51 protein-coding genes are annotated in these 57,671 nt (G+C 56.3%); 22 read left to right on the top strand and 29 right to left on the bottom strand.

Features of this window, described 5'->3' with window-relative positions; all coding sequences use genetic code 11:
- Window positions 1-7 precede the first annotated feature (7 nt).
- A complete protein-coding gene (locus JI62_RS06320; RefSeq protein WP_088699349.1) occupies window positions 8-1,399 on the bottom strand; it encodes an MFS transporter in 1,392 nt (463 codons plus the stop codon).
- Between the two features lie 205 nt (window positions 1,400-1,604).
- Here JI62_RS06320 and JI62_RS06315 point away from each other — a divergent pair, with 205 nt between their 5' ends.
- Genes JI62_RS06315 through JI62_RS06305 form a run of 3 tightly spaced genes read left to right on the top strand, consistent with a single transcriptional unit; the run spans window position 1,605 to window position 4,369 of the window.
- Window positions 1,605-2,324 (top strand): substrate-binding periplasmic protein, encoded by a 720-nt coding sequence (locus JI62_RS06315; RefSeq protein WP_240513157.1) that lies wholly within the window; start codon window positions 1,605-1,607, stop codon window positions 2,322-2,324.
- A gap of 6 nt (window positions 2,325-2,330) precedes the next feature.
- Window positions 2,331-3,086 carry a substrate-binding periplasmic protein gene (locus JI62_RS06310; protein ID WP_240513156.1) on the top strand — a complete coding sequence of 252 codons (756 nt, stop codon included), beginning with the start codon at window positions 2,331-2,333 and terminating at the stop codon, window positions 3,084-3,086.
- Window positions 3,083-4,369 carry a GGDEF domain-containing protein gene (locus JI62_RS06305; protein WP_088699348.1) on the top strand — a complete coding sequence of 429 codons (1,287 nt, stop codon included), beginning with the start codon at window positions 3,083-3,085 and terminating at the stop codon, window positions 4,367-4,369. The genes JI62_RS06310 and JI62_RS06305 overlap by 4 nt, the downstream gene beginning before the upstream one ends.
- 53 nt (window positions 4,370-4,422) lie before the next feature.
- Here the strand turns inward: JI62_RS06305 and JI62_RS22580 are convergent, their stop codons facing one another.
- Both JI62_RS22580 and JI62_RS06300 read right to left on the bottom strand, forming a co-directional pair.
- Window positions 4,423-4,569 (bottom strand): hypothetical protein, encoded by a 147-nt coding sequence (locus JI62_RS22580; protein ID WP_205737493.1) that lies wholly within the window; start codon window positions 4,567-4,569, stop codon window positions 4,423-4,425.
- Between the two features lie 91 nt (window positions 4,570-4,660).
- Window positions 4,661-6,286, bottom strand: coding sequence for a BCCT family transporter (locus JI62_RS06300; RefSeq protein WP_088699347.1), 1,626 nt, complete (start codon window positions 6,284-6,286; stop codon window positions 4,661-4,663).
- A 429-nt stretch (window positions 6,287-6,715) separates the two neighbouring features.
- On the opposite strand from JI62_RS06300, the gene JI62_RS06295 reads away from it, so the two are divergent.
- On the top strand, window positions 6,716-7,075 hold the full coding sequence (locus JI62_RS06295) for a hypothetical protein (protein WP_088699346.1): 360 nt from the start codon (window positions 6,716-6,718) through the stop codon (window positions 7,073-7,075).
- 39 nt (window positions 7,076-7,114) lie between these two features.
- Here JI62_RS06295 and JI62_RS06290 read toward each other — a convergent pair whose 3' ends face one another.
- The 6 genes from JI62_RS06290 to trmB all read right to left on the bottom strand — a co-directional run bounded on the left by JI62_RS06290 (window position 7,115) and on the right by trmB (window position 13,990).
- The gene (locus JI62_RS06290; RefSeq protein WP_088699345.1) at window positions 7,115-8,008 is read right to left on the bottom strand and encodes an AEC family transporter; all 894 of its coding nucleotides are present in this window, start codon (window positions 8,006-8,008) and stop codon (window positions 7,115-7,117) included.
- Between the two features lie 67 nt (window positions 8,009-8,075).
- The gene (glnE, locus tag JI62_RS06285; RefSeq protein WP_088699344.1) at window positions 8,076-11,060 is read right to left on the bottom strand and encodes a bifunctional [glutamate--ammonia ligase]-adenylyl-L-tyrosine phosphorylase/[glutamate--ammonia-ligase] adenylyltransferase; all 2,985 of its coding nucleotides are present in this window, start codon (window positions 11,058-11,060) and stop codon (window positions 8,076-8,078) included.
- 47 nt (window positions 11,061-11,107) lie between these two features.
- Window positions 11,108-11,479 (bottom strand): diacylglycerol kinase, encoded by a 372-nt coding sequence (locus JI62_RS06280; protein WP_088699343.1) that lies wholly within the window; start codon window positions 11,477-11,479, stop codon window positions 11,108-11,110.
- Between the two features lie 34 nt (window positions 11,480-11,513).
- Entirely contained in the window at window positions 11,514-12,989 is a 1,476-nt protein-coding gene (gene dacB, locus JI62_RS06275; RefSeq protein WP_088699342.1) for a D-alanyl-D-alanine carboxypeptidase/D-alanyl-D-alanine endopeptidase, read from the bottom strand.
- 9 nt (window positions 12,990-12,998) lie between these two features.
- Window positions 12,999-13,328: a DMT family transporter gene (locus tag JI62_RS06270; protein ID WP_088699341.1), complete on the bottom strand. Its 330-nt coding sequence runs from the start codon at window positions 13,326-13,328 to the stop codon at window positions 12,999-13,001.
- Complete coding sequence (trmB, locus tag JI62_RS06265) at window positions 13,325-13,990, bottom strand: tRNA (guanine(46)-N(7))-methyltransferase TrmB (protein ID WP_088699340.1); 666 nt, start codon at window positions 13,988-13,990, stop codon at window positions 13,325-13,327. The genes JI62_RS06270 and trmB overlap by 4 nt, the downstream gene beginning before the upstream one ends.
- Before the next feature lie 221 nt (window positions 13,991-14,211).
- Between trmB and JI62_RS06260 the strand changes: the two genes are divergently transcribed.
- The 7 genes from JI62_RS06260 to JI62_RS06230 all read left to right on the top strand — a co-directional run bounded on the left by JI62_RS06260 (window position 14,212) and on the right by JI62_RS06230 (window position 21,368).
- On the top strand, window positions 14,212-16,095 hold the full coding sequence (locus JI62_RS06260) for a beta-ketoacyl synthase (protein ID WP_088699380.1): 1,884 nt from the start codon (window positions 14,212-14,214) through the stop codon (window positions 16,093-16,095).
- Window positions 16,092-16,586 (top strand): pantetheine-phosphate adenylyltransferase, encoded by a 495-nt coding sequence (gene coaD, locus JI62_RS06255; RefSeq protein WP_035585562.1) that lies wholly within the window; start codon window positions 16,092-16,094, stop codon window positions 16,584-16,586. Before JI62_RS06260 ends, coaD begins: the two co-directional genes overlap by 4 nt.
- A gap of 73 nt (window positions 16,587-16,659) precedes the next feature.
- Complete coding sequence (locus tag JI62_RS06250; protein WP_088699339.1) at window positions 16,660-16,908, top strand: YfhL family 4Fe-4S dicluster ferredoxin; 249 nt, start codon at window positions 16,660-16,662, stop codon at window positions 16,906-16,908.
- A gap of 5 nt (window positions 16,909-16,913) precedes the next feature.
- A complete protein-coding gene (locus tag JI62_RS06245) occupies window positions 16,914-18,203 on the top strand; it encodes an MATE family efflux transporter (RefSeq protein WP_088699338.1) in 1,290 nt (429 codons plus the stop codon).
- Between the two features lie 163 nt (window positions 18,204-18,366).
- On the top strand, window positions 18,367-19,677 hold the full coding sequence (locus JI62_RS06240) for a short-chain fatty acid transporter (protein ID WP_088699337.1): 1,311 nt from the start codon (window positions 18,367-18,369) through the stop codon (window positions 19,675-19,677).
- Window positions 19,678-19,788: 111 nt separating this feature from the next.
- Window positions 19,789-20,325, top strand: a complete 537-nt coding sequence (locus tag JI62_RS06235; protein ID WP_088699336.1) for an acyl-CoA thioesterase — start codon at window positions 19,789-19,791, stop codon at window positions 20,323-20,325.
- Between the two features lie 38 nt (window positions 20,326-20,363).
- Entirely contained in the window at window positions 20,364-21,368 is a 1,005-nt protein-coding gene (locus JI62_RS06230; RefSeq protein WP_088699335.1) for a hypothetical protein, read from the top strand.
- Between the two features lies 1 nt (window position 21,369).
- Here the strand turns inward: JI62_RS06230 and JI62_RS06225 are convergent, their stop codons facing one another.
- Window positions 21,370-22,764, bottom strand: a complete 1,395-nt coding sequence (locus JI62_RS06225; protein ID WP_088699334.1) for a PLP-dependent aminotransferase family protein — start codon at window positions 22,762-22,764, stop codon at window positions 21,370-21,372.
- Window positions 22,765-22,862: 98 nt separating this feature from the next.
- Between JI62_RS06225 and JI62_RS06220 the strand changes: the two genes are divergently transcribed.
- Window positions 22,863-23,468, top strand: coding sequence for a LysE family translocator (locus tag JI62_RS06220; RefSeq protein ID WP_088699333.1), 606 nt, complete (start codon window positions 22,863-22,865; stop codon window positions 23,466-23,468).
- 17 nt (window positions 23,469-23,485) lie between these two features.
- On the opposite strand, the gene JI62_RS06215 is transcribed toward JI62_RS06220, so the two are convergent.
- Both JI62_RS06215 and JI62_RS06210 read right to left on the bottom strand, forming a co-directional pair.
- Entirely contained in the window at window positions 23,486-23,857 is a 372-nt protein-coding gene (locus JI62_RS06215; protein ID WP_088699332.1) for an I78 family peptidase inhibitor, read from the bottom strand.
- A gap of 109 nt (window positions 23,858-23,966) precedes the next feature.
- Entirely contained in the window at window positions 23,967-24,098 is a 132-nt protein-coding gene (locus JI62_RS06210; RefSeq protein WP_088699331.1) for an entericidin A/B family lipoprotein, read from the bottom strand.
- Between the two features lie 174 nt (window positions 24,099-24,272).
- Here JI62_RS06210 and JI62_RS06205 point away from each other — a divergent pair, with 174 nt between their 5' ends.
- Window positions 24,273-24,692 carry an HIT domain-containing protein gene (locus tag JI62_RS06205; RefSeq protein ID WP_088699330.1) on the top strand — a complete coding sequence of 140 codons (420 nt, stop codon included), beginning with the start codon at window positions 24,273-24,275 and terminating at the stop codon, window positions 24,690-24,692.
- A 7-nt stretch (window positions 24,693-24,699) separates the two neighbouring features.
- Here the strand turns inward: JI62_RS06205 and JI62_RS06200 are convergent, their stop codons facing one another.
- The 4 genes from JI62_RS06200 to JI62_RS06185 form a co-directional block, all read right to left on the bottom strand.
- Complete coding sequence (locus tag JI62_RS06200; RefSeq protein ID WP_088699329.1) at window positions 24,700-25,731, bottom strand: nickel/cobalt transporter; 1,032 nt, start codon at window positions 25,729-25,731, stop codon at window positions 24,700-24,702.
- 90 nt (window positions 25,732-25,821) lie between these two features.
- Entirely contained in the window at window positions 25,822-26,481 is a 660-nt protein-coding gene (locus JI62_RS06195; RefSeq protein ID WP_088699328.1) for a DUF1007 family protein, read from the bottom strand.
- Window positions 26,478-26,837, bottom strand: a complete 360-nt coding sequence (locus tag JI62_RS06190) for a hypothetical protein (RefSeq protein ID WP_088699327.1) — start codon at window positions 26,835-26,837, stop codon at window positions 26,478-26,480. The genes JI62_RS06195 and JI62_RS06190 overlap by 4 nt, the downstream gene beginning before the upstream one ends.
- Entirely contained in the window at window positions 26,834-27,388 is a 555-nt protein-coding gene (locus JI62_RS06185) for a hypothetical protein (RefSeq protein ID WP_088699326.1), read from the bottom strand. The genes JI62_RS06190 and JI62_RS06185 overlap by 4 nt, the downstream gene beginning before the upstream one ends.
- A gap of 133 nt (window positions 27,389-27,521) precedes the next feature.
- Between JI62_RS06185 and JI62_RS06180 the strand changes: the two genes are divergently transcribed.
- Both JI62_RS06180 and JI62_RS06175 read left to right on the top strand, forming a co-directional pair.
- Window positions 27,522-28,655 carry a glycerate kinase gene (locus JI62_RS06180; RefSeq protein ID WP_088699325.1) on the top strand — a complete coding sequence of 378 codons (1,134 nt, stop codon included), beginning with the start codon at window positions 27,522-27,524 and terminating at the stop codon, window positions 28,653-28,655.
- A 243-nt stretch (window positions 28,656-28,898) separates the two neighbouring features.
- Window positions 28,899-29,375: a Dps family protein gene (locus JI62_RS06175; RefSeq protein ID WP_088699324.1), complete on the top strand. Its 477-nt coding sequence runs from the start codon at window positions 28,899-28,901 to the stop codon at window positions 29,373-29,375.
- A gap of 88 nt (window positions 29,376-29,463) precedes the next feature.
- Here JI62_RS06175 and JI62_RS06170 read toward each other — a convergent pair whose 3' ends face one another.
- Together JI62_RS06170 and JI62_RS06165 are read right to left on the bottom strand one after the other, a co-directional pair.
- Window positions 29,464-30,930, bottom strand: a complete 1,467-nt coding sequence (locus JI62_RS06170) for an aminoacyl-histidine dipeptidase (RefSeq protein WP_088699323.1) — start codon at window positions 30,928-30,930, stop codon at window positions 29,464-29,466.
- Window positions 30,931-30,957: 27 nt separating this feature from the next.
- Window positions 30,958-33,120: a tRNA(Met) cytidine acetyltransferase TmcA gene (locus JI62_RS06165; protein ID WP_088699322.1), complete on the bottom strand. Its 2,163-nt coding sequence runs from the start codon at window positions 33,118-33,120 to the stop codon at window positions 30,958-30,960.
- A 361-nt stretch (window positions 33,121-33,481) separates the two neighbouring features.
- Here JI62_RS06165 and dctP point away from each other — a divergent pair, with 361 nt between their 5' ends.
- The 4 genes from dctP (at window position 33,482) to JI62_RS06145 (ending at window position 38,386) form a co-directional block, all read left to right on the top strand.
- Window positions 33,482-34,585 carry a TRAP transporter substrate-binding protein DctP gene (gene dctP, locus JI62_RS06160; protein ID WP_088699321.1) on the top strand — a complete coding sequence of 368 codons (1,104 nt, stop codon included), beginning with the start codon at window positions 33,482-33,484 and terminating at the stop codon, window positions 34,583-34,585.
- A gap of 61 nt (window positions 34,586-34,646) precedes the next feature.
- Window positions 34,647-35,150, top strand: a complete 504-nt coding sequence (locus JI62_RS06155; RefSeq protein ID WP_088699320.1) for a TRAP transporter small permease subunit — start codon at window positions 34,647-34,649, stop codon at window positions 35,148-35,150.
- A complete protein-coding gene (locus JI62_RS06150; RefSeq protein WP_088699319.1) occupies window positions 35,147-36,481 on the top strand; it encodes a TRAP transporter large permease in 1,335 nt (444 codons plus the stop codon). The genes JI62_RS06155 and JI62_RS06150 overlap by 4 nt, the downstream gene beginning before the upstream one ends.
- Window positions 36,482-36,700: 219 nt before the next feature.
- Window positions 36,701-38,386: an ABC transporter permease gene (locus JI62_RS06145; protein ID WP_088699318.1), complete on the top strand. Its 1,686-nt coding sequence runs from the start codon at window positions 36,701-36,703 to the stop codon at window positions 38,384-38,386.
- 6 nt (window positions 38,387-38,392) lie between these two features.
- On the opposite strand, the gene JI62_RS06140 is transcribed toward JI62_RS06145, so the two are convergent.
- Window positions 38,393-39,496, bottom strand: a complete 1,104-nt coding sequence (locus tag JI62_RS06140) for an ABC transporter ATP-binding protein (protein WP_088699317.1) — start codon at window positions 39,494-39,496, stop codon at window positions 38,393-38,395.
- Window positions 39,497-39,721: 225 nt separating this feature from the next.
- Here JI62_RS06140 and JI62_RS06135 point away from each other — a divergent pair, with 225 nt between their 5' ends.
- Window positions 39,722-40,747, top strand: a complete 1,026-nt coding sequence (locus tag JI62_RS06135; protein WP_088699316.1) for a Fe(3+) ABC transporter substrate-binding protein — start codon at window positions 39,722-39,724, stop codon at window positions 40,745-40,747.
- 74 nt (window positions 40,748-40,821) lie between these two features.
- Here the strand turns inward: JI62_RS06135 and cydC are convergent, their stop codons facing one another.
- The 6 genes from cydC to polA all read right to left on the bottom strand — a co-directional run bounded on the left by cydC (window position 40,822) and on the right by polA (window position 50,046).
- The gene (cydC, locus tag JI62_RS06130) at window positions 40,822-42,561 is read right to left on the bottom strand and encodes a thiol reductant ABC exporter subunit CydC (RefSeq protein ID WP_088699315.1); all 1,740 of its coding nucleotides are present in this window, start codon (window positions 42,559-42,561) and stop codon (window positions 40,822-40,824) included.
- Window positions 42,549-44,264 (bottom strand): thiol reductant ABC exporter subunit CydD, encoded by a 1,716-nt coding sequence (gene cydD / locus JI62_RS06125; RefSeq protein ID WP_240513155.1) that lies wholly within the window; start codon window positions 44,262-44,264, stop codon window positions 42,549-42,551. Before cydD ends, cydC begins: the two co-directional genes overlap by 13 nt.
- On the bottom strand, window positions 44,248-44,367 hold the full coding sequence (cydX, locus tag JI62_RS06120; protein WP_088699313.1) for a cytochrome bd-I oxidase subunit CydX: 120 nt from the start codon (window positions 44,365-44,367) through the stop codon (window positions 44,248-44,250). Before cydX ends, cydD begins: the two co-directional genes overlap by 17 nt.
- A gap of 12 nt (window positions 44,368-44,379) precedes the next feature.
- The gene (cydB, locus tag JI62_RS06115) at window positions 44,380-45,522 is read right to left on the bottom strand and encodes a cytochrome d ubiquinol oxidase subunit II (RefSeq protein WP_088699312.1); all 1,143 of its coding nucleotides are present in this window, start codon (window positions 45,520-45,522) and stop codon (window positions 44,380-44,382) included.
- Window positions 45,519-47,090 (bottom strand): cytochrome ubiquinol oxidase subunit I, encoded by a 1,572-nt coding sequence (locus JI62_RS06110; protein WP_088699311.1) that lies wholly within the window; start codon window positions 47,088-47,090, stop codon window positions 45,519-45,521. The genes cydB and JI62_RS06110 overlap by 4 nt, the downstream gene beginning before the upstream one ends.
- Before the next feature lie 172 nt (window positions 47,091-47,262).
- The gene (gene polA, locus JI62_RS06105; protein WP_088699310.1) at window positions 47,263-50,046 is read right to left on the bottom strand and encodes a DNA polymerase I; all 2,784 of its coding nucleotides are present in this window, start codon (window positions 50,044-50,046) and stop codon (window positions 47,263-47,265) included.
- A 199-nt stretch (window positions 50,047-50,245) separates the two neighbouring features.
- Between polA and JI62_RS06100 the strand changes: the two genes are divergently transcribed.
- Both JI62_RS06100 and speA read left to right on the top strand, forming a co-directional pair.
- Window positions 50,246-51,205, top strand: a complete 960-nt coding sequence (locus tag JI62_RS06100; protein ID WP_088699309.1) for a homoserine kinase — start codon at window positions 50,246-50,248, stop codon at window positions 51,203-51,205.
- A complete protein-coding gene (gene speA, locus JI62_RS06095) occupies window positions 51,202-53,118 on the top strand; it encodes a biosynthetic arginine decarboxylase (protein ID WP_088699308.1) in 1,917 nt (638 codons plus the stop codon). The genes JI62_RS06100 and speA overlap by 4 nt, the downstream gene beginning before the upstream one ends.
- A 136-nt stretch (window positions 53,119-53,254) precedes the next feature.
- Here speA and JI62_RS06090 read toward each other — a convergent pair whose 3' ends face one another.
- The 4 genes from JI62_RS06090 to JI62_RS06075 form a co-directional block, all read right to left on the bottom strand.
- Window positions 53,255-53,920 (bottom strand): fumarylacetoacetate hydrolase family protein, encoded by a 666-nt coding sequence (locus JI62_RS06090; RefSeq protein WP_088699307.1) that lies wholly within the window; start codon window positions 53,918-53,920, stop codon window positions 53,255-53,257.
- Window positions 53,921-54,038: 118 nt separating this feature from the next.
- On the bottom strand, window positions 54,039-55,055 hold the full coding sequence (gene thpD / locus JI62_RS06085; RefSeq protein WP_088699306.1) for an ectoine hydroxylase: 1,017 nt from the start codon (window positions 55,053-55,055) through the stop codon (window positions 54,039-54,041).
- A gap of 268 nt (window positions 55,056-55,323) precedes the next feature.
- The gene (locus tag JI62_RS06080) at window positions 55,324-56,133 is read right to left on the bottom strand and encodes a Crp/Fnr family transcriptional regulator (RefSeq protein ID WP_088699305.1); all 810 of its coding nucleotides are present in this window, start codon (window positions 56,131-56,133) and stop codon (window positions 55,324-55,326) included.
- A 438-nt stretch (window positions 56,134-56,571) separates the two neighbouring features.
- The gene (locus JI62_RS06075) at window positions 56,572-57,396 is read right to left on the bottom strand and encodes a manganese catalase family protein (protein ID WP_088699304.1); all 825 of its coding nucleotides are present in this window, start codon (window positions 57,394-57,396) and stop codon (window positions 56,572-56,574) included.
- Window positions 57,397-57,671: the final 275 nt, after the last annotated feature.

Here is a 57,671-nt window from a genome sequence, read left to right as displayed (position 1 = left end):
CGCCACCTCACTGAGGTAAGGATGCCTCGTTAGCGTTATTGTTGTTGGTATGAGGGTTGGTTTCCCAGGCGAGGGCCGCTTCACGGCCACGACGCTCGTTGACCCTGGCGCAAATCAGCATCGCGATAACGAACAGGGCAACACATAATAGAATAGACGCTTGCAAGCCAACCAGCGTCTGTAATACCCCCAGCATAACGATGCCCAACACCCCCGCCAGTTTATTCGCCAATCCCCAGAAACCGAAAAACTCTGCTGATTTAGCCAAGGGTGAAAACAGTCCCACCAGCGCCCTGCTGGCGGATTGACTAGATCCCAGGCTAAGCCCCGCCAGGCAGCCGACCACCAGAAATACGTGCTGGGCCTGCCACTGCAGTTCAAAATAACCGTTTATCCACTGAGTCACCTCCGGCGTTGCCCAGATCGCAATAATCGCCACTACCCACAGCGCCAGCGTCATTTGGTACGTTCGCTTGGCTCCCAGCTGATCCTGAATCCAGCCGAACCCCAGGGCGCCCGCCGCGGCAGTGATTTGGACAATAATAAACATGATATTGCGTACGCTCTCATCCCAGCCGATCACTTGAGCGCCATAAATAAAGGCGAAGGCGATGATGATGTAGACACCGGCCATCGAGAACAGCAGTGAAACCAAAAACACGGTCAGATCTTTAAAGTAGCGCAACTCGTGAAAAGTGGTTGCGACACGATTCAGCGCAATATGCCGATAAGAGACGCCGCGGGGCTGGGGCTTGCCGCGCTCTTTCAACCATAAAAAGGTAGGAATGGCAGTAATCAGGAAAAAGCCTGCCGCAAAGGGCCCCACCCAGCGGATGCGCTCAAAGTTATCCGCGCTGGCCTCGCCGAGCACGACCAGGGTGAAGCCCGCCGCGAACAGCCCGCCGATGTAGCCTAACGCCCAGCCAAACCCGGAAATTTTGCCCAGCGACTGGGGCGGTCCAAGCTCGGGCAAAAAAGAGGCTATAAATGATTCGCCCATTGAGTAAGCGTAATTAGATAGCACTATCAGTAACAGCCCGGTAATAACGTAGCCCGGTTCAACGAAGTAAAGCATTGCTGTGGTGACGACAGTAGCCAGGTAGCTAATCAGCAGAAAGCGCTTTTTCTCCGCCCGGTAATCCATCACGGCGCCACATAGTGGTGCTGTGATCACCACCATCAAATAGCTAACCGCCAGGGCCAAGCTCCATAGGAAGTTGGCAAGCCGGAAGTTATCGCCGCGATCCCCCACAATGACGGTGGTAAACAGCTCACCAAATACCACAGTGATAATCAGTAGCGTGTAGGCCTGGTTGGCAAAATCAAACATTGCCCAGCCGAATATTTCGCGACGCGATGCGTAGCCATCCGTCGTCTTAGCAGAGTTAGCAGACAACATTGATTTTCTCTCACAGGGGAAGCCGTAAGCCTAGCAGGTGGAACCCGTAAGACGCCACGGCTTGCGTTGGCAGATTAGAGGTGACAGCCGAACAGCGTTGCTCTAAGTTTGGTTGATTGACAAGTAATATGGATAGACTGCGATGGAGTTAGTCCAGACATCTCCACGGCGATTATATCGACAACTGTTAAACAGGCTGTTGGCCGTGCTATGCCTCTGGCTGGCAAGCGTTGCAAACGTGCAGGCTGATGCGCCCAATACGTTGGCGCCATTAACCTTCATTACTGAAGAGTACCCACCCTACAACTATCTCGATAATCAGCAATTAACCGGGGTATCAATTGATTTATTGGAGGCTATTTTTGCAGCCACCGACACCCCTCTAAGCCGTCATGACGTCCGTTACTACCCCTGGGTTCGCGGCTATGAGTTAGCGCTAAGCCAGCCTAACACAGTGCTGTTTTCCACTACCCGCACGCCAGCAAGGGAAGCCAGTTTCCACTGGGTGGGGCCGATTGCCCAAGACCAGGTCGTGCTGCTTGCCCACCGGGACGCACCGATTGCGATCGATGCGTTGTCACAGGCGATTGATCGCGACCTGACCGTGGTGGTCATTAGGGAAGATATTGGCGCCCAGGCGCTATTGGAGGCAGGCTACCCTGAACGCCTACTGGTACCGGCCATTGATAACCGCAGCGCGCTCAGTATGCTCACCCGCGGGCGAGTTGACCTGTGGGCTTACAGTGCAGATGTGGCTGCCTGGATAGCAGAATCGGAAGGTTATTCTAGCGATAGTTTAATTCCGATACACACACTCAGCGAATCTTCGCTATACTTTGCCATTAACCAAGCCACTGACCGACGCTTGGTAACGCTGATGCAGCAGGCATTAGACAGGGTGCTAGCGGAACGGCCCCAGAGGTAGCTGACGATGGCTAATCAGGTAACCCACCGATGGCAGTACCGTATGGCCATTGCGCTACTCACCGCTATCGGCAGTTGCTCACTGTCCCTGCATGCGATGCCACTAGCGGCTATGCCAAATCAAGCCCTGCCGCTAACGATCAATACGGAAGAGTACCCCCCGTTCAACTATACGGACGGCCAGGGGCAAATTATTGGCAGCGCAACGCTGTTGCTACGTCATGCGCTAAGCCGGGCAGACATTGAGGCGCATTTTCGGTTACTGCCTTGGGCACGCGCTTACACCGAAGCACGCTTACGCGACTATCACTGCGTCTACTCCACGACGCGCACTCCAGAACGTGAAGCGCTGTTTCACTGGGTAGGGCCGCTGGTGGTTAATGAGTGGGCTGCATTTAGTTTAGTCGAGCGCGGTCTCAGCATTGCTTCACTTTCAGGACTACAAGGTTGGCGAGTGGGTAGTTTTCGCGAGGATGCCGTAGGCGATTATGTCGCCTCTCGTGGCATTAATGTTCTACGTGCTCCCTCGGAGCGAGAAAATATCCTGCGTTTAGAGGCGGGCCTGCTAGATGTGATTGTGACAGGCAAAGCAACCGGTGAATTTATGGCACAAGAACAACACATCGCGCTAACGCACTTATTTACCTTTTACCGCGCACCGCTTTATCTCGCCTGCCATCCGAGTGTGCCAGAAGCACTACTGGCGCGGCTGCAAACGCAGTTGAATGCCCTGCACCGCGAAATGCAGGAGGAGAGCCAGTGACCCCGCCTCGCCCACGGTTTTTGCTCTCGGCCCCAGCCCCTAAAAAAGGCAGTCTGACCAGTAAGCAAGCGCTACTCACCCTGCTGGTCGCTATGCTGATTAGCGGCGTAGCGGGCAGTATTGAACTACTCAGCCACGCCTCCAACATACGCCAGGAAACCGAGCAGCGCATTACCCATCAACTGGCCATAGTCAACGGAGCCGCAGCAGAAGCCGCTTTCCAGCTTAACCCTGACCTCGCCCACCAAATCGCCTATGGGCTATTTAATGCTGACGAGGTCGCATGGGTATCGATTCGTGACGATTTTGGGCGTGCGCTGGCTGAATTTGAGAGGCCCAGACAGGCTGCTTCGACTTGGCTCAGCCAGTATTTATTCGGCGATATAGTGCACTACCAAACGTCTCTCGCCTATTACATGGGCAGCGATATGCCGGAAGCAGTCGTCGGCGAAATTGAATTAATGCTGTCAGAAGGCTACTTAACCCAGCAGTTCCTGGCGCGTATTTACAGGGTGGTCGGGGTAAGTATTTTAGAAGCGTTTATTTTAAGCATCGTCGTGATCGCTTTTTTTCATCTATTTATTACACGCCCACTGCTCAAGGTACACGCTGCGATTGCCCAAACCGATACCAATCGCCCCGGTCAGTGGCCCAAGCCCATGCTGCGCGGTCATCAGGATGATGAATTAGGGCATCTGGTGGATAGCTTGGATCATTTGTTAAATGCGTTCCAGCAAGGCTTGGAGCAGCGCGATCAACTCCACCACCTCTCCAATATGGATGGCTTAACAGGCGTAGCAAACCGCCGCCAATTTGACGAGTTTTATCAACGTCACTGGCACCTGGCACAGCAAAACCAACAGCCACTATCGGTGATTTTTATCGATATCGATAACTTCAAAGAGTTTAACGACCACTATGGACATGCCATGGGTGACGATACCCTGCGCGCCGTTGCTAAAGCGCTCAATCAGTGTATTGAGCCCGCCAGAGATCTGCTCGCCCGCTACGGTGGTGAAGAGTTTGTTTGTGTGCTGCCAGGTCAGGATCATGATGACGCCGTGAGCGTCGCCAACTGTTTGCGCAAGGCGGTGCTGTCGCTCGCCATTCCCCACGCTTTTTCCAGCACCCACACAGACCTCACCGTTAGTATGGGCGTTGCCAGCATGTCACCCGGCTATTCTATCAGCGCTGAAACGCTGATTGAACGCGCCGACCAGCACCTGTACAACGCCAAACGACTTGGTCGTAACCGCGTAGAGACACGCAAACGCTTGGCATGAAAGCCGGACGTTAAGCACTTCTATTGCGAAAAGTATTGCGAAAAGCAGGTACATTAGAGCAACCAGTGAGCGGCCACAGCAGCGAGACCGATGATCATCGCCGTTAGCACAGCCACTGTCACCACCCGATCAAGCCAGCGATCAAACCCCACCCCTTTAGCCTGTCTTCGTGTCGCCCCATGGCGCCCTTGCCGCGCCATTAGCATCTTCGCTTCATTCGTCGCTGCTCCCGAATTACCTTGCCCGGCAATAGAAGGCTTGGTTACTTTTTATGAGTACTGATGAGTGATGCTAACTATTAATGCGCCGATTGACCACACTCGGAGCACGGCGCAAGCGCTCTTCCTCACCCAGCAGCTCGGCTTCAAAGGCATCCGCCCCCACCGGCGTTTCGCCATGGCGACGATAAAGCTGGGTAAGCATCGCCTTGCGGTCTGCCCGTAGCTCCTGAACCAATACAAATACCATCATATAGAGGATAAAGGTGAACGGTAGCGCCGAAAGCACTGCGGCTGACTGCAGCCCTGTTAAACCACCCGAGGCAATCAGCGTCAGGCAGATAGCCGCGATCAGCACCCCCCAAATGACGCGCTTGTAGAGCGGCGGGTTGATCGAACCATTATCGGTCATTTGCGCCACGATATACGAGGCCGAGTCAGCAGAAGTGACCAGGAAAATAAAGATCAGCAGCATCGCCACGACCGACAGCAGGCCGGTGAAGGGCATCAACTCAAACATCTCAAACAGCGCGACGGTTATATTATCCTGGGTTGCGGCCGCAAGCCCCACATCGGTGCCATTCAACTCCATATGCAGCGCCGCGCCACCGAATACGCCAATCCACAAACAGGCCAGCAGCGGTGGCACGAACAGCACCCCAAACACATACTCTTTAATAGTACGGCCACGGGACACCCGGGCAATAAAGGTACCCACAAAGGGCGACCAGGCAATCACCCAGGCCCAGTAGAAAATCGTCCAGCTGCTCGCCCACTCGTTATCGCTGTAAGGGGAAATGCGCAGGCTCATGCCAATAAAGTTCTGCAGATAGTCGCCAATACCCACCGTGATCGTCTCTAATATCGCCACGGTCGGGCCAGTGAACAGCACGTACAGCATCAACCCGATACATAAAATCATATTGAGGTTAGAGAGGCGTTTAATGCCTTTATCCAGACCCGACCAAGTGGATGCCATGTAAGCGCAGAACATCACAAAGAGAATCAAAAACTGCCAGAAACCGTTCTCTGGCAGGCCAAACACAGCATTTAAACCGCCGTTCATCTGCAGAACGCCCAGCCCAAGCGAGGTAGCCACACCCATAACAGTGGCAACCACGGCAAAGACATCCAACCAGGAAGCATAGGGACGAATTTTAGGGTTCTTGGCCGTGATTGACGACAGCACGGATGAGACCAGCCCCGCCTGCCCCTTACGAAACTGGAAGTAGGCGATGATCAAACCGACGATCGAGAAAGCCGCCCACTGGTGTATCCCCCAGTTAAAATAGCTGTATTGAATCGCGTAACGAGCCGCTGCTTCCGTTTCAGCGGTTCTGTCACCATAAGGTGGTTCGATGAAGTGGGTCATGGGTTCCGCCATGCCGTAGAACACCAGCCCGACACCAAAGCCTGCCGCCAGCAGCATGCTAATCCACGAAAAAAACGAATAGTTGGGCCGACTGTCCTGGGGGCCCAAGCGCACCTTGCCGTACCGGCTTAGCGCCAGACCAAACAGAAAAATCACAAAACCGAATACTGAAAATAGATAAAACCACCCGAATAGCCCAGTAATAGTCGTCAATGCTCCCTCTGCCGCATTGGCAAATCCTTCAGGAAATGACGCTCCAACAACTACCAAGCCAAAAATAATCACCACCGATGCGATGAATACCGACTTGCCTCCATGATTAGCCATATAACCGTCCTGTTAGATGAGCTCTATTTAGGTAAGCACAGCGTATTAAGCGCATGCTTGTACAACTAAACTTCTCCTGTACAGCTTAATGGTAACAGTTGAAAAACCTCGTCGCACTGTACCTGGAAGCTAACTAAGTATCTTCGCGCTAATGCATTAAAAATGGCGACTGAAATAACCCACTATATTGTGGTGCCAGGGCAGGTTGAAGCGAGGGTCTTTTAACAGGGCCGGAAAGTATTCCCGACAATTCCGGCATTTCCGCCATCCATGGCGGTCAGATATCAAAATTAGCGCCCATGGAAGGGTTCACAGCGCCCTCGCGGAAACCTGTGCTGGCAATGCATGGATCTACAGCACTACTCCCAGGCAGTGAACTTGCTGGAGCAACTGTGTTCCAATGGGTGCGAATAACCGATGGAGGCTCTTATGCCACAGATGAATCGCGACCAACGCAATGCTGCATGGCAAGCGGCTAACCAATGGCGTGCCCGTGCTGCGCAAACCCAACCTACTGGCTTGGCGGGTAGCCTAAAGCTGCTATTCACATGGCTGGCGTTTGGCGCGTTAATGATAGTCGGTGTAGTACTCGGCCTGTTTTTCCTATTGATTGGCTGGGCAATGATGCCGTTTGTACGGCATAAAATGAAGAAACGTATGGAGCAGATGCGTGCCCAGCAGGCGCAAGATATCGGTGGCGGCTACTCCAACGGGTCTACCTCGGCACCTAATCGTCCAGGTCATCAGGACGTGTTGGAAGGCAGTTACGAAGTTAAAGATGAGCGCTAATCGCGCAGTGAGTGACTTTTTTGCGCCGTCGATGGAAAGTTAAAGAGGCGCATACACCCAGGTAAATGCCGCCGCCAAGGTGAGCGGCATCACGACCAGACTCCCCAGGTTACCAATCAGCACTAACGAAGCCACTTTCTGTGGCGCAAGCTTATACTGCTCGGCAACCAAGTAGTTCAACACCGCAGGCGGCAGTGCTGCAAATACCAGCAGCACCGCCGCTTGCAGCGCGTTCAGTGGCAGTAGCCACATCAACGGCAAGGCAATCACTAGCCCGGACAACGGGCAGAGTAGCGCTCCCAGAATTCCTGTCCGCCAGTCGCTAAAGTCGATCTCCAGAAGCCGCACCCCCAATGCAAACAGCATTAACGGAATACATACTCCACCCAGCATATGCATCGCCTCAAGCAGCCAGCCAGGCAGCGGCAGCCCACTAATATTCACCGCTAAACCCGCCAGGCTCGCTAGGACAATCGGCATGCGCAGCATTCGCCATAGCGAGGTGCGCGGATTGAGCATGTAAAGCCCCACCGAAAAGTGCAGCAGCATTTCAACGATAAACACTACCACCGCCGCGGGAAGGGCCTCAGTACCAAATGCCAATACCAGCAGCGGCACGCCCATATTGCCCGCATTGTTGAACATCATCGGGGGCAGAAAGATTTTGCTATCCAGCTTTAGCCACTTAGTCAACGGCCACAGTACAACCCCCGACCCCAGCACCACCGCTATCGCTGCCGTAGCCAGCCAAGCGTATTCAGCCAATGGCGCTTGACGGTCGGCCAGCACGGCAAACACCAATAGCGGAACGAACAGCTCCATATTGAGCGTATTGAGGCTGCGAATATCCGGCGTACGGTAGCGCCCATAGGCAGCGCCACAGCCGGCAATTAAAAATACCGGCAATAGCGTGGCCAAAATGTGTCCAATCATATGGGCCGTCCTGCCCTATTTCTTGTGATCACTGTTGCTTCCTGGTTCGTTTGGGAAAGCCGTCTAGCTAGCTGTTATCAGCGGTGGAGGGTTCAAGAAAGCGCTGCCAGAGCGCGGTGACGATATCGCGATGAGCACGGAACTCATCACCATCGCTGAGCGCTTTCTGACCAGTGAGCGCTGCCCGATGCGTAGCGCTACGATAAGCCAGATAAGCCTCGCGAAGACGCTCCGCCTCTTCAGCGGGTAAGTGCCCACTCTCCGTCAGACTCTCTAGAATGCGGATATTATCGCTGTAAGTAAGTAACGCAGGCGTTTGGTGAGCAAGTGCTAACACCGCGTATTGGCAAAGAAACTCGATATCTACCATCCCACCGGCATCATGTTTGACATTAAAGGTGTTGCTGGCGGCTTTGCTGCCAAGGTGCTCGCGCATTTTGTGGCGCATCTTGACCACCTCTTCACGTAGTGCAGCTTTATCTCGCGCCTGACCTAGAATATCGCCCCGCAACTGACTGAATTTCTCGGCCAACGTCTCGCTACCCGCCACCACTCTGGCGCGCACCAATGCCTGATGCTCCCAGGTCCAGGCATTCTGACGCTGATACTCGGCAAAGGCTTTAAGTGAGGTCACCAATAGCCCGGAATTTCCCGAGGGCCGCAGGCGCATATCCACTTCATAAAGCGTGCCGGTGGGCGTTACCGCGGTCAGCAGGTGAATAATGCGCTGCCCCAGGCGGGTAAAAAACACCGCTGTATCAATGGGCCGTGGGCCATCGGTCGCGCCTTGACCATCGCTATCGTGAAGAAACACCAAGTCTAAATCCGAGCTATAACCCAGCTCAATGCCCCCCAGCTTGCCGTAACCGACAATTAGAAACGCTGCCTCCCCGGTGTTCAGCCCCTCAGGCACGCCGTGTTTGCGGGTGATATGTTTCCAGGCCATGGCCAACACTGCATCGAGAATCACTTCGGCGATAAAGGTTAAGTAATCGCTTACTTTCATCAGATGTCGCGTGCCAGCGATATCAGACGCTGCCACGTGTAGCGTTTGGGCGTGTTTAAAAACGCGCAGCGCCTCCAGTTGGGCCTCTTCATCGTCCTCGGGCAGGCGATTCAGCGTTTGGCGCAATTCATCGGCCAGGCGCGCTTTATCGGCGGGGGTATACAGCGTTTCCGGGGTCAGTAGCTCGTCGAGCAGAATGGGATAACGTGATAGCTGTTCGGCGATCCAAGGGCTGGCGGCGCATAGCCGCATTAAATGCTCAAGCGCCTGGGGGTTTTCGCGCAGCAGCGCGAGGTAAGCGGTACGACGCAACACGGCTTCAATCAGCGGCTGTACCCGTTCAAGGGCGGTGTCAGGTGCTTCATTGTCCGCTACCGCATCCAGCAGTAGTGGCATTAATGCATCCAAGCGCTCGAAGCCAATCCGCTGCATGCTTTGCACTTGCCGAGAATGATAAAGGCTATGCAGCCGCTTCAAGGCTTTTTCTGGCTCGTTAAAACCCGCATCAAAAAGGTGGGCACTTGCCTCCTCCCCCTCTAACTCGCCGCGCCAAATAAGCCGCCACTGGGCCAAGCCGAGCTGGCTATCATCGTTGGCGTCATCGACATCCTCTTCGGGGTCGGCAATCACAGCGTCAAAGTGTTGACGCACCCGCTCGCGCACTTCGTCGAGTTGAGCAACCAGCCCCGGCCAGTCTTCATGCCCCATGGCGAAGGCAACCCGCTCACGATCACCATCATCGCTGGGCAGGGTTTGTGTCTGGCGATCTTCCAGTGCTTGAAGCGCGTGTTCGACATCGCGCATAAAGGCGTAATCGGGCAGCAGTTCATCGACCACTTCCTGGGGCAACAGGCCCAACTCGGGCAAACGATTGAGTGCCGTTTTCAGCGATGTCACCTGCAGTTCCGTATCGCGGCCGCCCCGAATCAGTTGGAACGCCTGCACCACGAACTCAACCTCACGAATGCCACCCGGGCCGAGCTTAATATTGCTCTGCATGCCCTTACGCTTCACTTCGCGGTTAATCATCGCTTTTAGCTCACGGAGCGACTCAATAGCGCCAAAATCGAGATACTTGCGGTACACAAAGGGGCGCAGCCCAGCCAGCAGCTCACCGCCCGCGTCTAGATCTCCGGCAACCGGCCGTGCTTTGAGCATGGCGTAACGCTCCCACTCGCGGCCTTGATCCTGGTAGTAGCTGGAGAGCATGGAAAAGCTGCCCACCAACGAACCGCCGTCTCCCAACGGGCGCAAGCGCATATCAACGCGGAAGGCGAAACCGTCGGCGGTCATGGCGTCTAGCGCAGCAATCAGCTTTTGGCCCAGCTTGGTAAAGTACTCCTGATGCTCTAATGACTTACGACCACCTTGGGTTTCGCCTTTCTCGGCAAAGGCAAAGATCAAATCGATATCGGAGGAGAGATTCAGCTCCCCCGCGCCCAGCTTGCCCATGCCCAGGATCACCAGACGCTGGGAGGTGCCGTCATTGCGGGGGGCAGGTAAGCCCCAACGCGGTGCGTAAAACTGCTCTAGCCAGGTTAACGCAGCTTCCAAGCATATTTCAGCGAGCTCCGAGACCGCCGTGGCGGTATCCCACATGCTATAGCCGGAGGCACGATTAAGGTCTCGCCAAATAATTCCCAGCATACGCTTGCGGCGAAAACGGCGTATCGCCCGCTGCATTGCTTCTTCGTCTTCGGCACCCTCCAATGACTCATTTAGCCAACTGGCCAGCTCGTCCCGCCCTGGGTTGGCGTCCAACTCTCCGGCAATATCCAACTCGGCTAACCACTGGGGGTAGCGGATCAGGGTATCCAGTGCAAAGGTCGATATGGCCAAGACTCTGGCAAGCGCCTCGCGGCGCGGCTCAGAAAGCTCCTGCCAATTACTGGAAGGTAGCTCCTGCTTGGTCATCTCGGCGATATTATCGGCTTGAGCAAGCGCCTCGGTTAGCCGCTTCCAGGCAGACTGGGTGGCGGTATGTAACGACGCTGGCAGCGTCGACAACGGTAAAAAATCGTCGTTCCTAAGTCCAAATGCTTGCATAACGACCTCGCTGACAGCGTGCTAAAAATGAGTGGTTTTAAATCAGCTTAGCCAAAGAATTTTTCCCAGCCCAATAGCCCCCAGGTAAGGCCGGCCATGATCAGCGACAGCATCACTGCTGCCGAGCCAATATCCTTGGCGCGCCCGGAAAGCTCATGGTGCTCGGTGCCGATCCGGTCAACCACGTTTTCAATCGCACTATTAAGTAGCTCCACTATCAGTACAAAAAACAGACTGCTCACCAGCAGCAGCCAACTGATAGGGCCTTCGCCAATCCACCAAGCAAGCGGCAGCAACACCGCAGTAATGCCCACCTCCTGGCGGAAAGCCGCTTCGTTTCTAAACGCCGCTTTCAAGCCTTTCCACGAATAGCGCGTGGAGTGAACCAAATGTGTTAAACCGGTATGCCCAGGTTTCATGCAGGTCGCCTCACCTTGTGAGCGTGGAGTTTGTTCAATTCGCTAATATCATTGCTTCTAGATCCAGTGACAACGGATCCAGCACCTCAGACCAGCTTAAATAGGGCGTACTGCTGTTCCCATTGACCATGACGCTAAATACCCCCCAGCGTCCTTGGGCGGTGCGAAAATAGCCTGCCGCAGCACGCACGGCAAAGGGTTGGTTAAGCGTGCCCGTTTTGATCATGACATTGTTTTGAAACGTGGAGGAGCCTCGCCGAATAAAGCGCATCACCCCATTAGCCGGCGACTGAAAGGCCGCCACAAAACTGGGAAACAGGCTGCTTTGACGAAACATGTCCTCCAGCATCACGTTAACGCCCTGGGCCGATGTGCGGTTTTCAGTGGTCAGTCCGCTGCCACTATACAGGGTTAACGGCCCGTGCCCGGGCAGGCTCTGGACGTAACGTTCAATGGCTTGCCCTGCCTGACGTAGCTGCGCCTGGGGCGTATCGACGAGATCCAGCGCCAGTACATCGGCCATGTAGTTATTGGAGTAGTTCATGATGCGCAGCAAGAGCTCTTGCAGTGGCTGGCTATCCACTGCTGCCAGCCGCCGGGCACTGCTGGGCGGCTGTGAAGAGCTGACGCGCCACGGCTCGCGCACCGAAATGCCCGCCTGGTTCAACATCCCCATCAACACTTGTGCGGTGGTTTCGGCGGCATCGCCCGCGCCACGATAGACATCGCGCGCAGTCGCGTTGGTGGAAATCTGGCCTGTTAGCCGCATCACGTCACCGCGCTCATCGGTAATACGATCAGCACTAATCTCCGTACCGCTATTAGCGGGGCGGGTGACCACCTGATTATCAATGGTGATCAGCGACGCCTGGCTATCGCATAGCCCCACCTTGGCAGGCTCCCCCGCGCTAGAGGCGGGTGCCACATTAACGCACCAGCTACCAAAATTAACCCCTGCCGAGGAGAGCGGCGCACTATACGCATTGGCTACCCGCGTGAGGGCATCACAGCGATCCGTGGTGATGCACTCCACTGGCCCAAAGCGCCACTGGCTGACCACCAGCGCCCCCTCGATCTCCCGCACTCCGGCTAATTGCAAGCGCTGCACCAAACGCCACAGATTTTCAGTGGTCAGGCCTGGATCCCCACCACCTTCAAACACCAAATCGCCACGCAGCACGCCATTATCGATACTCGCGGAACTGACCAACTGGCTGGTAAAGCGGTGCTGGGGGCCAAAGCGGTTGAGCGCCGCCGCGGATAGGTAGGCTTTAGTGACCGAGGCTGGCGATAGCAGGCGCTCCGGAGAGATGCTGCCTAACAGCGCATTGGGCCCCGCATCGGCATCCAAAAGGCGTGCCTCGGCACTAATCGAAAAGCCTTTATTCTGCAGTTGGCCCAGGCGGTTGAAATCAGCGAACGCGCTGGCACTGACGCACAGCGCCAGCGTCGCAACACCAGCCACCAGCGACCAGCGCTGGCGACGCTTACTAGCAAAAAAACACCCCATTACAGCCCCTCAATGCACATTCATTTTAGAAAACACTTGCAGCATAACCACGCCGGCAACGATTAGGCTAATGCCTACCACCGCCGGCAAGTCGGGCTTTTCACCGAAGGCCACTATGCCGACCAGGGTAACCAATACAATGCCCAGGCCCGCCCAAATCGCATAGGCGACCCCCACCGGCAGCGTGCGCAACACTAGGCTAAGCAAATAGAAAGCTAATCCGTAGCCCACGACCACCACCAAGCTGGGCAGTGGGCGCGTAAACCCCATGGAAGCTTTTAAAGCGCTCGTGGCGATTACTTCGGCCACAATCGCCAGCACCAAATAGACAAACGTCATGTTCGCTCCAAATCAACACATAACCGCCATAGTGCCTGCCCACTTCGAGCATACTTAGCCTCGAACGGCGTTAAATAGTCATCTTTAGGCGCAATTTCAGTTACCGCGGCCTGTTGACCGGTTACCTGTGCTACCGCCAAGGCAAACTCTTCTACGTAGAGTGACCAGTTTGAGCGCAGCTCAAGGCGCCCGCCAAGGGCCAACAGTGTGGGTAAAACCGCATGGCCATGCCAGCGCATTTTTAAGTGCCCCGCCTTGGGGTAAGGATTGGGATAAAGCAGAAAGTGATACTCTGGCGCCCAACCAGCCTGGTAGGCCAAACGCCAAAAGTCGACCAGGTCGGCTCTTACCAGCAACGCATTGTCAGGCAACGTGCCGTGGTCACGCCCCAAACGATCCTCGCTGCGATCCACGCCGATTACCGCATGGGCGGGGAACTGCGCCGCCAGTTGGCGTGTCGATACCCCTACTCCACAGCCTGAGTCGAGTATCAAAGGTGCCTGACGATCCGCGAGCCACTCCGCCGCCAGGGCAAAGCTATGTTGGGTATGTTCGGCGATTGGTTTACGCAAAGGGTGCGTTAGCGCTCGGCTCACCCGGCGTGACAAATCCTGATGCGGGCCTGGCTGATTGGAAATGACGGGTCGAGAATTATGTTGCATGCCATTACTCGGCTGAAAAGCGTGATTCTATCAGTCTCAAACGCTTGCAGCATGACGCCGTTGCACAGCCGGTGCTATGATCACACCTGACATACTGTTTAGTGTACTTATTAAGCGCATGGTACTGGGCGAATTTTGCCCTTTAGACATGCCAATAATTGTTATTACCACCACTGCACCACGAGGAACCCGGCTTGTCACACTTACCGGTGATTGTCGGCATGGGCGGCATCAATCCCGCTGGCAGAACCTCTGGCCATCAGGCCTTCCGCCGCACTGTGCTTGATGCCCTTCCTGCTGACCAGCAACGCCAGACACTGGAAGGCTTGGCGGCGCTTATGCGCCTAGTAGAGCACTCTGAAAAGGGGTGGCAGAACAGCCAAGGCCACCCCGTCGATGACCCGGCGCAGTCACTGCGTGATCAGGTGTTGAAGCATACCCTGATCCGGCGCAATGAAGACCCGCGCTTTCTCGCCCCAGGCATGCCAGCCAACCGGCAAGCCAGTATGCAACTCGCCGAGCCGCTGCGCTTTAGGTTACGCCGCCGCCAGTTGCCCGAACACTTGCCGGAGGATTGGCAAGTGCGCGAGATAGATGCCCGCGAGGTAGAAGTAAGTGTGCCCGCAGGGGTGCTGGAGGTACTGCTACCCGACGCCCAGCTACCCAAGGTTCGCGCGGCGGCTCAGCTACCCAGCGGTTTTGACCCCGCGAGCCTTTACCGCAGCGTTCACCACCCCCGTGGCCTCTCCCTGGCGATATTTGGCGCCAGCGACTGCCTGGGTGCCAGCGGCCTCTCCTGGGAGACGCTGCGTCAGCAGCTGAACCCGGATCATATTGCCGTGTACGCCGGTAACTCCATTGGTCAGTTAGACGATCAGGGCTGGGGCGGCTTATTGAAAAGCCTGGTAAGTGGACAACGCGCCACCTCCAAGCAGATGCCCCTGGGCTATGGTCAGATGCCCGCCGACTTTTTAAATGCCTACGTATTGGGCAGTGTGGGCGGTACTGGCGCGGCACTGGGTGCCTGCGCCAGCTTTTTGTATAACCTGCGCCTGGGCATTGATGACATTCGCGCCGGACGCCGGCGTGTGGTGATGGTCGGCACCGCAGACGCCCCCATCACACCGGAAATCATCGAAGGCTTCCGGGCCATGGGCGCGCTGGCTGACGACGCTGGATTAAAAGCGCTGGATGCCCTGGAACTGCTCACCGACAGCGACTATCAGCGCGCCTGCCGCCCGTTTGCACGCAACTGTGGCTTTACCATGGCAGAAGCCAGCCAATTTGTGCTGTTGATGGACGATGCCCTGGCGATGGAAGTCGGCGCGGACATTCTCGGCGCCGTGCCTGACGTATTCGTCAATGCTGACGGTTACAAGCGCTCGATTTCGGCGCCGGGGATTGGCAACTACATCACCCTGGGCAAAGCCGCTGCACTGGTGCGCGATATGCTGGGTGAGAAATCGCTCAAAGAGCGCAGCTTTTTGCACGCCCATGGCACCAGTACCCCCAAAAACCGCATTACCGAATCCCACGTATTCGACGAAATCGCCCGCGCCAACGGCATCAGCGGCTGGCCGGTAGTGGCGATTAAAGCCTTTATTGGCCACTCCCAAGGCTCCGCAGCGGGCGATCAGTTGGCGAGCGCCCTGGGCAGCTTTGCCCACGACCTACTGCCGGGTATCCCCACACTGGATGCGGTGGCCGACGATGTCTATGCCGAGCGGCTGCACTTCTCGCAAGCGGCACAAACATTTCGTGCGGACGCGACTTTTCTGAACGCCAAGGGCTTCGGCGGTAACAATGCCACCGGCGTGGTGCTGTCACCTGCGGTGACCGAGCGCCTGCTGACTCAGCGTCACGGCGCGGCGGCGGTGAGTGCCTGGAAAATGCGGCGCGAAACCACCCGTGAAGCAGCAGAGCTCTACCTTGCCCAGGCAGACCGTGGCCACTACGCGCCCCGCTATCAGTTTGGTGAAGCGGTACTGGAAGGCCCGGAGCTGGATATTCATGCCGACCGGATTCATATTCCCGGTTACGACCACGCCGTCTCATTAACCAGCGATAATCCATTCGGTCGGCTGGATGAGGAGAGCGAGCAATGAGTACGCGGAAGCTGAATATCGCCGTCTACCCCGGCACCTTCGACCCCATCACCAATGGCCATTTTGATCTGATCGAGCGCGGCGCGCGGATGTTCGACAAAGTGGTCATCGCGGTCGCGGCCAGCCCCGGCAAAAGCCCCCACCTCGACCTGGAAACACGCATGGCGCTGGCGAAAACGGTCTGTGCATCGCTACCCAATGTTGAGGTAATCGGCTTCTCGACCCTGCTCACCACCATGATGCATGAGCAGGGCGCGACGATCATTCTGCGCGGCCTGCGCGCGGTGTCCGACTTTGAGTACGAGCTGCAGCTGGCCAATATGAACCGGGCGCAAAACCCAGAGCTGGAGAGCGTGTTTTTAACCCCCGCGGTGGAAAACTCGTATATCTCATCAACCATCGTGCGTGAAATTGCCAAGCTGGGCGGCGATATTTCTCCACTGGTGCATCCTCAGGTCGCCGAAGCGCTGCGTAACCACTACACTAGCTAACCAACGCCATTGTTGAGTAAAACACTCAGGTATTTGATAGCCTGGGTGCGAACGCCATCTGCGAGGTATGCCCATGGCCCTGATGATTACCGACGAGTGCATTAACTGCGACGTCTGCGAGCCCGAATGCCCCAATGATGCTATCTCCCCCGGTGAGGAGATCTACGTCATCGACCCTAATCTATGTACCGAATGTGTTGGCCACTATGATGAGCCCCAGTGCCAGCAGGTCTGCCCGGTGGACTGCATTCCGCTGGATCCAGAGCGCCACGAAAGCCATGAGCAGTTGATGAAGAAGTACCGCATCATCACGGCCGCCTAAACCTCATGCGGATTTGGGCCCTCGCCTGGCCAATCATTCTCTCCAATATCACCGTCCCGTTACTTGGTTTGGTGGACACGGCTGTGGTCGGGCACCTGCCTGACTCCCGCTACCTCGCAGGCGTTACCCTGGGCGCTACGCTGTTTAGTTTTCTTTATTGGGGTTTTGGCTTCTTGCGCATGGGCACCACAGGGCTGGTCGCCCAAGCCATGGGGCGCGAGAGTGACTCGGATGTACGCAATCTACTGGGGCAGTCGCTGATCATCGCACTGGTGATTGGCAGTCTGCTGATTGTGTTCGCCTCGCCGCTGATTACGCTGGGTTTGTGGCTGTTAGATGGCAGCGAGGTGGCCACCCATTTAGCCCGAGAGTACGCCCATATCCGCCTCTGGTCGGCACCGGCTGTGCTTGCCAACTACGCCATTCTGGGCTGGTTTTTAGGCCAGCAGAACTCCCGCGTCACATTGATGATTCTACTGCTTACCAACAGCGTCAATATCGTGCTGGATTTATGGTTTGTGGTCGGGCTAGGCATGACCAGTAACGGCGTGGCCTGGGCCAGCGTCATCGCGGACTACAGTGCGCTGGCGTTCGGAAGTTTTTTGGTGCTTCGCCAGCTAACCCGACTAGAGGGCCATTTTTTGCGCGAGCGCCTGCTGGCACTCACGGCTTACACTGCCTTGTTTAACGTGAATGCCAACCTGTTTGTGCGCACCCTGGGACTGCTGTTTGCCATGGCATTCTTTACCGCTCAAGGCGCGCGTCAGGGGGATACCGTACTTGCTGCCAACGCCGTACTATTACAATTTATCATGCTCACCAGTTACGCCCTGGACGGCTTTGCTCACGCTGCCGAGTCACTGATTGGGCGCGCCTATGGGCGCCAAGATTGGCGGGATTTTGCCGCCACTGTGCGCGCCGCCGCACGTTTTTCGTTCTGGACTGCCGGTGCTTCGGCCCTGCTGTTCGCGTTCGGTGGCAATGCACTGATTGCGCTGCTCACCGGCCTTGAAGAGGTGCGCACGACCGCGGCACACTATTTACCCTGGATGGTCGTGATGCCGCTGATTGCGGTATGGAGCTACCTGCTTGACGGGGTATTTATCGGTACCACCGCCGTGCGCGAAATGCGCAACAGTATTTTTATTGGGCTAGCCGCCTACCTGCCCGCCTGGTGGTTTAGCCAGGGGCTGGGCAATCATGGGCTCTGGCTGGCGTTTACGCTGTTTACGCTGGTTCGCTCAGCTGTCCTGATTCATTACTATCGCCGTTATCGGCTGACCCGTTGGCGTTAAAACCGTTACGCCTGCCCCTAACTGCGCTAACGTAGGATTAAACGGGTAGCTTCAACGTGAAAATTTCCGTACTCACCCGTATATTAGCTGTGTCGTTGCACTTCATATGTACTTCCAAGACCTTGCTTAGCCACTTCCTAATAATGAATAAAGAGAGCATCCCATGCTTAAAATGATCTCAAAACCGGCGGTCAAGCTGGTGGAGCGCTATCTCCCCGACCCGTATATTTTCGTACTGCTGCTGACGTTAATTGCCTCGGTCGCCGCCATTGCCATTGAGCGCCAAACACCGCTGGCGGTGTTGCGCTTCTGGGGCGATGGATTCTGGGGTTTGTTGACGTTCTCGATGCAGATGCTGCTGGTACTGGTCACCGGTTTTATGCTGGCAAGCTCACCGCCGGTTAAACGCATTCTGCATAAAATCGCCAGTACCGCTAAATCGCCTGGCGGCGCAATTATCCTGGTGACGCTTGTCTCATTGGCAGCCAGCTGGATCAACTGGGGGTTTGGCCTTGTGGTCGGCGCGCTATTTGCCAAAGAGCTGGCCAGGCTGATTCGCGTTGACTACCGCCTATTAGTGGCCAGTGCTTACTCCGGCTTTGTGGTGTGGCACGGCGGCTTGGCAGGTTCGATACCGCTCACCATCGCAACCGAAGGGCATTTCTCCGCCGACCAGATTGGCGTGATTGGCACCGGCTCTACGATTTTCGCCTTCTTCAACCTCGCCATTGTGGTCTGCCTGTTTATCGCTATCCCGTTGGTAAACCGCATGATGCTGCCGGATGAGAAGGATAGCGTCTACGTTGACCCCAGCGTGCTAAATGATGAACCCGAGCCAGTTGGCCGCATTACGCGACCTGCGGAGCGCCTGGAGAATAGCTTTACCCTCGCTCTGCTGGTTGGCGTGCCGGGACTGCTGTTCCTGCTTGATCACTTCCTGCTACGGGGTGGCGGCCTAAACCTTAACGTCGTCAACTTTATGTTTCTGTTCCTGGCCATTGTGCTGCACCGCACGCCGCGTAATCTGCTCAATAGCCTGCACGAAGCGATTAAAGGCGGTGCGGGGATTGTCATCCAATTCCCCTTTTACGCAGGCATCATGGCGATCATGGTGCAGTCGGGGCTCGCAGAGAGCATGTCCGAGTGGCTGGTCTCCTTTGCCACCGCCACGACACTGCCCTTCTGGTCATTCATCAGCGCTGGGATTGTCAACCTGTTCGTGCCCTCCGGTGGCGGCCAGTGGGCGGTTCAGGCACCGGTAATGCTGCCTGCGGCCGAAGCGCTAGGTGCTGACATTTCCCGCGTCGCCATGGCCGTCGCATGGGGCGATGCCTGGACCAACCTGTTACAGCCCTTCTGGGCACTCCCGGTACTCGCCATTGCGGGCCTAAAGGCAAAAGATATTATGGGCTTCTGCCTGATTCAGCTGTTTATCACCGGCATTATCATTTCCGTCGGTCTGGTCTGGTTTTAAAAAAGAGATTAGTTTTAAAAAACCGCCAATGACTGCTCGTCACTCAATTTTCCCAGCATTCGAGTGGCGAGCAGTCACTCATTAGTTACCACGTAATTGCAGGAGCACCGTATGACAGACGCCGAAATCAGCGCGAACGCTGCCCTGCCTGGGCAGCATGAACTCTCCATGACCGTTTTGATGACGCCCGACATGGCGAACTTCAGCGGCAAAGTTCATGGTGGCGCGATTCTTAAAAAACTCGATGAAGTCGCTTTTGCCTGCGCCAGCCGCTACTCAGGCCACTATGTGGTGACCCTGTCGGTGGATCAGGTGCTGTTCAAGCAGCCGATCCACGTCGGCGAGCTGGTGACCTTTTTAGCCAGCGTCAACCATGTTGGGCGCTCGTCAATGGAGGTGGGCATAAAGGTCGTGGCCGAAGATATTCGTAATAAGCTGATCCGCCATACCAACAGTTGCTACCTCACCATGGTAGCGGTGGACGCTGATGGTAAACCCGCCAGTGTACCGCCGCTCAGCTTGGCAACGCCCTTACAGCAGCTACGCTTTGAAAAGGCGGCTTTACGCAAGAAGTTACGCAAACAGGCCGAGAAAGAAGAGCTGTTTACCCAGCATCAGTACCCACCAAAGCCTCAGTCAAACACATAGCCCTCGACATAAGCCCCATCCAACGACAAGGAGTTCGTATGCCCGCCAGGGATCGCTATCCGCACCTGCCTAAAGCGGTTGAATACGCCCATATTGGTTGGGATTTTTTTATTCTGACGCTGGTGGTAATAAACCTTGCGCTGCTGTTGTTTGATTCGCTGTTTCTACTTGGCCCTATTAACCAGGGCATTGCCAACCTGGCCCCCGGTTTTCACACTTTCTATGATGAGGTGATTCATAGCCGCTTCATCACCATCGACCTGGTATTTGTCAGCTTTTTTGTCGCCGATGTTTTGCTGGGCTGGTCAATCGCCATTGCCGAGCGGCGCTATCATCGCTGGTTCTTTTACCCCTTCGTGCACTGGTATGACGTGCTGGGCTGCATTCCTCTTTCGGGCTTCCGCCTACTGCGTATTTTACGCGTCGTATCGCTGCTCCACCGCCTCCACCGCCTGGGTCTTATTGATGTTACCCGCTGGGATATCTATCAATTTATGGCCAAGTATTACGATATTTTGCTTGAGGAACTCTCTGACCGCATAGCCCTGCGGCTACTGGGCAATGTGCAGCAGCAGATACGCGCCAGCGATTCTCTCACCGAGCGCGTCATTGAGCGTGTGATCATGCCGCGCAAAGCGCAGCTGATTCATGAGATCGCTCAGCGGCTGGAGAGCACTATCGGCAAAGCCTACCAGCACAACCGTCAATCCATTATGGCGGCGATCAGCGAGTTGGTGAGCCGCACGCTACGTGAAAGCCCCGAAATTCAGCGCCTGAACCGGCTACCCATGGGGCAGCAGGCCACCAGCGCAATGGAAGCCTCGCTCAGCGGTGTTGCTCAGCGGCTAGTCGATGAACTGCTGCTAGGCATTCATTCAGATGAGTTTAGACAACTGGTAGAGCACACCGCCGACAGCGGCTTCGACACTTGGCTGACGGTTGACGAAGGCAGCAACCGGGTCACCGAACAGGTGCTTTACGACATCCTCGAAATGCTCAAAGACCAGGTGCGCCACCAGGGCTGGAAAGACCGCTACGAATAACTCACAAGGTGGCAGGGGCTAATGGACGCTCGGCTAGGCAGGCGGCAATGATACTCAACGCTTGAACGAGTTCACTGCGATCCGCTGCGGCGCCAATACAGAGGCGAATGGCTTGGGGCGCTGGCGTGCTGCCCACACAAAAGGGCTCTGCGCTGCTTACCTTAACGCCCCGCTGTAGTAGCCGATCACACAGTTCTCCGGCCCGGCTTCCCTCCGGCAGCGTCAACCAAACATTACTGCTGTGAGATCGCCCGCTGAGGGTAAACCCTTGCAGCCATTCGGCAGCCAGCCGCTGACGCTCCACCAGCTCCTGGGTCTGCCAGGTAAGTAGCTTTTCAGCCGCAGCCTGGCTAACCCAGTGGCAGACCACGTCGACCATTAGCGGCGGCACCATCCAACTCTGGGCGCGTAGGCCTGTCGCTAGCCGCTCGTGTAAGCTTTTTGGCGCGCGCAGCACGCCTATCCGCAGCCCACCCGCGAGTACTTTAGCGGTACTAAATACAAACAGCGTGCGTTCCGGCGCAAGTTTATAAAGCGGCGTGCCACGCTGCTCTGCGGGCAGATACTGCACGCCATCTTCAATCAGCCAGATATCGTAGCGTCTCGCCAGCGCCACCAACCGTTCGCGTCGTGATTCACTTAAACATACACCGGTGGGGTTGTTCTGCTCGGGGGTCAGGTATATGGCCCGAGGCGGCTGCCGGGCACACTGCGCCTCAAGCAGATCCATACGCATCCCTCCACCGTCTTGACCAATCCCCACCAGCTTTAAATGGCCCTGCTGCGCTGCGCTGATGGCACCGGGATAGGTCAAGGCATCGGCGGCCAGCAGATCGCCTGGCCGAAGCAAGGTGCTGAGCGCCAGACTAATGCCGTGCTGGCCACCCTGGGTGATGAGCAGTTCATCGGCCATTAGTGGCATACCTAGGGTATTTAACCAGCGAGCGAGGACTTCACGATGCTCATGGCGCCCCTGGGCCCCTTGATAGGTAACGCCACGTGCCAATGCTGCCCCGGATTGGCTTAAAGCATACAGCGCTTCGCTCAATAGCGACTGTCGCAGCGGATTAGGAGGCGGCAGGCTAAGGCTTAAATCGATCACACCGGCCGTTTCGTCAGCGGGGAATGTCAGGCTAAAAGCACTGTTTTGGGTTTGGCTCTTTACGTAGGTGCCGCTACCCACTCGTGCCGACACCCAGCCATTACGCTCCGCTTCAGCGTACCCCCGGGTAACTGTGCCAATGGTCACACCCAAGGCATCTGCCAAACGGCGCTGGGGCGGTAAACGCTCCCCAGGCCGAAGCTCACCTGCCTGGATAGCGGCTTCAATGGCACTGGCAATAGCGCGGTAACGTGAACCAGAAAACGCAGCTAGCGAAGGCATCCACATTGTCATGGTGACAATAAAACCTTTGACGTCAATTTAATCCCCATTATGCTAGCAAAACCCACACTAAAACAATCTCTCACTCCATATTGTATGGATACAATCAAATGAACAGCGAATGGTTAATCCTCGGCCCGGCCGCACTCTATATGATGTCGATGACCCTTACGCCGGGCCCGAACAACGTTATGCTCACCGCTTCTGGCGCCAACTTCGGCTTTAAGCGCACAATGCCGCACATGTGGGGAATTTTAGGTGGCTGCTTTTTGCTGTTCGCGGGGATAGCGCTCGGTTTGGGGGTGCTGTTCGAACGCTACCCGGCGATTCAAACCGTACTGCGCTGGGTCGGCAGCGCCTACTTGCTCTATTTGGCATGGAAAATCGCCAGCGCCCCGCCGCCCAATCTTAAGGCGCAGACCCATAGCGTTCCCTTTACCTTTTGGCAGGCAGCGGCGTTTCAGTTCGCCAATCCAAAAGCTTGGGTAATGGGACTAGCGTTGATGGCAGGTTTTCTACCCGAAAGCGGCCAACCGGTATTTAATGCGCTGCTACTGGCTGGTTTTGCAGAAGTGGTAGCCCTGCCCTGCATTGCCTTATGGGCTGCCTTTGGCACGGCCATTGGGCAGTGGATCAAAAGCGACGGCGCATGGCGGGCGTTCAATATTACTATGGGCGTGTTGACCGCCGCCTGCGTCGTGCTGATTTTGGGATGATAAAACGTCAACAGACCCTAGCCGCAGCGCAGATCTTCAACCATATCCTGATCGTCAAGATACACATTCAAACGGTCCGGGCGGTGATCCATGGTGGCCATATCACCAGGGCGGAGTACGCGCACTTGTCGCGTGCCACTGTCGCTTTGTAACTGCGCAACGTTCGCATCATCGAAGGGCTCACCGACAGCCGACTGGATAGCGTCTAGATCACAGGTGGCGGCTTGCTCATCACTGGCGCCACTCGAGCCTACCGTTGGCGGCGGTGGCGCAGCGTCTACGTCATCGTTGGCAGGAGAAATTGGCATTTGCGAGTTAACACAGGCCGTCAACAACAGCGCACAGGCGCTAACAGCGGCAAACTTGACCAAAGACGTACAGGGTTTCATCCTTGAATCTCCAAAAAATAGGTTATGAGAGTACTCTTTAAAACTCCACGGGCTAAGCGTTAGCCTAGCCCGTGGGATATTGCTTACATTAAAACGCAGTCTTGCCTATTTATTCAGCTGCATCTTGAACGGCTTTACCACCTTCTTGCACATCCTGGCCAGCGCCAGCGATGGTATTGCAACCCGTTAGCACACCCGCCGTCATCAGTAGCATAAAGCTCATGGCCAATAATTTTTTCATTTTCCGTTCTCCTTAACGAGTCATTCAACATCGGGAAACTCCACTGGCAACGTAATTTGCCACTTGGGAGTTTTTTCAGGGTAACAGCGTTTTGGCAATTGCGCTCATTTTCCCTACTTCACTTCGCGGCGACTATACTAGCCATTACCAAAACCACTGTCTGGAGCCGAACATTTGATCAATTTCGAGCTAGATGAACGTCTTGCCGCCGATACCTTCCCCATCGCAGACTTACCGCTAAGCCGCGCGCTACTAATGAATGATGCGCGCTACCCTTGGGTGATCCTGGTGCCGCGCCACGCTTCTATTAGCGAAGTATTCGAGCTTTCTGCCGACGACCAGCAGCAGCTGTGGCGTGAAGCCACTCAGCTAGGCGACGCAATGAAAACAGCACTGGGGGGAGACAAAGTCAATATTGCTTCGCTAGGCAATGTGGTTAGCCAACTGCATGTCCATGTGGTGCTTAGACACCACGGCGATGCCACCTGGCCTGCCCCGGTATGGGGCAATGGCTCACCCGAACCCTACGACCTGGATGGCCAGGCGCAGTTACGGGATCAGCTGCTAGCACTTATCCATGGCCTCAATGTATAGCCTACCGCTACCCCGTTAATGGGTGACCTTGCCGAGCAGGCGGCTCGTTGAGCAGGGGCCCACTGGCTGGCTGGGTAACACCCGCAATGCTAAGGGAGGTGCCCAACACCACGATCAACGCACCGCCGGCTAAGGCTACCCAGCCGGTGGCTTTTTGCACGCCACGCTGGCTGTGCTGCTGCTTGGATAAGCGTCGCTGTGCCCATCCGCGGGCAAAAATGCTCGCCAGCGCAAGCGCGGAGACCGTTATCCCAGTGCCAATCGACATGGCCACGACCGATGCCACGCCCACCTCGAACTGCCCCAGCAAGCTGGCTGCTCCTACCATCAGCACGGCACCGCTACAGGGGCGCATACCGATGGCGCCGACCGTCATCACCGCTGTCCGCCAATCCAACGCCTGCTGCGGTTCAATATGGTGCGCACCACCGCAGCAGTGACTGTGGTCATGATCGTGGCTGTGTGCGTGGTCTTGATGCTGTTCTTCGCCCGAGCCGTGGGAGTGGATAATTCGCTCTGGCTGGTAGGCTCGCCGCAGTTGCTTTACGGCTCGCCAACATAGCCACGCCCCTAAGGCCGCCACCAGCAAAAAACTGGCCTGCTCCACCCAGACAACGCTGCCCATGGCTTGCCGAGTCACCCAGCCCAAACCATACACCAACACCACGACTAGCACGATGGCGGTCACCCCTTGCAATAAGGAGGCGGCAAACGACAGCCCCAGGGCACGCTTGACCGCACCGCCATGGGTGGCTAGGTAAGTCGCCAATACGGCTTTGCCGTGCCCCGGTCCGGCGGCATGAAAAATACCGTAAGCGAAGCTAAGACCCAGCAGGCTCACCCATGTCATTAGGGTAGGGGTACGTGACAATTCGGTGATTGCCAGCGTTAGCGAACGGTGGAGATCGCGCTGCCACCCCAGTAGCTGATAGCTCACGCTCTGAAATCCGCCTTGCCAAGCGATGATAAGCACGACTGCAACGAACAGCAGACCCAGCATTAACCCTAGGTGTCGTTTAAAGGGCCGTGTTAATGACATCTTACCGCTCCACCGCAAAATTGTTACAAAGTAACACAAGCACAGTTATAGTCGATAGTTTGAGCATGACCAGCACGCTTTAAATAACGCCTAGCGGCAATCAACTTGGCCAGTTTCAGCAAAATAGCGCCCTAAGCCTGGCTCACCGCTCTCATCCTTATCGAGCAGCGCCGCTTGCATTACCATTTCAGGGTCTGGATCAGCAGGGAGGATAGACAACTCGCAGGCAGGCTCACCGTGGAGTATCAGCGCATCATCCTGGGGTTGGCCATCCTCCTCCTCGTGTACCACCTCGATATAGTAAGTGGGGTCAAACACTTGGTAACTAAGCAGAGCGTCTGTCAGCGGCTGAGGTGTCTCCAGCGGCAGGATAAACATAAAGACGAGTCTCCCATCGCGCTCCATGGCGGTATATTCGCTTACCTCGCCTAACGCCTGTCGCTCACCGTTAATCTTCACTTCGGTTAAATAGTGCTCCGCGGCGAGATTATCGCGAATCTCTCTGCCAAGCTGATCCAGGCCCTCCTCCAAACTGGCGTTTTCCACCTGTTGCAGCTCTTCAAAAACCACCAGACTGTAGAAAGGATCCATCCGCCAGGTTTGATGCAGGCCACTGACCACGCCCTGATCATCGGTGATGACCCGTACACTCAAGTCAATCCAGCCATGAGGATGGGCACGGGCATTAGGGCTGACCACAAAGCTACTCATGGCCAAGCAAACGGCAACGGCGCTCCCGGCCCACTTCATGGCGCAACCCCCAATTTATGCTGCAAGGCGACAAGCCAAGGGTCGAGCAACCGGGGCGGCAGTGGCTGGCTGCCTCTAAGTGCCGATACGCGCACGCGACTGCCACTCGCCTCTTCGCTCACCTGCAGTTGCAAACGATACTCCGGCCAGCGGGCAAGCGATGCTTCCGCTCGCCCCAACGACAGATCCGCATGGCGCACCACATACCCCTGCTCCACCATCAGCTCGACCGCATCGCGAAACGTCTCTTCTGGAGAGGTAGCATAAACCAGTTCACGGGGCTCTAAAGGCGTCGTCGTCGCGCAGCCAGCCAACCCTCCCAATAGCCCCACTAAGAACCAGTAGCGAATTTTCATAACGGCCTCCCGGTCGCAGGTAGGGTTTGCGCAAAGCGGGTTTGAAAACGCTGACAGAAATCGTCATTGCTGGCACTGTAGGATTCGCGCAAGTCGCCCCAGTGATCGAAGCGGCGAATATCACGGGATATACGAATATGCGCGTCGTCCACCAGTAGCGACACACGTTCGACCTCCACCGGCTGTTGGCCTACACCACCGCCAAAACCACCCCCTATACCGAACCCTACCCCGGAACCCCGGCCTACGCCCAAACCACCAAATAGGCGCATCCCATGCCCATAGCCGAAGGCATCATCGTAAGGGTCGTAATAACCGTGTAGCGGACGTTCGCGGCTGGCGCTGATCAACCCCAAGGTGGTATCGGTAGAGTTCAGGGTAAAGCCCCACTCGGTAAGCACATCAACGCTGGCTTCCAGCGCCTGCTGTTGAGCTGCGGGGAAGTAGCACGAAGCTGCAGGCGCGGGTTCTGCTTGAGGCAGGCGATCAGGCACTACCTGGCAACCTGCAAGTGCAAGCAGACAGGTTAAGCTTATGGGTATCGACTTCATGTTAGATCCTTTAACGGACGAGGCCGCTGGTTCTGCGCAGGCTAGCGCGCTAAGCTCCCAAAGGTGATCATACTTAACTGATACTGTAATGAAGACACCGTTTTGAAGACACTATTTTGCGGAGATCGTGCTAATGAATGTGTTGCTTTGCCCCGACAGCTTCAAAGATGCGCTCAGCGCCCAAGACGCCGCTGCCGCCATGGCGCGGGGTGTACAGCGTGCCGCACCTCAGACGCACGTTCAGATTTGCCCGTTGGCTGACGGCGGCGAAGGCAGCTTGGATGCTCTGATCGCCGCCACCAGCGCCGAGCGTCGCCAGCTAAAGGTTCACGATGCCCTGGGGCGACCTCGCCAAGCAGCCTGGGGCTGGCTGAGCGACCAGCGTACCGCGTTTATTGAGCTGGCAGAAGCCAGTGGTTTACAGCACCTTGAGGCCAATGAGCGCACTGCGCTGCACACCTCCACATTCGGGGTGGGCGAATTGCTGCTGGCGGCACTGGATCAGGGTGCTGAGAAAGCACTGCTACTGCTTGGTGGCAGCGCAACCAATGACGGCGGTGCGGGCATGCTCCAGGCGCTGGGCGCCCGCTTCTTAGATCAAAACGGGGAACCGCTGCCCCCTGGCGGCGCGGCGCTTAACCGACTAGCTCGCTTAGAACTCGAAGGGCTAGACCCGCGGTTAGCCAAGCTCAGCCTGGAAGCCGCCGTTGATGTGGATAACCCACTGCTGGGCGAGCGGGGCGCCAGCGCGGTATTTGGCCCACAAAAAGGCGCATCCCCTGAGGAAGTAGAGCAGTTGGATCGTGCGCTTGGCCACTTCGCTGATATCAGCGCCCATGTCTTAGGTGATGATTACCGCACCCTACCGGGCGCAGGCGCCGCAGGGGGCATGGGGTTTGCAGCCAAGGCCTTTCTGAATGCCACCCTGAAGCCCGGTATTGAGATGATTATGCAGCAGGCCGATATGAGTACACTCTTGGCCAATGCCGATTTGGTGATCACCGGTGAAGGGCGTCTGGATGGCCAAAGCTTGTCTGGCAAAACCCCGATTGGCGTCTCCCGTGCCGCCCAACGCCTCCACAAACCCGTTATTGTGCTGGCGGGCAGCCTGGGCGATGGCTGGCAGGCCTGCTTTGACGAGGGTGTCACGGCAGCGTTTGCGCTGGCCGATGGCCCCATGTCCTTAACCGATGCCCTACCGCGCACCGCTGAACTGCTGGAAGCGCGCTGTGAAAGTCTATTGCGGCTGTGGGTGCACAGCCCTTGAAACAAGCCCTTGAAAAAAGCCTACGCCGCCAGCATCTAACAAAGTAGTTAAAGGGTAGCGGCAACGATGTAATGTCATAGCGCTGATGTATAAATGCTGATGCCGAAACGCTATGGCAGCGATGCAAAAAACTTGTTTTGCAGCGCCGCAAAGCCACCCTATTCTGGAAGCATGAATTCACCGCCGCCTACCGTAAACAAACACGGTGGCATCAATACTGCGGCATAAATGAGGAAGCAGGATATGACGGATACCAATAGCATTGGCCTACACGAAGGCAGCGCTAGTCAGCTCGCCGAAAAGCTCAACCACCTGCTGGCCAACTACCAAATTTTCTACATGAACGTGCGCGGCTACCACTGGAATGTTCGTGGTAACGATTTTTTCGAGCTGCACGCCAAGTTTGAAGAGTTCTACACCGACCTGCTGACCAAAGTAGACGAGGTTGCCGAACGTATCCTGACCCTGGGTCACAAGCCGGTACACGCTTACAGTGACTACGTGAAACTCTCAAGTATTCAGGAAGATAAAGACGTTCATGACGGCACTACCTGTGTCAAAGGTGTGCTCAAAGGGTACCAAACGATCATTGAGCTGCAGCGTGAACTACTGTCGCTCGCCTCTGACGCCGACGATGAAGGCACCGCCGCACAAGCCGGTGACTATATCCGTGAACAGGAAAAAACCATCTGGATGCTCAACGCCTACTTGAGTAAATAGGCGTTTAAAAAGTTTTTAGCCATCCTGACGTCAAACGGCACCCATTTTGGGTGCCGTTTTCGTTGCGCTTATCGATTGAAAACGCGGATTAACGTTGCGTCGCGAGATCCTCGATCAACGCCCGCAGCAGCGTCCAGAACTCTTCCACTGAGGCTAACTCCACCCGCTCATCCGGCGAGTGGGCGCCGCGAATCAGCGGCCCAAAAGAGATCATATCCAAATGCGGGTATTTGCTACCAAGAATGCCGCACTCAAGCCCGGCGTGGATCACCTTCACCTCCGGCTCGCGTCCCAGCAGCGCCGCATGGCGGGCATTAAAGGTCGCCAATAGCTCGCCATTTGGATTCGGCGCCCAGCCTGGGTAACCGTTCTCGACTTTGACCCGTGCGCCAATCAATCCAAACAGTGCTTGAAAGCGATCCGCCATAGCGACCACCGCGCTGTCGTGCAGCGAACGAACCAGCGCGCAGAGGTGCAGCCGCCCATTCTCCAGGCTTAGCACGCCCAGGTTATTGGAGGTTTCTACCACACCGGGGACATCGGCGCTCATCCGCTCGACCCCACAGGGGGCAGCATGGAGTGCTGCCAGCAGCATAACGCTGGCGTCCAAGGTTAGCGGCTCTGCTTCGGGTGCCTCGGTTAGGCGTTGAACGCTGATGCTAAGACCACTATCACCACTGCCCAGCTCTCTTAGTAGAATCGTTTCCAGCCCCGCAATAGCCACCATGGCGGCGTCGACTTCATCGGCAGGCAGCGCTACCTGGGCAAAGGCTTCCCGAGGGATGGCATTACGCAAGGTGCCGCCGTGGTAGCTAATCAAACGCGCGTCAAACGCTTCCAAGGAGCGCAAAACTCGAACCAATAAACGGTTGGCGTTCCCCAATGGTTTATGGATATCCGCGCCGGAGTGGCCACCCTTCAGGCCGGTCAAGGCGATCTCGATCACTTGCTCGTGATCGGAAGTGGCGGCGCTGGGCAACTGGGCATCCACTTCAACGTCGGCACCGCCCGCGCAGCCAATATAGACCTGCCCCCGATCTTCGCTGTCCAGGTTGAGCAGCAGCGAGCCTTCCAGCCAGCTCTCCGCCAAGTTCAGCGCACCGCCCATGGAGGTCTCTTCCTCCAGGGTGAAGAGTGCTTCCAGCGGCCCGTGGCGTAAATCAGGGTCTTCCAGCACGGCAAGAATGGCCGCCACGCCCAGACCGTTATCTGCGCCCAGGGTAGTGCCATCGGCGTGTAGCCAGCCGTCAGCCACATAAGTGCTGATGGGATCGCGGGTAAAATCGTGGGCGTGACCGCTATTGGCCTGGGCGACCATATCCAGGTGGCCCTGGAGTACCACCCCCGGGGCCTGTTCACAGCCCGGGGATGCCGGTTTACGTAGGCGTAAATTACCGAAGCTATCGCGGTCATGGGCGAGGCCTTGGGCATCGGCCCAGCTTTCGAGGATAGCGACGAGTGCCGCCTCATGCCCAGAGGGGCGCGGCGTGTTACATAGCGTTCGAAAGTGGCGCCAAACCAATGAGGGCTCAAGCGCGTCAAGATGTGCGTTCATAAGGACTCTTCGTTATCGGTAACCAGCCTACTTTACCTCAATGAGGCTGTTGGCAGCGAGGCGTAGGGCTTTCAAGGCATCGTTGTGGGCATCCGCCAGGGAACTATTTTGAAACGCCCAGGCGGCTAACCGTTGATGCGCCTGCTGCTGGGGCTCGGTTAAAGTGCGGCGGCTGGCTTGCCGGGCCAAGGCTTGCAGCGCCGGACGGGCAAGGACGGGATCACGATGGGCGGTTGCTACGTCCTTGATATCCTGCCACTCACGGTCACTCAGCGGCGTGTTCGGCAATTGACCGAGCAGCAGTGCCAGCACGGCCGCAGGCAACGCTTTAAGCTCAAAGGCAAGCAGAACTGGCAGTGCCGCCTGAAAGCGCTCACTAAGGTCAGCCAGCACCGTCTCGCCTTCTGCATTCAGCGCTTTCGCCACCATAACAGCGAACTCACCGGTGGAGGTCTCCCGGCTAATCCCCAGGCGTACCGGCCTAAATCCCAACGCCAGCCAAAAGCTTAGCAGCGACGCCTCTGCCCCGAAGGTCGCGCCATAGAGCGCAACCCCCTGCTGCCTGGCGGCAGCCATATCATCGTGCAGCAGCGCTTGCCCCAAGCCTTGGCGACGTCGCTCGGGGTGGGTCGCGATACGCACCACTCGCCGCCAGCGGGCTGTTAGCGCTTCTCGACTGCCCGCATGGGTCGCCAGCGACTGGGCCAGCAGATGCCCCTGTGGACGGCGTTCACCACGGGCGACCTGCTCGGCAAGGGCGGCCTCAAAGCCGCCCTCTTCGCGAGTTACCAATACCGCTTGAGGCTCGCCCGCCTGCGCCATTAGGCGCAATTGAGTGCCTGGGCCGTCAAGCAGTTGGCGCAGGTCATTGGGAGAGGTGCGGTAGTGGGACTGCACCAGCAGTCCAAACAGTTTCTCCAAGAGGGCATCTTGTTGGGCAAGCCAGGCGCGATCAATCACCTTGGTTGCCACGACGCTGCCCTCCGTCTGAACGCTGGGCAGCGGCGCTTTTAACAACAGCAGTTGATTGACCAGGGCTTCCAAGGGGTCGCCGCTGCGCCAGCGAATGGGCGCGTTAAGCGTTAGCGCTTTCCATTGAGGCGTCAGGCGGTCAAGGGTCGCGCGAAAGCGCAAGGCAAACCCTCTTCCCGAGCCCTCATAGCCATGCACCGTGGTGGCAAAAGCAATACGCGGAAAGGCGGCGAGCCACTGCCCCAGCAGCGCTGCGGGAATCGCCGCTGCCTCATCGACCATTAGATAGCTGCCGTCACCACCCTGCTGCTGAGCGTTAATCTGCTCGGTAAGCAGATCCGGGGGTAAAAAAACCAGCTCACTGCCCTGGGCCAACACAAAGTGGCCTGGCGCAACGCGACCGCCGTCCGGGCAAAGCGTTGCTACCCGTTCGAACACGCTCGCAACCGCACTCAACCGTGGCGCGGTAAGCACTACTCGTTGGGCTTTATTGGTTAGCAACCGAGCGCAGGCGATACCCAGCGCCGCGCTTTTGCCCCGCCCACGATCCGCGGTGATGACCAGCGGGCGGCGGCGCTTTAAGCCAACCAGTTGCCGCACTGCGTAGGCCTGATCGGAGGTCAGGCAGTCGCTATCAGCCGTTCCAGTGTCGTCTACGATGGGCGAAGGCAGGTGAGGCAGATGCAGCGACTGATCAATGCGCCAGCGCACTACCTGAGACGAGCCCTGCAACTGACGCGCCAAGCGTGCTAAGTAGTGGCAACTCAGATCTGGCCAGCGCCAGGGATGATCGGCAAAACGCGCGTAGTCTGGATCCGGCGTCGCTCCCCAAGGCTGTGGAGTAAGTAGTACCAGTAAACCACCGGCGGTGAGCGTTCCCGCCAGCGCCCCTAGCGCTTCGGGATCAAATCCGCTGCCGTGGGTGTCGAGCACTACCAACTGATGCTCTGCGCCCAGTCGCGTGCGCGCCTTGCTAGGCGAAAGATGCCCATCTCCCACCCACAGCGGTGCATGCCAGGAGTGGGCTTGCCATAAAGCCTGTCCAAGCGTTCGGCACTGCTGGGCATCGCCGCTCAGCCACACTAGCTGGCGCCAGCGGCGGCGAGCTAAACGCTGCGCATGATGAACAAGCGCCGCCACCCTTCGTGCTTGCTGCTTATTCTCTGGTACTTGGCTATTTAACAACTGACCTCCTTCTCCAGCACGACTGCTTCCCATTACGTTACCCTTTTAAGTGTGTCAGTGTGCCGCTGAGCGCCTGATTGTGAGCCTTACCCTTACAACTTTGGTTGCACAATTTAACTCCTTTCAACGTTTTCGACTTACTTAGCCACTCTTTTTGGCGCTCAAAAAAACAGGTAACCACATGTTTTAATTAAATTTGCAAAGAATGCGTATAAAACCCCACAGACAACATCTCTTACATTACTGATATTGCACCGCAGCGGGGTGGATGTGCTAATTTAGCCCTGAAGCGCTAAAACCCTTGTTTACGTAAACGTAACTTAGTAGCGCTGCACTTTCCTGACTCCAGGTAACCAACACTAATAACGCCACACGCCAAACCAGGAAATACATCATGAAAAAAATGACCAAATTCGCTCTCACCGGCCTCACTGCCGGCATTGCCTTCGCGGCCTTATCAACCACCGCCCAAGCACAAGAACAGTGGACAATGACCACCACCTGGCCGGAAAACCTTGACCTGATCAAGATTGACCAGCACTGGGTGGAACTGGTCAATAAACTCGCCGGCGAAGAGCTACAAATCAATTTCCGCGCAGGCGGCACGCTAATGCCCGGCACCGAAGTGTTTGACGCCACGGAAACGGGCAGCATTGAAGCCGCGGGCGACTGGCCTGGCTATTGGGCAGGATTGAATCCCGCCTTCTCGCCACTGGCGACCACCACCAGCCTGTTTAATGGCGTTGACTACCTCAACTGGATTCAGCAGTGGGGCGGCCGCGAGCTGTATGAAGAGATTTATGGCCAGTTCAACATGGTTTATCTCCCCTACGGCATTACCAACAATGAATCGGGCTTTATGGGCCGTACCCCGATCGAGAGCATTGCCGATTTAGACGGCAAGCGTCTACGTCTTTCGGGCCGCGACCAGGGTCGCGTACTCGAAGAACTGGGCGGCTCGCAGGTCACCCTGGCAGGTGGTGAAGTCTACCAAGCCATTGAACGCGGCGTTATCGATGCTGGTGAGTTCTCCACCCCAGGCGTTGATTTTAATGCTGGTTTTGCCGAAGTGGCTGACTACTGGGCAACACCCGGCTGGCACCAGTCGGCCAGCGTATTTGGTGTAATGATCAATAAAGACGCCTGGGATGCGCTCTCCGAAGAGACCCAAGAGACCCTGCGTATCGCCGCGGACGCCACTATGGCATGGTCATTAGCCTGGTCAGAGCGCCAGTCTACCGAAGCCACCCAGAAGTTCCTTGACGCGGGGGTAACGATCAACCAGTTCTCTGAAGAGGATTTGGCACGCATTCAGGAGGTCACCAACGAGGTTATTCTGCGCGGCGCTTGCGAAGACCCTGACCACGCCAAGGTCTACCAATCGATGATTGCCTATCTTGAGCATTATGCGACTTGGCGCGATGTGTCCGCTCCCTACAACATGAGCCGCGTGATGGATAACCTGCCCTCATTGGAAGAGATCGAAGCCTGCCTGTAAGGCGCTTCTCTGCCGCCTCGGTTTCCGGGGCGGTTTTTTGTGCTGACCGCGGAGATCTTCCATGAATGCGATTGCCAAGGCGATCGATGCCATCAATGAAGCCTTTGGGCGCATCATCGCTCCATTGATTGCCATCATTACCCTGATTGTTCTTTTCGATATTGCGTCACGTTTTCTGTTTGGCCGCCCCAGCGACTGGGCTTTTGACGTCACCAAAATGCTGTTTGGCGCCCACTTCATGCTGATGGCGGCCTATGGGCTAAAACATCACGCCCACGTAGAAGTCGACGTGCTGAAACGCCTGTTATCGCGCAGGAAGCAAGCCGTGCTTGACTTACTCGGCTATCTCATTTTCTTTGTGCCCTTTATTTGGATGCTGATCACTCTGGGCTGGAGCTTCTTTGAACGCGCGTGGAGCCGCGGTGAAACCACCTATGGCATGGTCTCGATCCCGGTCTACCCGATTAAAGGGGTGATTGTGGTCGCTGCTATTCTGATCTTGCTACAGGCAATTGCCATTGTGCTGCGTGCCATCATGCAGCTTCGCGAGGAGACATCAGCATGAACCTAAGTCCTGAATTACTCACGCTGGTGATGTTTGGTGGCCTGATGATCGGGCTGTTTATGGGCCACCCGCTGGCGTTTGTGCTCGGCGGCGTAGCAGTTATTGGCGCCTTTCTTGGCCCCGGTGAGCGCATTCTCGGCACCCTGATCAACAATATTTTCGGTAACGCCATGGATAACTATGTACTGGTGGCGATACCGCTATTCATCTTGATGGCCCGGTTCTTAAACGACTCCGGCGTTACCGAAAAGATGTTTGACGCCATGCGCTTGCTACTGGCGAACTTGCGCGGGGGCCTGGCGCTTACCGTGGTTATCGTCTCGGTACTACTGGCTGCTACCACCGGTATTGTCGGTGCCTCGATTGCGGTGATGGGTATGATTGCCTTGGTGCCGATGCTCAAGTATGGCTACAACAAAGAGCTTAGCGCAGGCGTGATTATGGCCAGCGGCTGTTTGGGTATCTTGATTCCGCCCAGCATTATGCTGATTCTCATGGCCAGCTACTCACCGGTCTCCGTGGGCGCCCTGTTTGCTGGCGCGCTGATTCCCGGTTTGCTGCTCGGGGTCATGTATGCGCTTTATGTGTTGATCATCTGCTATATCAAACCCAGCTACGGCCCCAAAGTACCGCCAGAAGAGCGCGCTGAAGTCAGCACTAAACAGCTGCTGATTATGTTGGCCAAGTATGTGCTCCCGCCCATGTCGCTGATTCTAGGCGTGCTGGGTGCGCTATTTACCGGCGTCGCCACGGCCACCGAAGCCTCGGCTATCGGCGTATTTATCGCCTTCATTCTGTTTTTGATTTTCGGCGACCGCAAAGTCTCCACTTGCTTCTGGACAATGATCGAAGCGGGTAAAACCACCACCATGGTCATGCTCGTGCTGGTGGGGGCGACCGCCTTTACTGGCGTGTTCTCCCGTGGTGGTGGTATGACCGTGATCAGCGAATTGGTGCTGGCCATGCCCGGCGGCACTATAGGGGCGTTGATTCTTATGCTGTTCCTGGTGTTTATCCTGGGTATGTTCCTGGATTGGACCGGCATTGTGCTGCTGAGTTTCCCCATCATGCTGCCTATCGTCGAAACCATGGGCGTCGATATGCTGTGGTTCGTGGTGATGGTGGCGGTGGTACTGCAAACATCGTTCCTGACCCCACCCTTTGGCTACGCGCTGTTCTACTTAAAAGGCGTCGCACCGCCTGGGGTCGAAATCGTCCACCTCTACAAAGCGGTTGTGCCCTTCGTCGCGCTGATTCTACTCGCGTGTACGCTGATGGCGTTATTCCCGTGGCTGATCACCGGCCTGCCGAGCATGATGCTGGGTTACTAGGCCTTTTCCCCATCGGCTTAATGCTCCCCACCTCCTACCATTAATAGCCCGCCTTGGCGGGCTTACTTTTGCACGGCCGGCGAGCCTGCAAGGCTGCAGTAGTGCGGCGCCAGTGCTACTATTCACACCCGGTATTATTTCGCATCAAGTTTCGCACCAAGCGTGCAGCGCTACTTTCCGGCTTTCCCTACTGCTTCCGTCAACGCAAGGAGTGTTTGCTTGTTCAGATCCGGCTATCGCGGGCTATTTGCCTTCTCCTCTTCGCTTAGCCGTCGTGCTACCCCCTGGTCGATTGCCTTGATCGCGGTAGCGTTCGTGGTGGCGCTGCCCGTGCTGGTGGTATTTGCGCATATCGCGATGCCCACCGATGGCGTTTGGCAACACTTGGCCAGCACCGTACTGGGCCGCTATTTGAACAACACCTTCTGGCTTGTGGTGACCGTAGGACTCGGCACACTTCTCATCGGTACCGGAACGGCCTGGCTCGTGGTGATGTGCCGCTTTCCCGGTAAACGGCTATTCGAGTGGGCGCTACTGCTGCCCTTAGCCGTACCCACCTACGTTATCGCCTACGCTTACACCGACTTTCTCCAATTTGCCGGGCCGTTACAAAGCCTGCTACGCGAGACGTTTGGCTGGGGGTATGGCGACTACTACTTTCCTAACATTCGCTCCCTGGGTGGCGCAGCAACGGTAATTACCCTGGTGCTCTACCCTTATGTCTATCTGCTGGCCCGCGCCTCGTTTTTAGAGCAGTCGGTCTGCGTGCTGGATGTGGGCCGCACGCTAGGGCGGGGCCCCTGGAAACTGTTTGCCAGCGTCGCCGTGCCGCTGGCACGCCCGGCGCTGGTGGGTGGGGTATCGCTGGTATTGATGGAGACGCTTAACGAGTTCGGTGCCGTTCAGTTCTTCGGCGTTGATACCTTTACCACCGGTATCTACCGCACCTGGTTTGGCATGGGCGAGCAGGTGGCGGCAGCGCAGTTGGCGGCGTGCCTGCTCACCTTTGTGATTGTGTTAGTGCTGCTGGAACGCTGGTCGCGGGGTAAGCGGCGCTATTTCCACACCACCAATCGCTATCAGCAGTTGCCCGAGTACGTATTGCACGGCTGGCGCGCTGCAGCGGCGACGCTGGCTTGTCTGGTGCCGGTGCTGGTGGGCTTTTTACTGCCCAGCGGCATTCTGCTCAATTTAGCCCTCCAGGGGGGCGATTCGCTATGGGGCTCGCGCTTTATCGGCTACGCCTGGAACAGCCTGGGGCTGGCAACCATGGCCGCGCTGATCGCCGTGGGCTTGGCGGTGGTGCTGAGTTACGGCGTACGCATGCACGATACGACGTTTGCGCGGGTGGCTTCCCGAGTCGCCTCTATGGGCTACGCGATCCCGGGTTCGGTGGTCGCGGTGGGTATTTTAATCCCGTTTGCCTGGTTGGATAACGCCCTTAACACCTGGCTCAATAATCACTATGGTTACATCGTTGGTCTGGTCTTCAGTGGGTCGGCGTTTATTCTGCTATACGCCTATGTGGTGCGCTTTTTAGCCGTTTCTTTCAACGCGGTGGAGGCCAGTCTGGGCAAAGTTACACCCAGTATGGATGCCGCTTCGCGCACTCTGGGCCAGACCGCGGGCGGCACGCTGCGCCATATTCACACACCGATGATGCGCAGCAGCCTACTGGCGGCGGGGATTTTAGTCTTCGTTGACGTCATGAAGGAACTGCCCGCGACGATTATTCTGCGCCCCTTCAACTTCGACACCCTGGCCGTGCGGGCACATAACCTGGCCTCTGACGAACGGCTGGCCGAAGCCTCCACCTCGTCGCTGGCCATTGTGGTGGTGGGCATTTTACCGGTTATTCTGCTCAGCATGGCCATGCGCCGCTCACGACCTGGCGCTCACTCCTGATTAAGGTTAAGCCGTGAGCGGGAACACAAAGACTTGTGAAAGGTCGAGGTGAATATCCACCGGCTGGCCTTCTGCAGGTAGAAACACCCCCGGTACGCGCGCGTGTAGGTGCGCCTCGAGGCCGTTTTCGCCATGGGCACATAGGTGTAGCAGGCTGGTACGCCCCAGCAGTTTCGCCATTACCACATGGCTGTGGCCGTGCTCACCCGCAGGTAGATCTCGCTCGACAATTCGCAGCGCCTCGGGGCGGATCATGATTTGCGCATCGCTACCCTCCGCTAATCCCGGGGCAGGCACCCGCCCAACAGGCGTGTTCACAGCGCCATTATGCACTTTGCCCTGTAGCTCATTGACGTCGCCAAAAAAGGTCACCACAAAGGGGTCTTGAGGTGCGCAGTAAAGCTCGCGGGGGGTTCCTGTTTGTACGATTCGCCCATCGCGCATCAACGCGATGCGATCGGCCATAAACATGGCTTCTTCGGGGTCGTGGGTTACCAGCAGCGTCGCCGCACCGACCTTTTTGAGCACGTGGAGGGTATCATCGCGGATGCGGTCGCGTAGCCGCGCATCCAGGCTTGAGAACGGCTCATCCAACAGCATTAAACGCGGCGATGGCGCCAGCGCCCGCGCCAGTGCCACTCGTTGCTGCTGCCCACCGGAGAGCATATGCGGGTAAACATCCATATACGCGGCCATACCCAGCTGTTCAAGCAACTGTGCTGCCCGCTCCCGACGTTCCCGAGCGGCTAGATGTTTAAGTCCAAAGATGACGTTTTCCAACACGGTGAGATGGGGGAAAAGCGCCGAGTCTTGGAATGCCAGCCCAACATTACGCTTCTCCGGCGGCACATGGCGGTGGCCCTGCCCGGCTATATAGATATCTTCCAAGGAGACGCTGCCCTCTTGCAGCACTTCCAGGCCCGCGGCGATTCGCAGCAGCGTTGTTTTACCGCACCCCGAGGGGCCCAGTAGGCACACCACCTCGCCTGGAGCAACGCTTAAATCCACGCCTTTTACTACCGTATGGCCATCATAGGCATGCCGCACATTGTGCAGCGTTAACGCTGATGAGCCAGGCACCGCCGAGGTGACTTTCAGGGTTGCCGTCATAAATACCCCTCTACAGCTGGGCCAACCACACGACAAACGTCTAAACGCGGATTGGGTACATTTGAAAGTTGTTTGCATTCTATTTTTTATTGCCGAGTTATGCACGCATCTGATTTCCTCTACCAATGTTTTACTATTAGAGTCTTGACGCATAGCATACGAAACGCTTCAATAACAATGTTAATAATGCAACTTATTATCATTTAATAAATAAGGATGTACTAAATGAAAACCATACGCTTTGTTGCTCCGATGGCAGCGATGATGGTGGGTGCTACGTTTGCAGGTCAGGCTTTGGCAGACGAGCTCAACCTTTATTCTGCTCGTCACTACGACTCTGATGAGCGCCTATATGACGCTTTCACCGAAGAGACCGGCATCGAAGTCAACATCCTTGAAGGCGACTCAGACCAGTTGATCGAGCGTATTCAGCGTGAGGGCGTGGCGAGTCCGGCTGATGTCATGATGACCGTCGACGCAGGCCGTCTATGGCGTGCGGAAGATGAAGGCATTTTCCAAAACGTCGAGTCTGACGTCCTTAACGAACGCCTGCCCGAATCCATGCGCCACCCAGATGGCCAGTGGTTTGGCTTTAGTCAGCGCGCCCGGGTTATTTTCTACAACCGCGAAAACTTCGACCCAAGCCAGATTACCAGCTACGAAGATCTTGCCGATCCGCAGTTTGAAGGCAAGGTGTGCATTCGCTCTTCCAACAACATTTACAACCAGTCGCTGCTCGCTTCTATGATTGAGCACCACGGCGAAGAGGGTGCCGAAGAGTGGGCCCAGGGCGTGGTTAACAACATGGCACGGGATCCGGAAGGCGGCGATACCGACCAGATTCTTGGCGTTGCCAGCGGCGAGTGTGACATCGCCGTGGCCAATCACTACTACTATGTTCGCCTGCTGAAGTCTGATGACGACGCCGAGCGCGAAGCCGCCCGCAAAGTGGGTATCATTTTCCCCAACCAGGATGACCGCGGCACTCACGTGAACGTTGGCGGCGCCGGTGTGGTGGAAGGTGCGCCTAACCGCGAAAACGCCATTCGCTTCCTAGAGTACCTCTCTTCCGACACTGCTCAGGAAATTTTCGCCTCCGGCAACAATGAGTTCCCGGTAGTTGAAGGCATCAAGAAGGATCCGGTGCTGGAATCCTGGGGCAACTTCAAAACGGATGACGTGAACATCAGCGTGCTGGGTGAAAACAACCCTGAAGCTATCCGCATTTTTGATCGCGTCGGCTGGCGTTAAGCCTCTGCCCACTTTAAGGGCAAGTAGTTACAACTGCTATCAACGCCCGCAGCTAGCGCTGCGGGTGTTTTGCGTTATAGCGCGGCTACGCTTGCTGGCACTGGCGGAGAACTGTGGAGACGGCCATCTTCCTGCATATAAAGGCTACGCATCTGAGTGGCAGGCAATTCCAGGGGAACATGGCTGACAATAACCACTATCCCCTCCTCAGCACGGCGCACAAGGCTTGCGACCACATGACGCCGAGTCATCGCGTCCAGTCCGGCCAACGGTTCATCAAGCAGTAGCATGGGCCGTCGTGCCAGCAGCACGCGCGCCAGGGCAATACGTCGCGCCTGCCCACCGGAAACGGCGGCGCCATACTCACCTAAGGGTGTCGCTAACCCCTTGGGCAACCCTCGCGCCCAGCTGCCCAGCGCCAAATCATCGAGCACGCTCCATAGCGCGCCATCACTGGCATGTCGATCTCCAAGGCGCAGGTTCTCCGCCAGGCTCATATCAAACACATCCCACTGCTGGGGTAGATAACCGACGATATTGTTCATCGACCACTGCTCAATGGGACGGCCATTAACACAATACTCCCCCGAAAGCGGCAGCAACTCACCGGCCAATACCTGCAACAGGGTCGACTTCCCACCCCCCGAGGGGCCATGCACACAGAGTATCTCGCCACTCTTCAACGCCAGGTTGATCCCCTCCGGCCCCACCAGCGCGCCGGGCTGACGCGCCGTTAATTGACTGACATTTAGCTGCCAGGTGAGCGGCGAGGTTTGTGACTTATCAATGGCGGTTTGCGTCTTTGGCGCCGCTTCCGCCAAGGCATTGAGACGATCCCGGGCGGCAAGGCTCGCCCCCAGGGCCAGAAAACTACTGGTCAGCGGTGCCAGAATCTCCCCCAATGCCAGGATTGCCAGCACCGCAGCTAACAGCATCGGCAGCGTCAAATGGCTCGCTAATAAGCTTTCTGCCTGCCAGAGCACGCCAACGATGCTCATTCCCAGCGCCACCTGCTGCAACGCCGTGGTCAGGCTGGCAAGCAGTAATTGGCGTTCCTGATGCGCCAGGTAGGCGGCATCACGATGCTTCACTCGTTGCGCCATCTCCGCCCACCGCCCCCACAGCACCAGTGAGGTAATCGCCGCCAAAGGTTCGATTAGCGCCACCCGGCGGCGCTCGGCAAACTCGGCACTCCGGCGGGCCTGACCAATACCGCGCCATAACGCCAACAGCGGCAACCCCAGCCAAGCCACCAGTAACCCCGGCATCGCGGCCCACAACAGAGGAGCACTTAGCCAGTAAAGGCCTGCCATAACGACCATCACCATTAGCCCGGCCCAGCCCCAGGGCAACAATGCTCGCAAGACCACCTGATCAAGCTGGTCGATATCGCTGACCAGGCGATGCATGGTGCTGGCCGTACCGTGGTGCGATGAACGGGAAGTCGCCTGCAACGGCTTTTGCCCTAATGCCATAAACAGGCGGCAACGCAGGTCTTTGAGCAGCCCCAGGGCGGCATCATGGGAGGTCAGGCGCTCACCATAGCGCCCGGCCGTGCGAACGATGGCACACAGCCGAATCAGCGCTGCAGGGCGAAAATAGTCGAAACCGAAGGCGGTCGCCGTCATCGTACCGGCAACTGCAGCCGCGGTAATAAACCAACCCGAGATAGCCAACAAGCCAATCACAGCCAGCAGTGTAGCGGCGCCTAGCAAGAACGCCAGCGACCAGCCGCCACGCCGAAGCAGCAGCAAATCACGCAGCCGGATGGTGGCAGGCTGTTCCGCAGAAGGTGTCTTGTTTAGCCGCAGCATGCCATGGCCTCTTTTGATGTCAGCTCTATTGCGCGGTCGACCCACTCCAACCCCGCCGACTCGTGACTGACGATGATCACACTACGCCCACGGCTAAGCTTTCCGATCAATGTATTGAGTTGCCAAGCGGCATCTGGATCGAGATGCGCCGTGGGCTCATCGAACAGCCATAGCGCAGCATCGCGAAGTAGCAACTGCGCCAATCCCAAACGTTGTAGCTGGCCACCGGAGAGCCCCTGTCCGCGCTCGCCCAACTGCGTGGCAAGCCCATTTCCGCGCTGTATAATCGGCCAGAGCCCGACCAGGGTCAGAACCTCAACAAGCTCTTCATCTGTTTTATCCGGGCCCGCCAGGCGTAGGTTTTCCCCAACGCTGCCAGACTGTATCGGCGGTTGCTGACTCAGGTAGCCAAGCTGGCCTTGCCAAGCGATGCGAGACCACTGGGAAAGCTCGCGACCATTCGCCTGCAGGTTGCCCTGGTAGGCGGTAAATCCCAGCAGGGCTTGCAACAGGCTCGATTTGCCCACCCCGCTTTCCCCCTGCACTAGCAGCCGTTCGCCCGCGGCCAGCGTCAGGTTAAGAGGGGCCAGACGCAGGCGCCCGCCCTCACCGCTAACACTCAGCTCGCGACACTCAACAGCAAGAGACTTACCGCTAACCACTGCAGGGGAGAGCGGCGCCCCTTGGGGTTGCCAAGTGTCAGCCTCCAGCAGCAGCGTCAACGCCTGCATCGCGCCCAGCGCTTCGGCACGGGCATGATAATCGCTGCCCAATTGGCGCAGCGGCGCATAGAACTCGGGCGCCAGCAGCAAAATAAACAGCGCCCCCTGATACGGCACCGGCACTTCTGCTTTCGCCCAGGGCAACAGGCCAAGTAGCCCCAAGCCAAGGTAGAGCGCCACCAGGGCAATCGCCAAGGCAGCAAAAAACTCCAGCACCGCGCTGGATAGAAAGGCGAGCCTTAGCACCCGCATGGTGCGCCCACGGTAGGCGTCACTCGCCTCTGCCACCTTGGCCTGGGCCTGGTCGATCGCCCCCAGGCGCTGCAGCGTTGCCATGCCCCGCACCAGGTCGAGAAAGCGGCCGCCCATGCGCGCCAGGGCGGTGAACTGCTGCTGGCTGGCCCCCGCAGCAGCACGCCCCACCAGTATCATAAACAGTGGTACCAAGGGCGCGGTGATTAGCATCAACCCCGCTGCCAGCGGGCTATGCAACGCCACCACCGCGGCTATCAGGCAAGGCACTAACACCGCCAGCAAGCTCTGTACCCGATAGCGGCTAATGTAGCCGTCCAGCGCATCCACCTGCTCCAGAACCTGGGTGGCCAAGGCGCCATCACTGCCAAACTGACGTCTAACCGGCCCAAGGTGGCCAAGCTGCGTTAATAACTGGCTGCGTAAGGCGTCACGGGCACGCAGGCTGGCCTGACGAGACAGCCATTCCCGGCCAGCGTGGAGAAAGGGACGTAGCACGATGCAAATGACCAGCCCTGCTAGCCAAACCGTCGGATGGCCCGACGACTCCCTACCCTGCCAAAGCAGTAACCAATGGTGGAAAAGCTTGGCCAATAGCCAACTCTGGGCAATCAGCAGCACCACGCCGATCAATGCCAGCAGCGTGGCACCCCGCAACCACCAGCGTTGCGGGGCTAGGCATCGCTTCAGTCGCTGCCCTGGGTCAGTGGCTTCAGTCGCTCCGCTCATGCTCGGTTTCGCCTTCATAGCCATTCACTTCAAGCCACATGGCGTTAAGAATACTGACGGCAGCCGCCAGCGTGACACCCAAAATCCAGGCGAAATACCACATACGATCCCCTCCTCAGTAAAGCGCTTTGTCGTTATCACGAATGAACTGCTCATTCAGACGACCGCGCATGACCCAATAACTCCAGGCGGTGTAAAGCAGTATCAACGGCACGAAGATACACACCACCACGAACATGATCTTGAGCGTTAGCTCACTCGCCGTGGCATCCCACATGGTCAGGCTATGGTTAGGGTTGAGCGACGATGGCATCACGAAGGGGAACATCGTCACGCCCGTGGTGACCACCACCATGGCCATGGCAACCGCCGAACTGGTAAATGCCAGCGCATGGCGTCCCAACTTCATGGTCAGCGAGCAAAGTACAAAGCTTAAAACGCCCACTACTGGCAGTAGCCATAACAGCGGGAAGCGGCTGTAGTTGGTCATCCAGCCTCCAGCGCTGACGGCGACGATCTTGCCAGTGGTATCGTTGTAGCCCTGGGTGTCGATGACACTGGTGACCTGGTAGCCATCAATACCCAGTAGTAACCAAACCCCACCCAGCACGAACAGTACCGCGCACACCAGTGCCGTCAGGCTGCCGATGGCGGCACTACGACTGCGCAGCGCGCCCTCGGTTTTGAGCTGCAGCCAGGCCGCTCCATGGGTAACAAACATCAGCAGGCTCAACAGCCCGGCCAAGAGTGCAAACGGGTTCAAAAGCCCCAGCAAGCCACCCTGATACTCCAAGCGCAGATAGTCATCGAACTGGAAGGGAACACCCTGGAGAAGATTGCCAAAGGCGACACCAAAGATCAGCGCGGGCACGGCGGAGCCGATCGTCAGCCCCCAGTCCCAGCGACTGCGCCAGGTGGGGTTGTCCAACTTGGAGCGGTAATCAAACGCTAAAGGGCGCAGGAAAAGCGCGAACAGCGTTAGCATCAAGGCGAAATAGAAGCCGTTGAAGGCCGTTGCGTAAACCGGCGGCCAGGCGGCAAACAGTGCGCCTCCCGCGGTCACCAGCCAGACCTGATTGCCGTCCCAGTGAGGCGCCATGGAGTTGATCATCACCCGACGCTCTTCGTCGCCACGGCCGACTAGTTTGAGCAAGGTGGCAACGCCCATATCGAACCCATCGGTGACTGCGAAGCCGATCAACAGCACGCCAATCAGCACCCACCAGACAAACCTAAGTGTTTCGTAGTCCATCATCATGCCTCCCGGGCGGGGGTTGGGAGTGGATAGTCAGCATCGGCGTCATCATCCAGGTAACCGCTGCCGGATGGCCCCTTGCGGGCAAAGTGCTGCATCAACCACATTTCGATAATGACGAAGGTGGTGTAGAGGATGCCGATGGCAATCAGAGTAGTGAGTACCTGCTCCGCCGTTAGGCTGGAGATAGCCAGGTGCACCGGAAGGATCTCGCCGATGGCCCAGGGCTGGCGACCATACTCGGCCACGAACCAACCCGCTTCAGAGGCGATCCAGGGCAGCGGCAGGCTGAATAGCGCAAAGCGCAATAGCCACGGGGACTTCTCTGGCTGACGGCGCACGCTATGCCAGAAGGCCAGTGCGAACAGCAGCAGCATGCTAAAACCTGCCGCTACCATGGCCCGAAAAGACCAGAACAGCGGCCAAACCTTGGGAATCGACGCCTCTACGGCCTGGTTAATCTCGGCGGCCGTCGCATTGGCCACATCATCGCTATAGGCGCTAAGCAGCAGCCCATAGCCTAGATCGCTGCGCACCTCCTCGAACCGAGCCTGATCCCCTTCGCGCGCCTCACCACTGCGCAGGCGCTGCATAAGGGCATAGGCCTCCTGGCCGTTGACGATACGCTCGCGGTGCTCCTCTTTAAGCTCGCGAATGCCCATCACTTCGGTATCCAGCGAGCGCGTGGCAATCAAGCCCATCACGCCAGGGATGCGAATGGCAAAGTCGGTGTGCTGTTGCGCCTCGTTGGGTAGCCCGAATAGGGTGAAGGCTGCCGGTGCGGGATGGGTTTGCCACTCGGCCTCAATGGCGGCCAGCTTGACCTTCTGGACATCCCCCAGCTCATAGCCGGACTCATCGCCGAGGACAATCACCGACAGCACACTGGCCAAACCAAAGGCAGACGCAATCGCGAAGCTGCGCCGGGCAAAGGCAACTTCGCGGCCCTTGAGCAGGTACCAGCTTGAAATCGCTAGTACAAACACCGCGCCGGTGACATAGCCCGCGGACACGGTATGCACAAATTTGACTTGGGCGACGGGATTGAGCAGCACTTCTGCAAAGCTGACCAGCTCCATGCGCATGGTGGCAAGGTTGAGCTCTGACCCCACCGGATGCTGCATCCAGCCATTAGCCACCAGAATCCACAGGGCTGACATATTGGTTGCCAACGCCATGAGCCAGGTAACCGCTAGATGCTTCTCTTTCGACAGCCGATCCCAGCCAAAGAAGAACAGCCCGACCAGAGTCGACTCAAGGAAGAACGCCATCAAGGCTTCTATCGCCAGAGGCGCGCCGAAAATATCGCCGACATAGTGAGAGTAGTACGACCAGTTGGTGCCGAACTGAAACTCCATGGCGATACCGGTGGTGACCCCCAGCGCAAAGTTAATACCGAACAGCTTGCCCCAGAACTTGGTCATCTGACGATAAATGGTCTTACCGGTCATCACATAGACCGACTCCATGATCGCCAACAGTATCGACAGCCCTAGCGTTAAGGGTACAAACAGGAAATGCACCATCGCCGTAAAGGCGAACTGCAACCTGGATAATTCAACAATGTCCATGAGTGACTCCCGATGGATAGCGTAAACACACCCCTCGCCCCACCGGGAAGCCGCTCATTGGCGCTCACCCAGGTAAAGCGATGGGTATAAGGTTATGCCTCCACCCGAGCCAAAAATTTGATCCTGGTCAACTCCTTATCTGTGCACTGCGTAGTTGCGACAAAATGCCCTCCTAGTGCGCCTCATCCCAATTGGCGCCGCTCTCGGCTTCTACAATCAGCGGTACTTTTAGCTCTGCCGCGCCCTGCATGCGTTTTTGAACCTGCTCGATAAACGCCTCGACCTGCTTCTCGGCAACCTCAAACACCAGCTCATCGTGCACCTGCATGACCATCAGCGCGTCGAACTCGCCTTCTGCCAGCCACCCATCCACGTCGATCATCGCCTGCTTGATGATATCCGCTGCGGTGCCCTGCATCGGTGCGTTAATAGCGGTGCGCTCGGCGCCTTGGCGACGGTTACGGTTTTGCGACTGGATTTCCGGCAGGTAGAGCCGCCGACCCAGCACGGTTTCGACAAAACCATCTTCCGCCGCCTGGGAACGGATGCGCTCCATATAGCGGGCCACGCCAGGGTAGCGGTCAAAGTAGCGGTCGATGTAGGTTTGTGCCTGATTACGCTCAATATGCAGCTGGCGGGACAGCCCCCAGGCGCTCATGCCGTAGATCAAACCGAAGTTAATCGCTTTGGCGCTGCGGCGCTGGTCGCCCGACACCTTCTCAAGGGAGGTGCCAAACACTTCCGCCGCGGTGGCGGTATGGATATCGCGCCCCTCGGCAAAGGCTTCCAGCAGGCCTTTATCCTCAGAAAGGTGCGCCATAATGCGCAGCTCGATCTGCGAGTAGTCGGCAGCGACGATGCGGTAGCCGGGACGGGCAATAAATGCCTGACGAATTTTGCGCCCCTCTTCGGTACGGATAGGGATGTTCTGTAAGTTGGGATCCGACGACGACAGCCGCCCGGTAGCGGTAACCGCCTGGTGGTAGCTGGTATGCACCCGGCCGGTAGCTTTGTTAAGCAGCCGCGGCAGTTTGTCGGTGTAGGTGGACTTAAGCTTGGCCAGCCCCCGGTGCTGCATAATCACCTTGGGCAGCGGGTAATCCAGCGCCAGCTCTTCCAGCACGCCTTCGGCGGTAGAGGGCGCGCCTTTAGGGGTTTTCTTGAGTACCGGGATTTTCTGCTCTTCAAACAGAATTTGCCCCAACTGCTTGGGCGAACCAAGATTAAATTCCCGCCCAGCCAGCTCAAACGCCTCGCGCTCTAATTCGCCAATGCGCTGCTCTAACTGCTGGCTCTGCTTGTGCAGTAGATCCGCATCCACGGCCACTCCATTACGCTCAATGCGCGAGAGCACCTTGATCAGCGGCAGCTCGATATTATCCAGCACCTCCGCCAGGCGCCCTTCGCTTTCGACCTGGGGACGCAGCGTTTGCTGCAGCCGCAGGGTAATATCGACATCTTCGCAGGCGTAAGGCGCCGCTTGTTCCAGGGCTATCTGGTTAAAGGTCAGCTGCTTGGCGCCCTTACCGGCAATCTCTTCAAAGGAGATGGTCTTTTCACCCAAATACTTCAGCGCCAGCGAATCCATATCGTGGCGGGTGGCGGTGGAGTTGAGCACATAGGAGGCCAGCATAGTGTCGGCAAACGGGCCCGCCACGGAAATCGCATAGTTGGCCAGCACCGAAATATCGTACTTGAGGTTTTGGCCAATCTTGGTTTTTGTCGGGTCTTCCAGCAGCGGTTTTAGCGCCGCTAACACAATTTTGCGGTCAAGCTGCTTAGGCGCATCCAGGTAGTCGTGGGCAAGCGGGATATAGGCCGCCTCTCCTGCTTCCAGCGACAAGCCGACGCCGACGATTTCTGCATCCATATAGTTGAGGCTGGTGGTTTCCAGATCAAAACAGAAGCGTTTGGCGTTGTGTAGCCTATCCAGCCAGCGCTCAAAGTCTGCCTGTTCGAGAATGACGTGATCTTCACGCGCACTCCCATGGGCAGATGCCTCCGCGCCCTCCAAATCGTTATCGTCAGCGCTGGCGGGCGCTGGCTCGCCGCCTTTAACGTCATCCACGCCTTCGTCTTTACCTTCCAGTAACTCACCCAGCCACTGGCGGAACTCCATCTCTTTGTACAGGGTAACCAGCGCTTCGCGATCTGGATGGGCAATATCCAAATCATCCAAGCCCACCGGCAGATCGCAGTCGACTTTAATGGTCGCCAGTTGATAGGAGAGGAATGCCTGCTCGCGATGCTCTTCAAGCTTTTTAGGCAGCGTTTTCGCGCCCCGGAAAGTAAGCGTTTTTACTCGCTCTAAATCACCGTAGATGGTCTCCAGACCGCCGCCCATGCCTTGCAGTAGGCCAATCGCGGTCTTTTCACCCACACCGGGCACACCAGGAATGTTATCGACCTTGTCCCCCATCAGGGCGAGAAAATCGATAATCAGTGCGGGGGGCAGGCCAAACTTTTCTTCTACCCCTGCCTCATCCAGGGTTTCATCCTTCATAGTGTTGACCAGGGTGATATGGGCATTGACCAACTGCGCCATGTCCTTATCGCCGGTGGAGATTACCGCGTCGCGACCCGCCTGGGTGGCGTGATGTGCCAGCGTACCAATCACATCGTCCGCCTCCACGCCTTCGATGCACAGCAGCGGCAGGCCCAACGCTTTTACGCAGGCGTGCAGCGGCGCAATTTGGCTGCGCAGGTCATCGGGCATGGGCGGGCGGTGGGCTTTGTAGTCGCTGTACATCTCATCACGGAAGGTTTTACCCGGCGCGTCAAATACCACCGCCATGGGGCTGTCGGGATAATCCTTGATCAGCCGTTTGAGCATATTCAACACGCCTTTCACCGCGCCCGTCGGCTGACCATTGGAGGTCGTTAGCGGCGGCAGCGCATGGAAGGCACGGTACAGATAGGAGGAGCCATCTACGAGGACGATCGGAGCGCGAGCCATAACCAAGTTCCATTATTGAAAAATTGCTAAAATGAGTTGCTACCATGATACCCGCTGCGCAGGCTGCCTGCAGAGTCAAACTCTCCTCTCTTTCATACAACTCTTTCTTTCATACAACTCTTTCTTTCATACAACAACGCTGCCAACTCAGCGACCAAGCCGCTACAATAATGGGCTTAGCAACCTGGGCGAGACTCTCATGGCTGTATTTACCCCGCTTAGCGACGCACAGGTCGCCGCGTTTTTAGAAAAATTTGATGTTGGCAGTTTCGTTTCCCTACAGGGGGTGGCGGGCGGCACCGAAAATTCGACCTTTTTTGTCACCACCGACCGCCGCGAGCTGGTGTTAACCCTGTTCGAACAGGGCGAGCACGCCGAGCTGCCGTTCTTCGTTGAACTGCTCGACTATTTAGACGAACACCGCCTGCCGGTGCCCGGCACTATTCACGACCGTGAAGGCATCGCGCTGCATAGTCTGGAGGGCAAACCGGCGCTGCTATTCCCGCGCCTGCCTGGCCGTCATCCGGAAGCACCTAATCTGGCCCAATGCCGTGCCTTAGGCGATACATTGGGTCGCCTGCACGTGGTGTCGAAGCGCTTCCCCGGCCATCGCCCGAACCCCCGGGATCTGAACTGGCTGCAGGTAATGCACCACAAGGTGTTGAGCTACCTGAGCCCCGCGGATCAAACGCTGATGAAGGATGAAGTCGACGATTTCGAAAGTGCCTTTACGCAGCACGATGAGCTTCCCCAAGGCGCCCTTCACGGTGACCTGTTTCGCGACAACACCCTGTTTGAGGATGACCAGCTTGGCGGCATTATCGACTTTTACAATGGCTGCACTGGCGACCTGCTGTTTGATCTGGCGATCGTGATCAACGACTGGGCCTCTAACGACGATGGCACACTCCACCCTGAGCGCTACAATACCTTGTTGAGTGCCTACCAGGCACGCCGCCCATTAACGGCGGATGAACGGGAATTGTGGCCCACCATGCTACGCATGACAGCCCTGCGCTACTGGCTGTCTCGCCTGCTGGTGGTCTATGTTGATCCACCGGCCCACGACTTGACGCCCCACGACCCGGAGCGTTTCCGTACCATTTTAAACGCGCGCATTGCCCACGGTGCACTGCCGCTACCTGAGGTTTCTGCATGAGTGTGATGGCAACGACTAGCCCTGCCCTTCGCGCACGGCGCACCTGGAATATCGATCAATGGGGCAGCGGCTACTTCGACGTAGATGATCACGGCCAGGCCCTGGTACGTCCACTGGGTAGCGATGCAGAAGGCCCAGCGCTACCGCTTAGCGGCCTGGTGCGCCAACTGCAAGCAGCCGGGCTGCGCCTGCCGGTGCTGGTGCGCTTTAGCGATATACTTCACGACCGGGTCGAGCAGCTATGTGGTGCGTTTGATGCCGCCATGAGCGACTGCGACTACCAGGGCGGCTACACCGCCGTTTACCCGATTAAAGTGAACCAGCAGCGCCGGGTGGTGGAAGAGATTCTGGCCACCGCCGAGCGCGGCAGTGGTCGCGTGGGGCTGGAAGCGGGCAGCAAGCCGGAGCTACTGGCGGTGCTGGCACTTTCCGACGGCGGCTCCTCGCTGATTGTGTGTAACGGCTACAAAGACCGCGAGTATGTGCGCCTGGCGCTGTTGGGGGAAAAGCTTGGCCACAAGGTCTACTTGGTGGTCGAAAAGCTCTCCGAGCTGCAGCTGATTTTGGAAGAGGCCCGCGAGCTGGAGGTTACGCCCCGCATAGGCCTGCGCGCCCGCCTGGCCTCGGTGGGTAAAGGCAAATGGCAGAATACCGGTGGCGAAAAATCCAAGTTCGGCCTCACCGCCAGTCAGATACTTGAAGTCGTCGATACGCTGCGGGTCGAGAATGCGCTGGAGAGCCTGCAACTGGTGCACTTCCACCTGGGCTCCCAGATCGCCAATATTCGCGACATTCAGCGCGGCCTGCGCGAATGCGCGCGCTTCTACCAAAACCTGATGGAACTGGGTGCCCCAATTGACACGGTGGACGTCGGCGGCGGCTTGGGGATCGATTACGAAGGCACTCGCTCGCGCAGCTTCTGCTCGGCCAACTACTCGATGCGTGAATACGCCCGCAACGTCGTCAGCGCCTTTGCCCAGCTATGCCAGGAGGCGAACCTGCCACAGCCACACCTGATCAGCGAATCGGGGCGCGCACTGACCGCTCACCATGCGGTGTTGATCACCAATGTGATTGGCGAGGAGCGTATCGACGACACCCCACCGGAGCGGCATTCTCAAGAAGACACTCAGGTTGAGTTACTGTGGCGGGTATTTGAGCAACTAGCAACAGCACAAGAGCCGCGCATGCTGGTCGAGGCGTGGCACGACCTGCTGCAAGCGGTGAGTGAGCTGCAGGAACGTTTTGTAATGGGGTTGAGCGACATTACCGCCCGGGCCGAAGGCGAGCGGGTCTATATGGCCGCCTGCGCCCGGCTACGCACTCAGCTCGATACCCGCAACCGCGCCCATCGCGAAATTATGGATGAACTCGCGGAGAAGCTCGCCGATAAACTGTTCGTCAATTTTTCCCTGTTCCAGTCGGTGCCTGACGTTTGGGGCATTGAGCAGATCTTCCCGGTGCTGCCCCTTAGCGGGCTCGATCAAGCGCCCACCCGGCGGGCAGTGATTCAGGATATAACCTGCGACTCCGACGGCCGCATCGACAGCTATGTCGATGGCCAAGGCGTAGAGAGCACCCTGCCGCTTCCAGAGTGGGCTTCAGAGGATGAACGCTGGCTGGGATTCTTCCTGGTGGGCGCCTATCAGGAGATCCTTGGCGATTTGCATAACCTGTTTGGCGATACCGATTCCGTCGACGCCGCACTCAATGCCGATGGCGAGTGGACGCTCTCCAACCCATTGGCAGGCGATTCCGTGGCCCAGGTGCTGGCCTACGTCAACTTCAATGCCAATGTACTCAAGCAGAAGCTCACCGACCAGCTAGCCGCCAGCGGCTTCTCTGCCGATGAGCAGGCCCGCTTTGCGGCCAGTTTAAGTGAAGGGCTGGAAGGCTATACCTATCTTGAATAACCTGTCTTGAATGACCTGTCGTAAACAGCCCAAAAAGAAACGCCACCCGTGGTTAACGGGTGGCGTTTCTATTGATGACGATAGCGAATGCTTGTGGCAGGCTATCGGCTTCACTGCTTGCGCATTAATGGGTTAGTTACTCGACGACGCTGGTCTCAATTTCCAAACCGCCGGTCAAGGTTAAGCGCAGTGATGAACCGCGAACCAGTTCCCCAACGCCAGAAGGCGTGCCGGTTAGGATCACATCGCCCGGCTCCAGGGTGAAGTGACGGCTCATTTCAGCCACCAGCGTGGGAACCGCAAAGATCATATCGGAACCTTCGCCGTGCTGACGCTCTTCCCCATCAATTTCAAGGGTAAACGCCAGCGCATTCCAGTTGGGTACCCGGCTTAGCGGCAGAAACGACGAAAGCGGGCAGGCGCCATCAAACGCTTTGGCGATTTCCCAAGGGTGCCCCTTCTCTTTTAGCTTGGTCTGTACATCACGCAGCGTTAAATCCATCGCCAACCCAATACCGACAATCGCGCGCTCAGCTTCATCCAGGGTGGCATGAGTTAATGTTTCACCCACTAACAGCGCAAGCTCAACTTCATAATGCACGTCACCACGTGAAAAGGGTGGATCCAACGGTTTGCTCAGATCCACAACGCTGGTCGACGGCTTAATGAACAGCAGCGGCTCAGTGGGAACCGGATTATCCAGCTCTTTCGCATGGTCGGCATAATTACGGCCGATGCAGACAACCTTGCCCAGCGGGTGGGGAAACTCCTGGCCATCGGTAAACTGTGGAACAAAACGCATGGCGGGTATTCTCCTTCTCATTATGCGTGCCGCATTCGCAACGACAGGCGCAACAGTTTACCCCACCTAAACGAAGGTTCCACACCCTTCGGCCATGAATTTGTTTCCCCACTGCTGGTTAGCGATACTGCTTAGCCTGCTGATCAGGGCTATGAGCCAAAAAATCCGGCCGCTGCTTAGCCGCCGCGTACGGCGCCCGGCAGCGATTGTCTTGGCGGTTAAACACGAAGAACACATTACTACGCGGGTCGGGAGAAAGGTTCGCGTTCGAAGCATGCAGGGTATTGCAATCAAACAGCAATAAGCCACCCGCCTTACCTTTCGGCGCTTCAATCCCGTGTTCCGCCACTAGCTCAGTTAACGCTTCTGGGCTTGGCACGCCCACCTCCTGAGCTTTCAGAGAGCTTTTATGGTTATCTTCTGGCGTTTCACCCAGGCAGGGCACAAACTTTTTGTGCGAACCGGGAATCAGCATCAACGGGCCGTTGAACTCGTGGTTGTCGGTTAAGATCAACGAAGCGCTAACCGCATGCATTGCGGGCATGCCGTCTTCCGCGTGCCACGTCTCAAAATCGGAATGCCAGTTAAAGCCCTTACCGGCAAACCCAGGCTTGTAATTAATCCGCGACTGATGCACGTAAGGATCGCCGCCAATGATTTGACGGGCCGCGCCCGCAACACGCTCATCGCTGGCCAGTTTGCCCAACCGCTCAGAGAGAAAGTGCACCGCAAATAGCGAGCGGATCTCCTGGCTCTCTGGCTCAGTTACGCTGAAGTCCTGATTGAGATACTCATCGTTGCTCATCAGCGCCGTCATTTCCTGGCGCAGCTCATCAAGCTCTTCGCCTGAAATGAGGTTGGGAATAAACAGAAATCCCTTACGCTCAAACTCATCGAGCTGCGCCTGGCTTAACGGGCCGGAAAGCTGGTGCCCCTTGACCACCGCATCTTGGCGCGGCAGCCAGGTTTGTGCAGGGGGTGTGGCTAAGCGCGATGGGTAGGCATCCTGTACCTGTGCGCGCTGAACCTGCGTACTGTGAACGTCCTGAGTAGTGTGAACGTTAGGTGTATCGGCCATTTCGCTATATTGCTTATGGGCGGTTACAGCATTTAGCGGTGTGCTTTTGACTGTCATCTAATCCACTCCTTGTATGATTAGGTTTCAGATCGAACATATTGCACGTATAAAGATTAGCGTACATATAAATAAGAGAGCACGGTTGTAACGTCGTGCAGGAAGTAGCCTAGACGACGTGAATTTTCCCGCAAGGCATGATTTCCCGTTTGATAACTTAGGTTACGTGAAAAAAATTGAACGATGCACCCATAACTTATGTTAAGTCATGAGTTAACCTACGCATCAGCTGAGTAACTTACCACCTCAACATTAGTCCTTTCAAAATTTAAATTTTTATTAGACTTCCGTAGATCAAGCCCTCATCAAACCCTGTATATTTAGTCAATAGCTCTGGTTGTAACAAATCAATTGAGTTCCTGGTCTTCCGAATCATTTTCTTCTGCTCTAGTGCAGTCATGCAACGGCTAACATGCACACTAGTAATTCCCAACAACTCACCCACTATCTCTTGTTTAATTGGAAGTGAGATTACGTTTGAATCAATCATTTCTTTGAAATGATATCTGGCATACACTTCAAGCAGGAAATGGGCAACCCGCTCTTCTGCCTTATGATGTGTACAACTTCTCAACCTTTCAATGATAATATTATCATTAACCATTATATAAAAAACTACTGCTCTTTTTACATCTGCATATTTCTCAAATAGATCATGCAAATTATTAACAGAGATCCTATCTAGCTGACAGTCTTGCAAGGCCAATATTGTCATATCATTATTTTCGAAAAAGCTTTCACGAACACCTACAATATCACCAGGCATATATACATTACAAATCCCCTCTCCTCGGCTCTTAACCGAATGGCATAAGCTCACCCACCCCTTCTTCACTACAAATGCTTCCGCTCTCTCTTGGTACAAAGAGCGTAATTTTTGATTTTTTCTTAAAGCTACACTTTCAAGCTTAATACAAGATAGCTGCGTCAAAGCTTCAGCCTGAAGATCACCATAACGACTTAAAATATTACCTAAGTTGATAAGCTGAGATAAATCAACTATCACTTCAGATGGCTGAGCATAACGACCTTTCCTTTTCGAAATTCCGTTTTGCATATCAATCACATAACCTGTCATTTCTACATTCCTTGTAGTTAGACAAAAGGCATACACTCAATTATGCACGCACAATGCACTCGAACTTACCATTTATGTGCAAACAAATAATATAGTCAACATTTAGAAATACCGCAAGAGCCATCTATTCAAACACTAAAAAAGCACATAGCTCCAAAAACACGCAATAAGTGACTTATCGGAAATCAAAGCCAGGCAGCCAAGCAATAAAATTTCAACATAATCAACAAGCGCACGGCAATAAAAGCTTAACAGAACACTTATAAAAAACCCTGACAACATGCCAGGGCTAAATATTTACTATGCGAATAATCAAATAAGCCATTCGACTTAAATAATCATCTAATCAATTGAACATCTCATTCCCTTCAAAAAAATTTATACAGTTAGCGAGATAAATGTGCCTTGATGAAATAGTGTCAAGCTTAGCAGTATCTACTACATCTGCTCATTTTGAGCCCCTGAGTTTGGAGGAGCTTTACCTAGTTTCGCCTCCTGACCTTCCGGTTCAGGCTGATCCATGACTGAATAATTGCTCTTTCCATCCAGAGAGGGGCCTTCTGCCCAGCGGCCCTTCGGCGCCTTTTTATCGAGTAGGGTATTCAAGTAATAGTAAGAGTGCTGCATTGCCTCATGATCTTCTGGAGTCGAATTCGGAATGGGAAGCTGCGCTTGCATGCCACCCAACTCTTCTATGACGGCCAACCACTGCTGTTGATGGTAGGTGTCTCGAGCGATCAGGAACGATAAGAAATCCTTCATGCCATGATCGTCAGTCCAGTTATATAGGCGTGATGCAAGTACCCTGCCCCCAGCTTCCGCAGCCACATTGGCTAGCATGTCGGCACCAATATTACCGGTGGCATAGACATGGCTCATATCAAATGGGACACCATTCGCATTGACCGGCATCGCTGAAAGTCCTGAGGATAATAGGTGCCGTGGGTTGGCACCGCCCAGAATGGCATTCATTACCGGATCTTTTGCGGTCTCTTCTTGATAAGAGAGGGGCGCTCCTTCAAGGTTAAGCGCGACTGCATGACCTAGCATTTCGATATGCGATAGCTCTTCCGTTGCGGTCGACATCAGCATATCGCGGATACGGTCATCGCCTCGGGCGCCCATCGCTTGGAAGAAATACTGCATCGCAACGCGAATTTCACCTTCAATTCCACCTATCGCCTGCTGAAGCAGCATGGCAAATTGGGGGTTAGGCTTATCGACTTTTACCGGATACTGCAGTTTTGCGGAATGATGGAACATTTTAAATTCTCCTTAGTGAGCTACCAGAGAATCCTTCCACTGGCAGATATCTCATGGGTTATCTTTAAATTTATCAATGATTTAAAACCACTAAATTCATCGAACTTAGATAAAACACCATACAGATCGAACACTAATGAGCATAGCTTACGCCTCCCTTCTATCAAGCCAGAAGAGATAGAAAATAAAATATTTAACTTACATTAAAACCTGGATTCATAGAATAACCGCAGCACTTTGGATCACACAGTAGAGGAAGGAGGGCCAGCGCCGGT

This window comes from Halomonas campaniensis, assembly GCF_002211105.1.
GTDB classification, from domain to species: domain Bacteria; phylum Pseudomonadota; class Gammaproteobacteria; order Pseudomonadales; family Halomonadaceae; genus Vreelandella; species Vreelandella campaniensis_A.
Note: the sequence above shows the minus strand (reverse complement) of the source record. Positions and strands in the feature narration are given on the sequence as shown.

Excerpts from the sequence above, each read along its gene's own strand:
- JI62_RS06320 (WP_088699349.1), bottom strand. The coding sequence starts at position 1,399 with ATGTTGTCTGCTAACTCTGCTAAGACGACGGATGGCTACGCATCGCGT.
- JI62_RS06310 (WP_240513156.1), top strand. The coding sequence starts at position 2,331 with ATGGCTAATCAGGTAACCCACCGATGGCAGTACCGTATGGCCATTGCG.
- JI62_RS22580 (WP_205737493.1), bottom strand. The coding sequence starts at position 4,569 with ATGGCGCGGCAAGGGCGCCATGGGGCGACACGAAGACAGGCTAAAGGG.
- JI62_RS06300 (WP_088699347.1), bottom strand. The coding sequence starts at position 6,286 with ATGGCTAATCATGGAGGCAAGTCGGTATTCATCGCATCGGTGGTGATT.
- JI62_RS06295 (WP_088699346.1), top strand. The coding sequence starts at position 6,716 with ATGCCACAGATGAATCGCGACCAACGCAATGCTGCATGGCAAGCGGCT.
- JI62_RS06290 (WP_088699345.1), bottom strand. The coding sequence starts at position 8,008 with ATGATTGGACACATTTTGGCCACGCTATTGCCGGTATTTTTAATTGCC.
- glnE (WP_088699344.1), bottom strand. The coding sequence starts at position 11,060 with ATGCAAGCATTTGGACTTAGGAACGACGATTTTTTACCGTTGTCGACG.
- JI62_RS06280 (WP_088699343.1), bottom strand. The coding sequence starts at position 11,479 with ATGAAACCTGGGCATACCGGTTTAACACATTTGGTTCACTCCACGCGC.
- dacB (WP_088699342.1), bottom strand. The coding sequence starts at position 12,989 with ATGGGGTGTTTTTTTGCTAGTAAGCGTCGCCAGCGCTGGTCGCTGGTG.
- JI62_RS06270 (WP_088699341.1), bottom strand. The coding sequence starts at position 13,328 with ATGACGTTTGTCTATTTGGTGCTGGCGATTGTGGCCGAAGTAATCGCC.
- trmB (WP_088699340.1), bottom strand. The coding sequence starts at position 13,990 with ATGCAACATAATTCTCGACCCGTCATTTCCAATCAGCCAGGCCCGCAT.
- JI62_RS06260 (WP_088699380.1), top strand. The coding sequence starts at position 14,212 with ATGGGCGGCATCAATCCCGCTGGCAGAACCTCTGGCCATCAGGCCTTC.
- coaD (WP_035585562.1), top strand. The coding sequence starts at position 16,092 with ATGAGTACGCGGAAGCTGAATATCGCCGTCTACCCCGGCACCTTCGAC.
- JI62_RS06250 (WP_088699339.1), top strand. The coding sequence starts at position 16,660 with ATGGCCCTGATGATTACCGACGAGTGCATTAACTGCGACGTCTGCGAG.
- JI62_RS06245 (WP_088699338.1), top strand. The coding sequence starts at position 16,914 with ATGCGGATTTGGGCCCTCGCCTGGCCAATCATTCTCTCCAATATCACC.
- JI62_RS06240 (WP_088699337.1), top strand. The coding sequence starts at position 18,367 with ATGCTTAAAATGATCTCAAAACCGGCGGTCAAGCTGGTGGAGCGCTAT.
- JI62_RS06235 (WP_088699336.1), top strand. The coding sequence starts at position 19,789 with ATGACAGACGCCGAAATCAGCGCGAACGCTGCCCTGCCTGGGCAGCAT.
- JI62_RS06230 (WP_088699335.1), top strand. The coding sequence starts at position 20,364 with ATGCCCGCCAGGGATCGCTATCCGCACCTGCCTAAAGCGGTTGAATAC.
- JI62_RS06225 (WP_088699334.1), bottom strand. The coding sequence starts at position 22,764 with ATGACAATGTGGATGCCTTCGCTAGCTGCGTTTTCTGGTTCACGTTAC.
- JI62_RS06220 (WP_088699333.1), top strand. The coding sequence starts at position 22,863 with ATGAACAGCGAATGGTTAATCCTCGGCCCGGCCGCACTCTATATGATG.
- JI62_RS06215 (WP_088699332.1), bottom strand. The coding sequence starts at position 23,857 with ATGAAACCCTGTACGTCTTTGGTCAAGTTTGCCGCTGTTAGCGCCTGT.
- JI62_RS06210 (WP_088699331.1), bottom strand. The coding sequence starts at position 24,098 with ATGAAAAAATTATTGGCCATGAGCTTTATGCTACTGATGACGGCGGGT.
- JI62_RS06200 (WP_088699329.1), bottom strand. The coding sequence starts at position 25,731 with ATGTCATTAACACGGCCCTTTAAACGACACCTAGGGTTAATGCTGGGT.
- JI62_RS06195 (WP_088699328.1), bottom strand. The coding sequence starts at position 26,481 with ATGAAGTGGGCCGGGAGCGCCGTTGCCGTTTGCTTGGCCATGAGTAGC.
- JI62_RS06190 (WP_088699327.1), bottom strand. The coding sequence starts at position 26,837 with ATGAAAATTCGCTACTGGTTCTTAGTGGGGCTATTGGGAGGGTTGGCT.
- JI62_RS06185 (WP_088699326.1), bottom strand. The coding sequence starts at position 27,388 with ATGAAGTCGATACCCATAAGCTTAACCTGTCTGCTTGCACTTGCAGGT.
- JI62_RS06180 (WP_088699325.1), top strand. The coding sequence starts at position 27,522 with ATGAATGTGTTGCTTTGCCCCGACAGCTTCAAAGATGCGCTCAGCGCC.
- JI62_RS06175 (WP_088699324.1), top strand. The coding sequence starts at position 28,899 with ATGACGGATACCAATAGCATTGGCCTACACGAAGGCAGCGCTAGTCAG.
- JI62_RS06170 (WP_088699323.1), bottom strand. The coding sequence starts at position 30,930 with ATGAACGCACATCTTGACGCGCTTGAGCCCTCATTGGTTTGGCGCCAC.
- JI62_RS06165 (WP_088699322.1), bottom strand. The coding sequence starts at position 33,120 with ATGGGAAGCAGTCGTGCTGGAGAAGGAGGTCAGTTGTTAAATAGCCAA.
- dctP (WP_088699321.1), top strand. The coding sequence starts at position 33,482 with ATGAAAAAAATGACCAAATTCGCTCTCACCGGCCTCACTGCCGGCATT.
- JI62_RS06155 (WP_088699320.1), top strand. The coding sequence starts at position 34,647 with ATGAATGCGATTGCCAAGGCGATCGATGCCATCAATGAAGCCTTTGGG.
- JI62_RS06150 (WP_088699319.1), top strand. The coding sequence starts at position 35,147 with ATGAACCTAAGTCCTGAATTACTCACGCTGGTGATGTTTGGTGGCCTG.
- JI62_RS06140 (WP_088699317.1), bottom strand. The coding sequence starts at position 39,496 with ATGACGGCAACCCTGAAAGTCACCTCGGCGGTGCCTGGCTCATCAGCG.
- JI62_RS06135 (WP_088699316.1), top strand. The coding sequence starts at position 39,722 with ATGAAAACCATACGCTTTGTTGCTCCGATGGCAGCGATGATGGTGGGT.
- cydC (WP_088699315.1), bottom strand. The coding sequence starts at position 42,561 with ATGCTGCGGCTAAACAAGACACCTTCTGCGGAACAGCCTGCCACCATC.
- cydD (WP_240513155.1), bottom strand. The coding sequence starts at position 44,264 with ATGAGCGGAGCGACTGAAGCCACTGACCCAGGGCAGCGACTGAAGCGA.
- cydX (WP_088699313.1), bottom strand. The coding sequence starts at position 44,367 with ATGTGGTATTTCGCCTGGATTTTGGGTGTCACGCTGGCGGCTGCCGTC.
- cydB (WP_088699312.1), bottom strand. The coding sequence starts at position 45,522 with ATGATGATGGACTACGAAACACTTAGGTTTGTCTGGTGGGTGCTGATT.
- JI62_RS06110 (WP_088699311.1), bottom strand. The coding sequence starts at position 47,090 with ATGGACATTGTTGAATTATCCAGGTTGCAGTTCGCCTTTACGGCGATG.
- polA (WP_088699310.1), bottom strand. The coding sequence starts at position 50,046 with ATGGCTCGCGCTCCGATCGTCCTCGTAGATGGCTCCTCCTATCTGTAC.
- JI62_RS06100 (WP_088699309.1), top strand. The coding sequence starts at position 50,246 with ATGGCTGTATTTACCCCGCTTAGCGACGCACAGGTCGCCGCGTTTTTA.
- speA (WP_088699308.1), top strand. The coding sequence starts at position 51,202 with ATGAGTGTGATGGCAACGACTAGCCCTGCCCTTCGCGCACGGCGCACC.
- JI62_RS06090 (WP_088699307.1), bottom strand. The coding sequence starts at position 53,920 with ATGCGTTTTGTTCCACAGTTTACCGATGGCCAGGAGTTTCCCCACCCG.
- thpD (WP_088699306.1), bottom strand. The coding sequence starts at position 55,055 with ATGACAGTCAAAAGCACACCGCTAAATGCTGTAACCGCCCATAAGCAA.
- JI62_RS06080 (WP_088699305.1), bottom strand. The coding sequence starts at position 56,133 with ATGACAGGTTATGTGATTGATATGCAAAACGGAATTTCGAAAAGGAAA.
- JI62_RS06075 (WP_088699304.1), bottom strand. The coding sequence starts at position 57,396 with ATGTTCCATCATTCCGCAAAACTGCAGTATCCGGTAAAAGTCGATAAG.